General features: G+C 60.9%; 40 protein-coding genes and 1 pseudogene. 23 read left to right on the top strand and 18 right to left on the bottom strand.

Going from position 1 to position 44,783, the window contains the following annotated elements; genetic code table 11:
* The 9 genes from ATO6_RS23360 to ATO6_RS23320 all read right to left on the bottom strand — a co-directional run.
* Nucleotides 1–394: MBL fold metallo-hydrolase (locus ATO6_RS23360; RefSeq protein ID WP_141102066.1), on the bottom strand; the 394-nt coding region annotated here is incomplete at its 3' end.
* Between the two features lie 291 nt (nucleotides 395–685).
* Nucleotides 686–1,252 carry a biotin transporter BioY gene (locus ATO6_RS23355; protein WP_043753595.1) on the bottom strand — a complete coding sequence of 189 codons (567 nt, stop codon included), beginning with the start codon at nucleotides 1,250–1,252 and terminating at the stop codon, nucleotides 686–688.
* Between the two features lie 48 nt (nucleotides 1,253–1,300).
* A complete protein-coding gene (locus ATO6_RS23350) occupies nucleotides 1,301–2,467 on the bottom strand; it encodes an acyl-CoA dehydrogenase family protein (RefSeq protein ID WP_036540250.1) in 1,167 nt (388 codons plus the stop codon).
* A complete protein-coding gene (locus ATO6_RS23345) occupies nucleotides 2,464–4,467 on the bottom strand; it encodes a biotin carboxylase N-terminal domain-containing protein (RefSeq protein WP_229669248.1) in 2,004 nt (667 codons plus the stop codon). The genes ATO6_RS23350 and ATO6_RS23345 overlap by 4 nt, the downstream gene beginning before the upstream one ends.
* Nucleotides 4,464–5,258 (bottom strand): crotonase/enoyl-CoA hydratase family protein, encoded by a 795-nt coding sequence (locus tag ATO6_RS23340; RefSeq protein WP_028288551.1) that lies wholly within the window; start codon nucleotides 5,256–5,258, stop codon nucleotides 4,464–4,466. Before ATO6_RS23340 ends, ATO6_RS23345 begins: the two co-directional genes overlap by 4 nt.
* 9 nt (nucleotides 5,259–5,267) lie before the next feature.
* Nucleotides 5,268–6,866, bottom strand: a complete 1,599-nt coding sequence (locus ATO6_RS23335; RefSeq protein ID WP_028288552.1) for an acyl-CoA carboxylase subunit beta — start codon at nucleotides 6,864–6,866, stop codon at nucleotides 5,268–5,270.
* 4 nt (nucleotides 6,867–6,870) lie between these two features.
* Complete coding sequence (locus ATO6_RS23330; protein ID WP_028288553.1) at nucleotides 6,871–7,500, bottom strand: TetR/AcrR family transcriptional regulator; 630 nt, start codon at nucleotides 7,498–7,500, stop codon at nucleotides 6,871–6,873.
* Nucleotides 7,501–7,680: 180 nt separating this feature from the next.
* Entirely contained in the window at nucleotides 7,681–8,511 is an 831-nt protein-coding gene (locus ATO6_RS23325) for an SDR family NAD(P)-dependent oxidoreductase (protein WP_028288554.1), read from the bottom strand.
* A 24-nt stretch (nucleotides 8,512–8,535) separates the two neighbouring features.
* A complete protein-coding gene (locus tag ATO6_RS23320) occupies nucleotides 8,536–9,720 on the bottom strand; it encodes a lipid-transfer protein (protein WP_028288555.1) in 1,185 nt (394 codons plus the stop codon).
* Between the two features lie 253 nt (nucleotides 9,721–9,973).
* Between ATO6_RS23320 and ATO6_RS23315 the strand changes: the two genes are divergently transcribed.
* Complete coding sequence (locus ATO6_RS23315) at nucleotides 9,974–10,585, top strand: transferase hexapeptide repeat family protein (RefSeq protein ID WP_028288556.1); 612 nt, start codon at nucleotides 9,974–9,976, stop codon at nucleotides 10,583–10,585.
* A gap of 111 nt (nucleotides 10,586–10,696) precedes the next feature.
* On the opposite strand, the gene ATO6_RS23310 is transcribed toward ATO6_RS23315, so the two are convergent.
* From ATO6_RS23310 to ATO6_RS23290, 5 genes are read right to left on the bottom strand one after another with little or no spacing between them, the layout of a single operon-like run.
* Nucleotides 10,697–12,304 carry an acyl-CoA carboxylase subunit beta gene (locus ATO6_RS23310; protein ID WP_028288557.1) on the bottom strand — a complete coding sequence of 536 codons (1,608 nt, stop codon included), beginning with the start codon at nucleotides 12,302–12,304 and terminating at the stop codon, nucleotides 10,697–10,699.
* A 2-nt stretch (nucleotides 12,305–12,306) separates the two neighbouring features.
* Complete coding sequence (locus ATO6_RS23305) at nucleotides 12,307–12,822, bottom strand: acetyl-CoA carboxylase biotin carboxyl carrier protein subunit (protein ID WP_028288558.1); 516 nt, start codon at nucleotides 12,820–12,822, stop codon at nucleotides 12,307–12,309.
* Nucleotides 12,810–14,279: an acetyl/propionyl/methylcrotonyl-CoA carboxylase subunit alpha gene (locus tag ATO6_RS23300; protein ID WP_088626355.1), complete on the bottom strand. Its 1,470-nt coding sequence runs from the start codon at nucleotides 14,277–14,279 to the stop codon at nucleotides 12,810–12,812. Before ATO6_RS23300 ends, ATO6_RS23305 begins: the two co-directional genes overlap by 13 nt.
* A gap of 12 nt (nucleotides 14,280–14,291) precedes the next feature.
* Complete coding sequence (locus ATO6_RS23295; RefSeq protein WP_088626354.1) at nucleotides 14,292–16,091, bottom strand: acyclic terpene utilization AtuA family protein; 1,800 nt, start codon at nucleotides 16,089–16,091, stop codon at nucleotides 14,292–14,294.
* Nucleotides 16,092–16,112: 21 nt separating this feature from the next.
* The gene (locus tag ATO6_RS23290) at nucleotides 16,113–16,898 is read right to left on the bottom strand and encodes an enoyl-CoA hydratase-related protein (RefSeq protein WP_028288561.1); all 786 of its coding nucleotides are present in this window, start codon (nucleotides 16,896–16,898) and stop codon (nucleotides 16,113–16,115) included.
* Nucleotides 16,899–17,031: 133 nt separating this feature from the next.
* Here ATO6_RS23290 and ATO6_RS23285 point away from each other — a divergent pair, with 133 nt between their 5' ends.
* From ATO6_RS23285 to ATO6_RS23260, 6 genes are read left to right on the top strand one after another with little or no spacing between them, the layout of a single operon-like run.
* Nucleotides 17,032–18,246 (top strand): acyl-CoA dehydrogenase family protein, encoded by a 1,215-nt coding sequence (locus ATO6_RS23285; protein ID WP_051630981.1) that lies wholly within the window; start codon nucleotides 17,032–17,034, stop codon nucleotides 18,244–18,246.
* Between the two features lie 13 nt (nucleotides 18,247–18,259).
* Nucleotides 18,260–19,459: an acyl-CoA dehydrogenase family protein gene (locus ATO6_RS23280; protein ID WP_028288563.1), complete on the top strand. Its 1,200-nt coding sequence runs from the start codon at nucleotides 18,260–18,262 to the stop codon at nucleotides 19,457–19,459.
* Nucleotides 19,460–19,470: 11 nt separating this feature from the next.
* Entirely contained in the window at nucleotides 19,471–20,325 is an 855-nt protein-coding gene (locus tag ATO6_RS23275) for an SDR family NAD(P)-dependent oxidoreductase (RefSeq protein ID WP_088626353.1), read from the top strand.
* Complete coding sequence (locus ATO6_RS23270; protein WP_369597079.1) at nucleotides 20,309–21,121, top strand: enoyl-CoA hydratase-related protein; 813 nt, start codon at nucleotides 20,309–20,311, stop codon at nucleotides 21,119–21,121. The genes ATO6_RS23275 and ATO6_RS23270 overlap by 17 nt, the downstream gene beginning before the upstream one ends.
* A gap of 12 nt (nucleotides 21,122–21,133) precedes the next feature.
* Nucleotides 21,134–21,616, top strand: coding sequence for a PaaI family thioesterase (locus ATO6_RS23265; protein ID WP_027264417.1), 483 nt, complete (start codon nucleotides 21,134–21,136; stop codon nucleotides 21,614–21,616).
* The gene (locus ATO6_RS23260) at nucleotides 21,616–22,017 is read left to right on the top strand and encodes a PaaI family thioesterase (protein ID WP_028093915.1); all 402 of its coding nucleotides are present in this window, start codon (nucleotides 21,616–21,618) and stop codon (nucleotides 22,015–22,017) included. The genes ATO6_RS23265 and ATO6_RS23260 overlap by 1 nt, the downstream gene beginning before the upstream one ends.
* On the opposite strand, the gene ATO6_RS23255 is transcribed toward ATO6_RS23260, so the two are convergent.
* Nucleotides 21,999–23,321 carry a TetR/AcrR family transcriptional regulator gene (locus ATO6_RS23255; protein WP_254919256.1) on the bottom strand — a complete coding sequence of 441 codons (1,323 nt, stop codon included), beginning with the start codon at nucleotides 23,319–23,321 and terminating at the stop codon, nucleotides 21,999–22,001. The genes ATO6_RS23260 and ATO6_RS23255 overlap by 19 nt on opposite strands.
* A gap of 169 nt (nucleotides 23,322–23,490) precedes the next feature.
* Here ATO6_RS23255 and ATO6_RS23250 point away from each other — a divergent pair, with 169 nt between their 5' ends.
* The 6 genes and pseudogenes from ATO6_RS23250 to ATO6_RS23225 all read left to right on the top strand — a co-directional run bounded on the left by ATO6_RS23250 (nucleotide 23,491) and on the right by ATO6_RS23225 (nucleotide 29,147).
* Nucleotides 23,491–24,252, top strand: coding sequence for a glucose 1-dehydrogenase (locus tag ATO6_RS23250; protein ID WP_027264415.1), 762 nt, complete (start codon nucleotides 23,491–23,493; stop codon nucleotides 24,250–24,252).
* Nucleotides 24,253–24,365: 113 nt separating this feature from the next.
* Complete coding sequence (locus tag ATO6_RS23245) at nucleotides 24,366–26,303, top strand: AMP-binding protein (protein WP_028288566.1); 1,938 nt, start codon at nucleotides 24,366–24,368, stop codon at nucleotides 26,301–26,303.
* Entirely contained in the window at nucleotides 26,300–27,154 is an 855-nt protein-coding gene (locus ATO6_RS23240; protein ID WP_028288567.1) for an SDR family oxidoreductase, read from the top strand. Before ATO6_RS23245 ends, ATO6_RS23240 begins: the two co-directional genes overlap by 4 nt.
* Nucleotides 27,138–27,863: a helix-turn-helix domain-containing protein gene (locus ATO6_RS23235; protein ID WP_028288568.1), complete on the top strand. Its 726-nt coding sequence runs from the start codon at nucleotides 27,138–27,140 to the stop codon at nucleotides 27,861–27,863. Before ATO6_RS23240 ends, ATO6_RS23235 begins: the two co-directional genes overlap by 17 nt.
* Before the next feature lie 21 nt (nucleotides 27,864–27,884).
* The gene (locus tag ATO6_RS23230) at nucleotides 27,885–28,340 is read left to right on the top strand and encodes a PaaI family thioesterase (RefSeq protein ID WP_027264411.1); all 456 of its coding nucleotides are present in this window, start codon (nucleotides 27,885–27,887) and stop codon (nucleotides 28,338–28,340) included.
* A gap of 265 nt (nucleotides 28,341–28,605) precedes the next feature.
* Nucleotides 28,606–29,147: pseudogene (locus ATO6_RS23225) on the top strand (DNA-3-methyladenine glycosylase I).
* Nucleotides 29,148–29,234: 87 nt separating this feature from the next.
* On the opposite strand, the gene ATO6_RS23220 reads toward ATO6_RS23225, so the two are convergent.
* On the bottom strand, nucleotides 29,235–29,663 hold the full coding sequence (locus ATO6_RS23220) for a MarR family winged helix-turn-helix transcriptional regulator (protein WP_043753647.1): 429 nt from the start codon (nucleotides 29,661–29,663) through the stop codon (nucleotides 29,235–29,237).
* Nucleotides 29,664–29,761: 98 nt separating this feature from the next.
* Here ATO6_RS23220 and ATO6_RS23215 point away from each other — a divergent pair, with 98 nt between their 5' ends.
* A complete protein-coding gene (locus ATO6_RS23215; protein WP_028288569.1) occupies nucleotides 29,762–30,196 on the top strand; it encodes a DoxX family protein in 435 nt (144 codons plus the stop codon).
* Nucleotides 30,193–30,897 carry a glutathione S-transferase family protein gene (locus ATO6_RS23210; protein ID WP_028288570.1) on the top strand — a complete coding sequence of 235 codons (705 nt, stop codon included), beginning with the start codon at nucleotides 30,193–30,195 and terminating at the stop codon, nucleotides 30,895–30,897. The genes ATO6_RS23215 and ATO6_RS23210 overlap by 4 nt, the downstream gene beginning before the upstream one ends.
* A 461-nt stretch (nucleotides 30,898–31,358) precedes the next feature.
* Here ATO6_RS23210 and ATO6_RS23205 read toward each other — a convergent pair whose 3' ends face one another.
* Both ATO6_RS23205 and ATO6_RS23200 read right to left on the bottom strand, forming a co-directional pair.
* Entirely contained in the window at nucleotides 31,359–32,879 is a 1,521-nt protein-coding gene (locus tag ATO6_RS23205; protein ID WP_028288571.1) for a class I adenylate-forming enzyme family protein, read from the bottom strand.
* 26 nt (nucleotides 32,880–32,905) lie between these two features.
* Entirely contained in the window at nucleotides 32,906–34,906 is a 2,001-nt protein-coding gene (locus tag ATO6_RS23200) for an NADPH-dependent 2,4-dienoyl-CoA reductase (RefSeq protein ID WP_036540255.1), read from the bottom strand.
* Nucleotides 34,907–35,032: 126 nt separating this feature from the next.
* Here ATO6_RS23200 and ATO6_RS23195 point away from each other — a divergent pair, with 126 nt between their 5' ends.
* From ATO6_RS23195 to ATO6_RS23160, 8 genes are all read left to right on the top strand, one after another.
* The gene (locus tag ATO6_RS23195; RefSeq protein ID WP_028288573.1) at nucleotides 35,033–36,214 is read left to right on the top strand and encodes an acyl-CoA dehydrogenase family protein; all 1,182 of its coding nucleotides are present in this window, start codon (nucleotides 35,033–35,035) and stop codon (nucleotides 36,212–36,214) included.
* The gene (locus ATO6_RS23190) at nucleotides 36,211–36,990 is read left to right on the top strand and encodes an enoyl-CoA hydratase/isomerase family protein (RefSeq protein ID WP_028288574.1); all 780 of its coding nucleotides are present in this window, start codon (nucleotides 36,211–36,213) and stop codon (nucleotides 36,988–36,990) included. The genes ATO6_RS23195 and ATO6_RS23190 overlap by 4 nt, the downstream gene beginning before the upstream one ends.
* 9 nt (nucleotides 36,991–36,999) lie before the next feature.
* Nucleotides 37,000–38,160, top strand: coding sequence for an acyl-CoA dehydrogenase family protein (locus tag ATO6_RS23185; RefSeq protein ID WP_028288575.1), 1,161 nt, complete (start codon nucleotides 37,000–37,002; stop codon nucleotides 38,158–38,160).
* A 27-nt stretch (nucleotides 38,161–38,187) separates the two neighbouring features.
* Complete coding sequence (locus tag ATO6_RS23180; protein WP_028288576.1) at nucleotides 38,188–39,579, top strand: phenylacetate--CoA ligase family protein; 1,392 nt, start codon at nucleotides 38,188–38,190, stop codon at nucleotides 39,577–39,579.
* On the top strand, nucleotides 39,576–41,183 hold the full coding sequence (locus tag ATO6_RS23175) for an acyl-CoA carboxylase subunit beta (RefSeq protein ID WP_028288577.1): 1,608 nt from the start codon (nucleotides 39,576–39,578) through the stop codon (nucleotides 41,181–41,183). Before ATO6_RS23180 ends, ATO6_RS23175 begins: the two co-directional genes overlap by 4 nt.
* Before the next feature lie 10 nt (nucleotides 41,184–41,193).
* Complete coding sequence (locus tag ATO6_RS23170; protein WP_088626351.1) at nucleotides 41,194–43,200, top strand: biotin carboxylase N-terminal domain-containing protein; 2,007 nt, start codon at nucleotides 41,194–41,196, stop codon at nucleotides 43,198–43,200.
* 4 nt (nucleotides 43,201–43,204) lie between these two features.
* Complete coding sequence (locus tag ATO6_RS23165) at nucleotides 43,205–44,164, top strand: hydroxymethylglutaryl-CoA lyase (RefSeq protein WP_028288579.1); 960 nt, start codon at nucleotides 43,205–43,207, stop codon at nucleotides 44,162–44,164.
* 12 nt (nucleotides 44,165–44,176) lie between these two features.
* The coding region (locus ATO6_RS23160) for an SDR family NAD(P)-dependent oxidoreductase (protein WP_088626350.1) at nucleotides 44,177–44,783 on the top strand (607 nt) is incomplete at its 3' end.

Genomic DNA, 44,783 nt, shown 5'->3' with positions numbered 1-44,783 from the left:
TGACGATCGAACTGTTCCAACTCATAACGTGGTCGCCCGTGAAGAGCACTCCGTCAGGTCTCGCGAAACAAAGGTGGTCGCTCGCGTGACCAGGTGTGTGCAGGACGGTAAGACCGGCAATGACCTGTCCGTCCTCCAGAAACCGGTCAGGTCGAAATGCATCGTCAGGGAATGCCCGTGAGGCATAAACAGGTGCGTCTGTCCGTGCTCGCAGGGCTGGGACGACTCCAAAATGATCAGAATGGTGGTGTGTGAGCAGAATCCCAGATGGTTTGGCCCCCAAATTTTCGATGATTGCCCCGAAATGTGTACTGTCTTCTGCTGGGCCGGGGTCGATTATGAACCGACCATCAGGCGTATCAATGATGTAGCTATTTGTCCCGTGGTAGGTCATCTTTCCGGGATTGTTCGCGACGATCCTCAGAATTCCAGGGGCCAATTCGACTCCCTTCGCGCGGCAAGGCTCCGGCTCTGAGAAAAACATGCTGCTTCTTTTCATTGTGTGCGACCAGGTATTGATTGCGAACAATTTGGTTCGCACAGTTTTGCGCATTGCTCTCGCATGGCGCCGGAAACCTCAGGCTGGCGTCCGATGCCTGTCAAATCCGGCATCGGACTATTTCAACTTACATTGGACCAGGCCCGTATGAGACTGAAACAGTCTGATACAGTCTTGGGCTGGCAGTCACACAGCGCGGCGATTATGGTAAGCAGTATACAGAACTACAGCAATTGTCGCCTTCGTCAGATCCCCGAGAAGGAACGGGTAAAGACCGGCGTTCAGCAACTTTTCGCCATAGCCGACAAAGCCACCCAACCAGAGCAGCCCTGCGCAATACATGACTATCGAACCCAAAAAGACCGCGACAGATGCTCTGAACGCAGGCCGAAGTCCTTGCAGTGCTTGAACAATCCACCCGGCGGCGGCCGCCGCAAGTGCGAAGCCTACCAAGTATCCGCCTGTGGGACCCGCAATATACGCCGGTCCGGCCAGAGCCGGAGGCGTGCCTGCGAAGACCGGCAGGCCAAGCAGACCTTCAAAAAGGTATGTCACAACAACAAGACTACTGCGCACCGGCCCCAGGAAAAGGCCCAGACCCAAGACAACCAGGGTTTGTGTAGACATGGGAACCGGGTAGAACGGCACCACGATTTTGGCGGATAGTGTCAGAAGAATTGTGCCGACGAGAATTATCGAGATCTCTTGGGTAAGTTTTGCGAGTGTTTGGCTTTGAGTGGTTTCCAGATTCATCTTTTTCGTCCTTGTTTCTGTAGATTGTTAATTTTTTGGATAGTAAGCTCACATGCGCTTGGCGACTTCTTCCAACATGACTTCGCTCGCCCCGCCGCCGATGGCCTGCACACGGGCATCGCGTGACATGCGTTCCACCGGTGTTTCGCGCATATAACCCATACCGCCGTGAAACTGGACGCAGTCATAAAGCACGCTGTTCACCAGTTCGCCGCAATAGGCTTTGACCATCGAGACCTCTTTCACGCAGTCACCGCCCGCGGCATCCAGACCGGCGGCGTGATAGACCAGCTGACGTCCTGCCGCGATCCGCGTCTGACAGTCGGCCAGCCGTTGGCGCACGGCCTGCTTGTCCCACAGAACGCCGCCAAAGGCCCTGCGCTGCTTGACATAATCCACGGTCATGTCCAGCGCGGTTTGCGCTTCGGCACAGGCCATCGCACCCAGCACAATGCGTTCGTTCTGGAAGTTCTTCATTACCGAATAGAAACCGCGGTTGACCTCGCCCAAGACGTTTTCGGCCGGGATACGGACATCTTCGAAGATCAGTTCGGCAGTGTCCGAGCACAGCCAGCCGGTCTTGTTCAACGCCCGTCCGACCGAAAAGCCCGGCGTGCCTTTTTCGACCGCAAATATGGTGATCCCGCGCGACCCCTTGGCATCCGGATCGGTCTTGGCACCGACAAAGTAGAGATCGCCATGCACGCCGTTGGTGATGAACATCTTGGTGCCGTTCAGCACCCAATCCGACCCGTCCCGCACCGCGCGGGAGCGCATGCCCGCCACGTCCGAGCCCGCGCCCGGTTCGGTCACAGCAACGGCGGTGATCATTTCGCCCGAGACGATCGACGGCATCCAGCGCGCCTTCTGTTCGGGCGTGCCGGCGTTTTCCAGATGCGGCGAGGCCATGTCGGTGTGGACCAGAACCGTGGCCGAGAACCCGCCGAAAGTGGATCGCCCGACCTCTTCGGCCAAAACCACGCTGGACATCACGTCCAGCCCCGCGCCGCCATACTGTTCGTCATAGCGCATCCCCAGCACGCCGAGATCACCCATCCGGCGCAGCACGTCGCGGGGTACCTTGCCCTCCTCCTCCCAAGGCTCGGCCTTGGCGGTCACCTCGGCTTCAATGAACCGGCGCAACTGGTTGCGGATCATCTCGAGGTCTTCGTTGAACGGGCCGGTGACCTGAGTAATGCTGTCTTGTCTGGTCATGTGTTTTCCTCTGGATCGAGTTTGATAAGTGGGGCGTGCCCGGCGACCGTATCGCCGGGTGCACAATAGATTTCAGTCACCACGCCCGCGACCGGCGCGGGCAGGCTTTGCAACAGCTTCATGGCCTCAAGCACCACCAGCGTGTCTCCGGCTTTGACGCGGTCGCCGAGTGCGACGCGCACCTCGGCCACGGCGCCGGGCATGGGTGCGGACAACAGGTCAGCGACGCCAGACCCGCCGGTGGCACGTTGCAGATGCTGGTCTTCCAGCGTACGCAGGTCTGTCGCGGTCATTCCAGCAGGGGTTTGCAGGTGCACTCGCCAGTGACTCGGCGCGCGCACGACGTAAGCGATGCGCGAAAACGGAACCCCGTCGATGCGTCCGCTCAGACGGCATCCTGTTAAAGCGGCACTCTCGACCGTGATGGTCTGGCCGTCCGGTTGAATGGCAGTCAACCCCGACCCGGAGCCGTACATGCGGATCGGTTCGTCTTTGGTTGTGTCCCAATAGAAGGCCGCGCCGGACTGTCCCGCAGGGGCTGTGAGTCGCCATGACCCTAGGCTTTCCCAGGGCGACGCGCCCGCCGGCACGAGACGCAGATGCAGCGCCATCGCGGCAAAGGCCATGTCCCGGGGATCAGCGGACGATTCAGTCCAGCCGCCTGGAAACATCTCCGGCAGGTACGAGGTATGGTGACGGAACGCCGCAAAATCCGGGTGTGCCAGTAACGCGCGTTGATAGGCCAGGTTCAGGCCGACGCCGCCGACGGCAAAAGCATCGATCGCGGTGATCGCCCGGCGGATCGCCCCGGTCCGATCCGGCGCGTGGACGATCAGCTTCGCAATCATGGAATCGTAGTGGTGGCCGACGACCGAACCGCACTCTACCCCAGTGTCCAGCCGCACATCCGCAGGCGGCGCCCAAAGGGTGATCTCGCCCGTTTCGGGGTGAAAATTCTCGGCCGGGTTTTCGGCGGCGATGCGGATTTCAATGGCGTGCCCGTCAAACTGCACATCGCCTTGCGTCAGCGCCAGCGGCTCGCCCCGCGCGATGCGCAACTGCCATTCGACCAGATCGATGCCGGTGATCGCCTCGGTCACGGGGTGTTCCACCTGCAACCGGGTATTCATTTCCAGAAAGTAGTATTCACCGCGCCCGGGGTCATAGAGGTATTCCACCGTCCCGGCGGAGCGATAGCCGATCGCCTGCGCCAACCGCACCGCTGCCGCACGCATGCGGTCGCGCACAGCCTCGGGAAGATCGGCGGCGGGGGCTTCTTCGATCAGCTTTTGGTGGTTGCGTTGCAGTGAACAATCGCGGTCGCCCAGATGCAGCACGGTGCCGTGAGTGTCGCCCAGAACCTGCACTTCGACGTGGCGGGCACGGGGCGCATAGCGTTCGAGGAACACCGCCGGATCGCCGAAGGCGCTCTGCGCTTCGGCCCGGGCAGATGCAATCGCTTCGGGTGCGTCGCCCAGATCGGAGACAAGCCGCATCCCGCGTCCGCCGCCGCCGGCGCTGGCCTTGACCAGAAAGGGGGTGCCAAGCGCCTCGGCCTCTTGTAGCAGGCGCGCGTCGGACTGATCCTCGCCGCGATAGCCGGGCAGGACGGGCACGCCTGCGGCTTCGGCGGCAGCCTTGGCCTCGATCTTGGAGCCCATCCGCGCGATAGCGTCGGGTTCCGGCCCGATGAACACAAGGCCCGCCGCCTCGACCGCCGCCGCGAAACCGGCATTCTCAGACAGAAAACCATATCCCGGGTGCACCGCACCCGCGCCCGTCGCCCGCGCGGCCTCAAGGATGGCCTCGACGTTCAAATAACTGTCTGACGGGGCGGCCCCACCGATGCAGACGGCATGATCGGCCTCGGCCACGAAGGGCGCGTCGCGGTCCGCGTCCGAAAACACCGCTACGCTTTCCAGCCCCAGTTTGCGGCACCCGCGCTGGATGCGCCGGGCAATCTCGCCCCGGTTGGCGATCAGAACGCGGGTGAAGCTCATTTCACCCGCCATGACGGAACGCCCTTGTTGATGAAGCTGTTGATGCCTTCGATACCTTCCTCCGTCTCCCACGCATCGGCCAGCCGGTCGGCGGTGTAGATCATGTTGGTCTCCAGATCGTGGGACGCGACATAGGCGATCAGCGCCTTGGTATCGGCCACGGCACCCGGCGCGGCCTGAAGGTGATCATGCACCACCCGGTTCACCGTGGCGTCCAAGTCGCCCGGCGCGACAACCTCGGTCAACAGACCGATCCGCTCGGCGCGGGCCGTGTCGAACAACGCCCCCGACAGCATGGTTTCACGCGAATGCACCTTGCCGATGCGGGCCACCACATAAGGCGATATATTCGCGGGCAGAAGGCCCAGTTTGACCTCGGTCAGACCGAAGCGCGCGCCTTCGGCGCCGATGGTGTAGTCGCAGACGGAGATCATGCCGACACCGCCACCGTAGGCCGGGCCGTTGATCCGCCCGATCAAGGGCTTGGGCAGCGTGTCAAGGCGGCGCAACAGCCGCGCCAGCGTGGCGCTTTGTGCGACCCTTTCACTACGGGTTTTCTCGACATTAGAGGCGAACCAGTTGAAATCGCCGCCCGCGCAGAAGCTCTTGCCCGCGCCGGTCAGGACCACAATACGCACATCGTCATCTGCAGCCAGCTTTTCGGCGGCATCGTATAGCTCTGCGATCAATTCGCCATTCAGCGCATTGTGTTTGTCGGGGCGGTTGAGCGTCAGCGTGGCGACGCCACGCGCATCGGTTTCGATAAGGATCGTGTTGTAGGTATTGGTCAACTTGAAGCCTCACATTCTGAATACAGGCGTATGGCGACCGGCTTCGGGCACCGATGTCACGATGGCCAGACACAGGCCAAGGATATCGCGGGTTTGCGCGGGTTCGATCAGCCCGTCATCCCAAAGCCGCGAGGTGGCATAATAGGGATCGGACTGTTCACCGTACTGGGCCCGAACCTGCTCCTCGATTAGCTTCATGTCGGCCTCCATCTTGCCCGGGTCGCCCCCTTTCTGGCGGCGCAGTTCCAGCATCACATTTGTGGCGATGTCGGCAGACATGGTGGCCAGTTCCGCCGTGGGCCAGGCGAAGAGAAAATTCGGGGCGAAACCACGTCCGCACATGCCGTAGTTGCCTGCCCCGTATGAGCCGCCCAAGAGGACCGACAGGCGCGGCACCTTGGCAACCGACATGGCATAGACCAGCTTGGCGCTGTCTTTGGCAATGCCGCCGCGCTCGGCTTCGGTGCCGACCATGAAGCCCGAGATGTTGTGGAGGAACAAAAGCGGGATGTTGCGTTGATCGCACATCGACACGAATTGCGCGCCCTTGAGCGAACTGTCGGACACAAGCGCCCCATTATTTGCGAGAATGCCCACTCGATAGCCGTGAATCCGCGCGGTGCCGCAGACCAGCGTCTCACCCCATCCGGGCTTGAATTCGCGGAATTCGCCGGCGTCGATCATGCGCAGCAGAACCTCGCGCATGTCATAGGGCTGTTTGCGATCGGCGCTGATGACGCCAAGCAGTTCCTCTGGGTTGCGCGCCGGCGGCGCGCAGGTTGCATCGGGACCCATCGGGCGCGACAGGCCCAGTTCGGATACGATGTCGCGCATCAGAGCAAGCGCATGATACTCGTCCTCGGCCAGATGGTCAGACACACCGGAGAAGCGCGAATGCATCTCGGCCCCCCCCAATGTTTCTCCATCAACCTCTTCGTTGATCGCCACCTTGACGATCGAGGGGCCGCCCAGATGGATGCGTGCGTTGCCGCGTACCATGATGACTTCGTCCGACAGGGCCGGGATATAGGCCCCACCGGCCGTGCAGCCTCCAAAGACCGCCGAGATCTGCGGCAGGCCGCTCGCGGACATGTTGGTTTGACGATAAAAGGAATTGCCGAAATGGCGGGCATCGGGGAAAACCCGGTCCTGCTCTGGCAGATAGGCACCGCCGCAATCCACCAGATAGAGGCAGGGCAGCCGGTTCTCGGCTGCGATTTCCTGGGCGCGGATGTGTTTCTGCACGGTTTCGTGATAGAAAGACCCACCCTTCACTGTCGCATCGTTGGCGATCACAACGCAGGGCAGCCCGTGGACGATCCCGATACCGGTCACGATCCCCGCACCGGGCACCTCGCCCCCGTATTGACCGTAGGCGGCAAGCGACGACAGCTCAAGAAACGCAGTGCCCGGATCCACCAGCAGGTCGATCCGTTCGCGGACCAACAGCTTGCCGCGCTTGCGATGCCGCGCGACCATATCGGGGCGGCCGCCAGCCGTTGCTTCGGCGATCCGCGCACGCAGCGTTTCGACGCGCTCGCTTTGTGCGGCGTGGTTGCGGGTGTAGGTCTCTGATGCGGTCAGCACCGCTGTTTCAAGACGTGCCATGAAGTCAGGTATCCTGTCTTTGGAGTATCCCGTTGAGGAACACATCGGCATAGGTGCGTGACAACGCATCGGCGCTACCGCGGTCCGGGTCGAACCAATCGAGCGTGGCGTTCAATGTACCGATCAGCATCAGGCGCAGGCGACGGATATCGACGTCTTGCTTCAGCGTGCCATCTTTCTTAAGCTGGGACAGAAGACTGTCCCACTCTGCCTCATAGGCCCTGCGCGTGGGCAAGTTGGCATCCCGGACGGATTGCGGCACCTGCCCGAAAATACGCACATTCGCCGATGTATAATCGCTCACATCAATAAGCGCGCGCAGATGCGCCCGGATCGCGGCGCGCAGTACCGTTTCGCCGTCGGCATCGGCCCGCAGGTCGGTGACGGCGTCTCTCATGTTCTCGTGAACGACTCGAATCCCTGCATCAAGAACGGCCGCGACGATCTCGTCCTTGGAACCGAAATGATAATATATGCTACCCGCCTTGATCCCGGCGGCCTCGGCAATTTTTCGGAGCGAAACGGACCCGTAGCCTTGTTCGCGGAAAAGCCGCGCGGCAATGTCCAGCACCCCATCCCGTCCAACCGCGCTGCGCGATGTCTCGTTGACTTTGATTGCCGTGTTTTGTGCCATATACTTTCGTATCGCCCCAACACCTAACTAACGCCTGTTAGGGTAATAACGCAAATGAGTAAATCGTCGTGATCGTGCCAGACTAGAGTTTGCGGAAAATTCCGCATTGGCGACCGCCAAGAGGCCGCCCAGACATTAATGTGCTTGCCCGGACCCCGTCATCGGGTCCGGGCAAATGCCTTAGATCACGAAACCGCCACCGCAGATGACGTGCTGGCCTGAAATGAAGTTCGATTCGGGTGCACAGAACAGATAGACGGCACCGGCTGCCTCTTCCGGCGTGCCGACCCGGCCCAGCGGGATCATGCGCTCCATCTGGGTCAGAAGGTCGGGATTCACGCCGACCTTGATCTCTTTTTCCTCGACCTGGATCGTGCTGTCTCCGTCGGCGCTGCCCTCGGTCAGGCGGGTGCGGATCGGGCCGAAAGCCACGGCATTGACGTTGACCTTGTAGCGGCCCCATTCCTTGGCCATCGTCCGGGTGACACCCAGAATGCCGGCCTTGGCGGCGGAATAGTTGATCTGGCCAGCATTGCCGCCGGTCCCTGCGATGGACGAGATGTTGACCACCTTGCGGAACACTTCCTGTCCGGCAGCGGCCTCTTCCTTGGCCTTGGCGCTGATCACCGGCTGCGCGGCGCGCAGGATCTTGAAAGGTGCCGTCAGGTGAACGTCGATGATCGCCTGCCATTGTTCGTCGGTCATTTTCTGAACGACGCTGTCCCAAGTATAGCCCGCATTGTTCACGATGATGTCCAGCCCGCCAAAGCTGTCCATGCCGGTCTTGATGAACCGTTCGGCAAAACCGTCCTCGGTGACGCTGCCGGCACAGACCACGGCCTCGGCTCCCGTTGCGCGCACCGCCTCGGCGGTTTCATTGGCCGGATCCGCATCCAGATCGTTGATCACCAGCCGGGCCCCTTCCGAGGCCAGTTTGAGAGCGATTTCGTGGCCAATGCCCCGGCCCGAGCCCGAGACCAGCGCCACGCGCCCGTCGAGTTTTCCAGTCATATTGATTCCTCCCGAAAGGCGCTATCAGGCTTTTTCATAAAGCGTGGTGACGCAGGCCCCGCCGAGGCCCAGATTGTGCTGAAGCGCCAGACGTGCGCCATCAACCTGGCGCGCATCTGCCTGGCCGCGAAGCTGCTGAACGAGCTCGGTACATTGCGCTAGGCCGGTCGCCCCAAGCGGATGGCCTTTGGACAAAAGACCGCCCGACGGGTTGGTCACGTATTTTCCGCCGTAGGTGTTGTCGCCATCATCAACGAATTTCGCCGCTTCGCCGCGACCGCAAAGACCAAGCGCTTCATAGGTGATCAGCTCGTTGTGGGCGAAACAGTCGTGCAGTTCGACCACATCCACGTCCTCGGGCCCGATGCCCGCCGCCTCGTAGACCTGATCGGCGGCGCGCTTGGCCATCGAAAAGCCGACCACTTCGCGCATGTCATGGGCTTCGAAAGTTTCCGGGCCGTCCGTCGTCATGGCCTGCGCCGAGATCCGAACCGAACTGTCCAGTCCGTGCTTGTCGGCGAATTCCTTGGAACAAATGATCGCGGCGGCCGCGCCACAGGTTGGCGGACAGGCCATGAGCTTGGTCATGATGCCGGGCCAGACGACCTGGGCGGCCATGACGTCTTCCGCCGTCACCTCCTGCCGGAACAGGGCAACCGGATTCTTCGCAGCATGTCGGCTGGCCTTGGCGCGGATTTTTGCGAAGGTTTCCAGGGGGGTGCCGAACTCGTCCATATGCGCCTTGCCCGCACCGCCGAAGTACCGCAGCGCCAGCGGGATCTCGGCACTGCCAACCAGTTCGTCGGTTTCTCTGTCGAATGCCGCAAACGGGCTGACCCGGTCATGGAACATCGCACCGATTGCGCCGGGCTGCATCTGTTCGAACCCAAGTGCCAGAGCACATTCGACCGCGCCGCTTTCAACTGCCTGCCTGGCCAGGAACAGGGCGGACGATCCGGTCGAGCAGTTGTTGTTCACATTCAGAACCGGGATGCCTGTCATTCCGACATGGTACAGGGCGCGCTGACCGCAGGTGCTGTCGCCATAGACATAGCCAACATAGGCCTGTTGGACTTTATCATAGTCCAACCCCGCGTCTGCCAGAGCGGACCGGGTCGCAGCGGTCGCCATCACATCGTAGCTTTCGGATTTTCCCGGCTTCTGGAACGGGACCATCCCAACGCCTGCAACATAGGCTTTGTCTGTCATTTCTCTCTCTCCCAAATTCGGTCAGGCCACCCTAATCGGTCCGACAGCCTATTTTCTACCATTTGTTAGATTTTTAATCCTAACCTTGGGAAGTGTCAATATCGCCAAGCTGTGACGTAGAGAGCTTGCGCTATTTTCTAACTTGTGTTTGATTTCGGGCCACACGCCCTGATCGGCGACACAATTGAGGGATTCTGGTCCCGGCGCAACCGCCGACAAGCGTTTAGCACTCAGCTTACGAAAGGTGATCGGAATGGCGTATTGTTATGAATTCAGGGGGTTTATACCCGTTGTGCCCGAGGATACTTATGTCCACCCTCAGGCCGTTCTGATCGGGAATGTCATCCTGGGTCATGGGTGCTACATCGGCCCCGGGGCAAGCTTGCGGGGCGATTTCGGCAGGATCGTGATCGGGGATGGAGCCAATGTTCAGGACAATTGCATCATCCATTCCTTTCCCGGCCGCGACGCCGTGGTGGAAAGCGACGGCCACATCGGCCATGGCGCGATCCTGCACGGTTGCACGGTGGGCCGGAACGCTCTGGTCGGAATGAATTCCGTCATTATGGACGGTGTAGAGCTAGGGGCGGAATCGATTGTCGGCGCGCAGGCGTTTGTGCGTGGCGAAACCGTGATTCCGCCGCGTTCGATGGTGGTGGGATCGCCGGCAAAGGTGATCCGCGAGGTCAGCGAGAAAGAAATCGCGTGGAAAACGCGCGGCACCGGGGAATACCAGCAACTTGCGCGCGATTGTCTGGCCGGATTGACGCCGGTCGAGCCGCTGAAGGCGGTCGAGGCAGACCGGCCCGGCATGGCGGCCTCTGACGTCGTCTCCATTAAGGAGGCGCGGCGGACATCGTCCTGACCTGTCCGGGAACCGGACCGGTCAGGACTACTTCAGATTCCGAAAGCGCCAGATGCAAGCGCCTTGACGCGGAACGGCACCCCCCGACCCGGTGTGCCGTCCCTCAAGCCTTTACAGACGGAAGATCCCGTAGTGCGGATCGTCGATCGGTGCATTGAGCGAGGCAGAAATCGACATGCCAAGCGCGTTGCGTGTGTCCGCCGGGTCGAGGATGCCGTCGTCCCACAATTCCGAGGTCGAGGTATAAGCCTCGACATCGCGCTTGTATTTTTCCAGCACCGGTTCGCGGATCGCGGCGATTTCTTCTTCGGTCAGCTCTTTGCCTTCGCGCTCAAGCTGCCGAATCTTGACGTCCGCCATGGTATTTGCGGCCTGATCCGCCCCCATCACGCCGATCTCGGCCTGGGGCCACATGAACAGCGTGCGCGCGTCCCAGGCCCGTCCGCACATCCCGTAGTTGCCGGCCCCGTAAGACGCATTGGCGATCACTGTGAACTTCGGCACGACCGAGCCGCCCTGCGCCATCAGCATCTTGGCGCCATCCTTGGCGATGCCTCGTTCTTCGTATTCGCGGCCCACCATATAGCCGGTGATGTTCTGGAAAAAGACCAGAGGCGTGCGGTTCTGGTTGCACAACTGCATGAAATGCGCTGCCTTGAGCGAACTGTCGTTGAACAGCACCCCGTTGTTGGCAAGGATGCCGACCTTGTAACCCCAGATATGGGCAAAGCCGCACACCATCGTGGTGCCATAGTCCGGCTGGTATTCGTGAAAGCGTGAGCCGTCCACGATCCGGGCCAGAACCTCGCGCATGTCGAACTGGGTTTTCCGGTCTTTTGGAATGATCCCGTAGAGTTCTTTGGGGTCATAGTAAGGCTCTTCATAGGCCGCGGTTTCGATGATCGTTTTCGGCGTGCGCTTCCACTGGCCGACAATCTCGCGGGCCAGTGAAAAGGCGTGTTGTTCGGTCGCGGCGCGATAGTCGCCGGTGCCCGATACCGAGGTGTGCATGACCGCGCCGCCAAGCTCCTGAACACCGACCTCTTCGCCGGTAGCCGCCTTGACCAGCGGGGGACCGCCAAGGAAAATCGCCCCTGTGCCTTCGATGATGATGTTGTAGTCGCTCAGCGTCGGCACATAGGCGCCGCCAGCCGTGCAGTGACCGCCGACCACGGCAATCTGCGGGATATTGGCCTGGCTCAGCTTGACCTGGTTGCGGAACACCCGCCCGCCCAGATACCGGTCGGGAAACACCCCGTGCTGCAGCGGCAGGAAACCGCCCGCGCTGTCGCAGATATGGATGACCGGCAGACGGTTTTCCAGCGCGACATCCAGAAGACGCACGACCTTTTTGACCGTATGTGGATACCAAGCCCCGCCCTTGACGCTAGCGTCGTTGGCGTGGATGGCGACCTCGCGACCCTGCACAATACCGATGCCCGTCACCACAGCGGCGCCAGGCACGGTGCCATCGTATTCGCGACAGGCGGCAAGTGTGGAAAACTCCAAAAACGGAGTGCCGGGGTCCAGCAGCAGTTTCAACCGCTCGCGCACGCCCAGTTTGTTCTGGCGGGCAAGGCGGTCGATATCGCGTTGCGGGCGTTCGAAACGCGCCGCGTGCTGGCGGGCGTGGAATTCCTTCAGCCGTTCAGACATGGCGGCATAGTTTGCCTTGTAGTCGGCGGCATTGGTGTCGATCAGACTTTCAATCCTGCGCATTGTCACTCCTCCTCCGGGGCCAATTGGGCCAGGATGTCTTTCAGACCAAAACTGTCGCCTTCGGCGAATGGCATTTCGGCAACGACCCCGTCGCGCGGGGCCGTCAGTGTGGTTTCCAACTTCATGCTTTCGATCACCAGAAGCGGCTGGCCTTCTTCAACCGCATCGCCGGGTTTAACCGCAACCGACACCACGACACCCGGCATGGGCGCCACCAATCGGTCGTCGCTCGCGCCACCGTCGCTTCCGGCCAGGCGTTCGGCGGGATCAACCCGCCCGACTTCGTAGGTTCGCCCGTCCATGTGCACAAAAGTTGCTTCCGGCCCCACGGCCAGTCGCAATTCGCGCACAACACCCTTGGCCCTCAGCTTGTAACCGCCCGGCAGACCCGTCGGGTCCAATTGGCAGGCAACAGCGCCAGTGGGGGTATTGAGCACGAACCGGCTGCCATCATGACCCAGCCAGCAATCAGTCTCTTCTCCGTCCATCTGAAAAATCCGTTGCATCAGTTTCTCCACCCACCCATCTTGCGGTACATTTCCGGTATCTGCATTACGTCACTCACCAGGCGCTCGTCCGATAGGGCCGCCGCCGCCATCAGCAAGTCAGAGACATCTTCGCCCGGCGCGGTCAGCGTTTCGGATTGTTCAGCCAGGAAGCCAGTTGAAACGTCACCAGAGGCGAAATCCGGATGTGCAAGGATTGCATCCAGATAACCGGTGTTGGTCGTTACCCCGAGAATCACATAGCTTTGCACCGCGCTCCGGGCACGGGCGATGGCCTGCGCGCGATCCGGGCCATGCACGATCAGCTTGGACAACATCGGGTCGAAGTCGGTCGTTACCTTGCCGCCATCCAGAATGCCGCTGTCTACGCGGATCCCCTCGCCCTGGGGTTCGTCCAGCAGCAGGATATTGCCGATCGCGGGGCGAAAATCGGCGGTCGCATCCTCGGCACAGATGCGCAGTTCGATCGAGTGTCCGGTTTGGGGAATATCCGCCTGTACGGCGCTCAGCCCGTCGCCCGCCGCGACACGCAACTGCTCGGCAACCAGATCAAAGCCGGTTACCATCTCGGTCACCGGATGTTCGACCTGAAGGCGGGTGTTCATTTCCAGGAAATAAAAGGCCCCATCCTGTGCATAGATGAATTCGACAGTCCCTGCCCCGCGGTATTTGACGGCGCGGGCAATTCCGGCAGCGGTCTCGCAGATCTCATCCCGTTGCTCGGGGGTCAGCGCCGGTGACGGCGTTTCCTCGATAATCTTCTGGAACCGGCGCTGGATCGAACATTCACGTTCCCAGAAATGGACCACGTTGCCCTGTCCGTCGCCCATCACCTGCACCTCGATATGGCGCGGGCGTTCGATATAGCGTTCGACGAAAAGCCGCCCGTCGCCGAAATATCGTTCGCCTTCGCGGCGCGCGGTTTCGATTTCGGTCTCCAGCGTGCTGTCCTCGCGTACGACGCGCATGCCCTTGCCGCCACCGCCGGCCGAGGGCTTGATGAGCAGCGGATAGCCAACGGCGCGGGCGCGTTCGACAAAGCTCGCCGGATCATCATCCTCGATGGCCGAGGGGGCGACGGGAAACCCGCGTTCCTCGACGAAGGCGCGGGCGCGGACCTTGTCCCCCATCAGGTCGATGACCTCGGACGTCGGGCCGACAAAGGTCACTCCGGCTTTTTCCAGCGCCGCGACAAAACCGGCATTCTCTGACAGAAAGCCATAGCCGGGATGAACCGCGTCCGCGCCGATCCCTTTGGCGGCTTCGACGATCTGAGGAATATCGAGATAGGCGGCCACGGGCGTCGGGCCCTCGATCATCACGACCTCATCTGCGATCAGATGCGCTGGCCCCTCTTGCTCGGCGACATGACGCAACACGGCAGTCGCAAGCCCGCGGGCCTTAGCGGTGCGCAACACGCGCGCCGCGATCTCGCCCCGATTGGCGACCAGGAGTTTCGAAATGGTCATGGTGTCGTCCTCTTAGTTCCGGGCCGCGGCATTCAGTCCGTCACGTGCGGCCAGATCGGCTGGCACGGGAATTTCGATATCAAGCAGCATCTGCGCGAACCCTTTGCCCTGCGGGTCTATGCGGACCGAGGCGATGCCGCCACCGCCAAGCGATTCATGCAACAGGAAATTCAGCGAATGGCTTCCAGGCAAGTCGAACCGTTCTACCCTGCCGTCGCAGACATGGGAGAAATAGTCCTTCACCACCTCTTCACTGAGAGCCGAGCGGATATATGGCAGGTAGTCCGGTTTGCGCGCGAGGATGCCGATATTGGCGATGTCCCCCTTGTCGCCCGAGCGGCCCCAGACCAAATCGACGAGGCGGACCTCGACAACGTCCGGACCGGGCTCGCGGCTATCTGCGGGCGGTGCGGCAGGCGGATCAAGGTGGACTGGCGTAGTGGCCACGCTCACGGGCACATCCTTGCCGTCGACCTCGACCGCGACGGGGGTTTCGGCCTTGCTCTGAAGGAAGGAAAATAGACGGACCACCGGCTGCACCTTTGGCCGTCCGGCGAAGAACCCGGTCAGACCCTGCGCGGTCGAAATCGCCATCGGTGCGATTTCGCCGGCAAAGATGTTCAGCGCGGCGCGATCATCATGGACCGCGCCGATCTTGAGCACCACCTCGCGGGTCCGGGCGCGCGCATTTGCGCCATAGGCCGCCTCGGCCCCCAGCACCTCGACGCTGACCTGCCGGAAATCTCCCATGTTGCGGTCGCGGAAAATCCGGCGACAGCGGGTCAGGATCGCCTCGGCCACACGTTCGGCCTTGGCGGGTGCGTCAATCGCAGCCAGTGTCAGGGTAGAGACCGCGCGCCAGCCATCGGCATGGGTCGCCGACACCTTGTAGCTGTCGGTGCGCCCAAGCCCCCTGCCGCCCTTGACCAGCACCCGGTCGGGTCCGACCTGTTCCAGGGTGACCCCGGACCAGTCGCAGATCACGTCGGGCAACAGGTAGGCGCGCGGGTCCCCGATTTCATAGAGCATCTGCTCTCCGACTGACCCGGGCACGACCAGCCCGCCGGTGTCAGGCGTCTTGGTCATGATGAAACTGCCGTCTTCGGACACCTCGACGATGGGCATGCCCATATTGTCCCAACCCGGCACGTCCTGCCAGTCGGTGAAGTTGCCGCCGGTTCCCTGGGGGCCGCATTCGATCAGGTGGCCGGCCAGCGATCCCTGGCTGAGCTTGTCCCAGTCATCGTCGCCCCAGCCGTATTCATGCATCAGGGGACCAAGCGCGACCGCGCTGTCGGCGCAGCGTCCGGTGATCACGATGTCGGCCCCGGCATCCAGCGCGGCAGCGATGGGGCGGGCACCCAGATAGGCATTCATGCTCCAGATATCATCTGGAAATGCGACACCCGAGAACATTTCCGTCTGACCGTTTTTGCGAATTTCATCGGCCCTGGGCAACAGGTCATCGCCTAGCACGACTCCGATGGACAGATCGATCCCGGCCTGGGCGGCGGCTTTGGCAAGCGCATCGCTGCAGCCACGCGGGTTCACGCCCCCTGCATTGGCAACGACCTTGATCCCTTTTGCCTTGATATCCGGCAACCAGGGTGCCAGCGCCTTGACGAAGTCCGGCGCATAGCCCGACTCGGGCGCTTTTGCGCGGGCCCGCGCCATCAGCGACATTGTCACCTCTGCCAGATAGTCAAACACCAGATAGTCGATCTCGCCCTTTGAAACCAGTTGACCGATCGCTTCCGGCGTATCGCCCCAGAAGCCCGACGCGCATCCGATGCGCAGCTTTCGTTCCGACATATTCCTCTCCTCCTCGCTTGATCAGCGGCCCGTCCATTCAGGTTTGCGCTTCGCAATGAAGGCATCAAAGCCTTCGCGCGCGTCTTCGGTCTGCGCCACACGCGGTAAAAGTGTTTCTGCAAACCGCATTTGCTGCGGATAGGTCATATCCTCCATCGCGTGACAGGCGTATTTTCCCAGCCGGATCGCGCTCGGCGACTGCGCAGCAATCTGGGCAACCAGTTCTGCAACCTTGTCGTCCAACCCCGCGGCATCGGTCACATAGTTGACCAGATTGAACTGCAGGGCTTCCTCGGCCGTCAGAGGAACGCCGGTGATGAACATCTCCATCAGCCTCCGCCGGGGCAGCACGCGTATCATGGGTGGCACGATCGTCATGGGAAACAGACCCACCTTCACTTCCGGCGTTCCGATGCGGGCATGATCCGCCATCACAGCCAGATCGCAGGCACAGATGATGCCCGCTCCTGCCCCCATCGCGACGCCATTGATGCGCGCGATCGTTGGCTTTCGGCACGCCTGTATCGTCTCGAACAACCTTCCGGCAAAATGATCCGGGTCCGCCGGATCCTGAACAAACGGGCCGCCATCCGCCCCCGCCTTGATGTCGCCCCCGGCACAGAAGGCGCGCTCGCCCTCGCCGGTCAGAACGATCACGCGGCAGTCGCTGTCCCTCTCGGCAGCACATATGGCGGCCATGATCCCGTCTGCGACCTCACGGTTGAGGGCATTTCGATTGTCAGGACGTCGAATCGTGATACGCACTTCTTTGCCGAGTGCCTGCGATTGAACAACGCTCTCAGTCATTTCCGAAGCTCCCCCCTGCATTTAGGACACCGCGCTTTCTTACGTCAGGTCGTCAAAAGCTTGGCTTGATCTATTTTCTAACATGTGTTTGATTTTGGTCAACACGGCGGACGACATTTTTCGGGAGGATGATATGACCACTCAAAGTGAGGCCATCTCGGCTGATCTGGAAGCAATCAGGGCGAACTATTCTTTGACTGATGAGCAACGCCAGATCGTCGATCACGTGGATCGGGTGTCGCGCGACGTGCTACACCCGCTGCAAGCGCGTATGGATGACGAGGAATGGTGGCCCGATGATCTGTTCAAGCAGATGGGCGAGCTGGGCCTGCTGGGGATTACCGCACCCGAAGAGCTGGGCGGATCGGGACAGAACGAGTTCACCCAGGCGCTGGTGTCCGAGGTGATTTCGAAGTGGAATCCGGCTGTGGGCCTCTCACACGGGGCGCATGACAACCTGTGCCTGAATAACCTGCTGCGCAATGGATCCGAAGAGCATGTGAAGAAATACGTGCCGGGCCTTTGCTCGGGCGAGCTGGTTGGTGCTTTGGGCCTGACCGAACCGGGTGCGGGATCCGATGCGCTCGGATCCATGGCCACAACTGCCCGCCGCGACGGTGATGATTATGTCATCAACGGCTCGAAGATTTACATCACCAACGGCCCCATTGCCGATGTGATCCTGCTTTATGCCAAAACCGACAAGTCGAAGGGCGCCAAGGGCATTTCTGCTTTCATCATCGAGACGGACAATCCCGGTTTCAAGGTGGCGCAAAAGCTTGACAAGATGGGCTTTCGCGGCTCGCCAACCGGAGAACTGGTGTTTGAGGATTGCCGCGTACCCGCATCCGCCATGGTTGGACCGGAAAACACCGGCGTTTCGGTGGTAATGAGCGGGTTGGATCTGGAGCGTGCTATGGTTGCCTCAGTCTGCGTTGGCATGGCCGAACGCGCCCTGGAACTAGGGCTGGAATACGCCAAGATTCGCGAACAATTCGGCAAACCGATTTCAAGTTTCCAGATGATGCAGTCGAAACTGGCCGAGATCTACACCGAGGTCGAAACCGCGCGCGCATTCGGTTATCGGGCACTGGCCGCCTGTACGGGCCTACCAAAAGGGGCCGGGGGCCGTGGCGAAATCCACAAACTGACCGCGGCGGCCTGTCTTTACGCAGGCGAGGCATTCAACAAGGCGGTGACCGAAGCCTGCCATATTCATGGTGGCTCTGGCTACATGCAGGACACCGAGATCAACCGGCTGTTCCGCGCCAACAAATTGTTGGAGATCGGCGCGGGAACAAGCGAAGTCCGCAAGATCATCATTGCCGAAGAACTTTTGCGCGCCTGAGGGGGACGAGACCATGAACAAGCAACTGCGCAACGACACCGCTCTGCCAACACATTTCATGACGGACGAACAGCAGGCCCTGGCCGATCAGGCCGGCAAGTTCTTCATGTCCGAATTCCACCATCTGAATGCGGAAATGGACGATACAGATGACCTGCCGCCTTCGGTTTTCCCCAAGCTGGGCGAGATGGGATATCTCGGCCTGAACGTGCCGCCGGAATTTGGCGGCGCGGGGCTGGATTTTACTTCGGCCTGTATCATCACCGAGGAAATGTCGCGCGCCTCGGCGGCCATCGGACTGACCCATGTGGCCCATGACAATTTGTGCGTCAACAATATCTACCGCAACGCCAATGACGAATTGCGCCGCAAATACCTGCCGGGGCTTTGCAACGGCACGCTGATCGGCGCCCTGGGTCTGACCGAACCTGGCGCGGGATCCGATGCGCTTGGCTCGATGCGGACCACGGCCAAAAAGGATGGCGACGACTACATCCTGAACGGCGCCAAGATCTATATCACCAATGGGCCGATTGCCGATCTGGTGCTGGTCTATGCCAAAACATCGCCCGAAAAAGGGGCCAAGGGCATTTCCGCCTTTATCGTGGAAACCGACACGCCCGGTTTCAAGGTGGCGCAGAAGCTCAACAAGATGGGTTTCCGTGGCTCGCCCACCGGCGAACTGGTGTTCGAGGACTGCCGGGTGCCCGCAAAAAACATGGTCGGCAAACTTGATGGCGGCGTTGCCGTGACGATGTCCGGGCTTGATCTGGAACGGGCCATCGTCTGTTTCAACGCCTTGGGTATTGCTCAGCGGGCATTGGATATTTCCATCGACTACGCCAAGACACGCCAGCAATTCGGCAAACCGATCGCCAGTTTTCAGATGGTTCAGGCGATGCTGGCCGACATGTATACGCAGATCGAGGCCGCGCGCAGCCTGTCCTTGCGCACCGCAGCCATGTGTGAGGGCCTCGAAGAGGGCGCAGGCGGGCGCGGCGAAATCCACAAGCTCACCGCTGCGGCGATCTACAAGGCCGCTGAGGCGACATCCTTCGTGCTGGACAAAGCTGTCCAGATTCACGGCGGCTCAGGCTACATGCGTGATACCGAAGTGAACCGGCTGTACCGAACCGGTCGCGTGCTTGAGGTCGGCGCGGGCACCCAGGAGGTTCGCAAACTCATCATCTCCGGCGAATTGCTGAAGAACTAAGGGGGCGGAACATGAGCGAAGCGAAATCAAGGCGTTACGCGTCGGATCTCATGGCGGGCCAGGTTGCCCTGGTCACGGGGTCTGGATCTGGAATGGGCCGGGCGACGGCGATCGAAATGGCCTCTTGCGGGGCCAGGCTTGCGCTGTTCGCGCGCCGGGAAGAGCCGCTGGAGGAGACCGCCGAGATGATCCGGTCGGCGGGGGGCGAGGCCTTTGTCGTGCCCGGAGATACCCGCGACGAGGACAGTATCGAAACCGCGATGGGACGCATCAAGGACCACTACGGGCAGTTGGATGTCTTGGTGAACAATGCCGGCGGCCAGTATATCGCGGCCGCCCGCGATATCACCAACAAGGGCTTCGAAGCCGTGATCCGCAACAACCTGATAGGGTCTTGGCAAATGACACGCGCCGCTGCCGATCACTTCATGTACGACAATGGGGGATCGGTTGTGTTTGTCACCGCCATCTCGGCGCGCACCGCGCTTACCGGCTTTACACACACCGTCGCCGCCCGCGCCGGTGTGACGGGCATGATGAAAACGCTGGCCGCCGAATGGGGCGAATACGGCATCCGCCTGAACTGTGTCGCGCCCGGCACGATCAAGACCGATGCGCTTGGCCGCTATCCGATTCCGCCGGAACAGTGGAAAAAGCTGAACCGCTCAGTGCTAGACCGGATGGGGGCGGCCGAGGACATCGCTGGCACGATCATTTTCCTCGCTTCGAAACTTGGCGGTTTCATTACCGGCGAGGACATCTATGTAGACGGCGGTGAGACCTTGCATATGGGTCATGACGCGCGGGACATGATCAACCCCGCGATGTTCGAGAAACGCGAACGCGGAGATGGCAAGAATGAATAAACAGCCCGTCCTTCTGGAGATTTCCGACAGGATCGCCACGGTAACGCTGAACGACCCCGAGCGTCGCAATCCGGTTACCGGGAACGACATGATCGCTGCCCTTCTGGAGACCTTCGCCAAGGTGCAGGCCGATCCGCAGGTCAGCGTGATGATTCTGACCGGGGCCGACCCCGCCTTTTGTGCCGGCGGGGACATCAAGGAGATGAACGATCCCGACAGTGTGTTCCGCAAGGAGCCGCTGGCGGCGGCCCAGAGCTATGTTGATGGGGTGCAGCGGCTGCCGCTTGCGCTCTACAACATGGATATTCCGACCATCGCCGCAGTCAACGGCCCGGCGGTGGGCGCGGGGTGCGACCTGACCATGATGTGCGACATGCGCATCGCGTCGGAAAAAGCAAGGTTCGGCGAGGTGTTTCTGAATCTCGGAATCATTCCGGGCGATGCGGGCAGCTGGTTCCTGTTGCGTCGTCTGGGCCACCAGAAGGCCGCCGATCTGACCTTCTCAGGGCGCATGGTCGAGGCCAAGGAAGCGCTGGAGCTTGGTATGGTGCTTGAACTTGTGCCTCATGAAAAATTGATGGAACGGGCCCGCGAACGGGCCGCTGGCATCGCCGCGAAACCGCCGCGCGCGGTGCGGGTCGCCAAGCGTCTGATGCGCAATGCCGAACGGATGGACCTGCCGGATTTCCTGAATTCCGCGGCGGCCTATCAGGCGCTCATGCATCAGACCGAAGACCACCACGAGGCGGTTGCTGCGTTCGTCGAAAAACGAAAACCCAATTTCACGGGGCGTTAAAGGAAAGATCGCATGTCAGACATCACCCAAAAGAAGATGGAGCAAATCGCGCAGATGTGGAATGCGCGCGGCAAGGGTCTGATAACGCATATGGCGCTTGAGATCGAAGAGGTCTCGACCGAAGGTGTTCGGGTTCGGATGCCGTTCAATCCGGACTTTTGCGTCGATGCGGAACAATCGCTGCTCCACGGTGGTATCCTGACGGCACTTCTGGACAGTGTCTTTGGACTGGCGAACTTTGTTGCCATCGAAGGCGTCAGTACCATGGCCACTCTTGACCTCAGAGTTGATTACCTGCGCCCGGCCCGTTCGCGCGCGGATGTCATCGTTCAAGCGCATTGTTTTCGCAAGACCCGTCACATCGCCTTCAATTCCGGCAGCGTCTGGTTCGCGGGCCATGAGGATGCTGAAATAGCCAGGGGAACCGCCTCGTTTGCATTGACGCGCGGCGAAACCAGCCTGTTTGACGCAATGACAAAAGGAAAAACCTCGTGATGGACGTGCAAACTGTCAATGCCAATGTATCCCGGGTGCCGTTCTTCCGATTTCTCAACTTTGAGGTCAGAAGTCTAGACAGTCTCCATGCTGAGGCGGAAATGACCTTTGATGACCGCCATATCGGTAACCCGATCATGGAGTACTACCATGGCGGCATAATCGCGAGTTTTATGGAGGCCACTGCCGCCATCGCGGTACAGCCCGATTTCGCCGACGTTCCGGCCAAGCCGATCAACTTGACCGTCGATTACCTCAGACCCGGTGTGAAGGGACCGCTTTTTGCGCGCGCTAACGTCACGCGCAAAGGCAAGCGGATGGCAAGCGTCAGCGTGCTCAGCTGGCAGACGGATCGGGAAAAGGCGGTTGCCGAAGGGCTGTATCACTTCCTTTTGGTCTGACCGGGGCAACCGCTTTCAGGGTTACCTTGTCCTGTGGACGGGGCCGCTTCCCGGTTACAAATGCCTTCCAGTAACAGATTGATGAGCATGCTGGAGAATTCAGGCAGTGATAGATATCCTTCCACTCCTGCCTTGTTCGGGTCGAACCATTCCACCGTCCAGTTTAAGGCACCCAACATCACCTGGCGCAAGGGGACGATCTTGATATCCGACCGTATGGCACCGTCGTCCTGAGCTTCACGGAGTATCCAATCCCAGAGTTTTCCATACTCATGGCGAATACCCCTGTGCCTCTCCCTGAAATGATTGGGGAGCATTCCATAGCTTCTGATATTCGCCGAGGTGAATTCGCTTGCCTTGAAGAGGAAATCCAGGTGCGCCCAGATTGCAGTCGCTATCCTGGCGTGATGATCGTACGGGGCATCGAATTTCCGAACGGCGGCTTCGACACCTGCTAGCAAGTCCCTCAGTCCGGCGTTTAGAACTTCGTCAACGATCGCTTCCTTGGAGTTGAAATGGTAATAGACGCTTCCCGCTTTCATGTCCGCTTCTTCCGCGATCTTTCTCAGCGTGGTCGCCTTGTAGCCATTGTCCCTCAGAACGCGCGCTGCGGCCTTTAGAATTTCTGCACGGGTCTTAGCCGCCTTGCCGTCGGGATCCGGGGTTTTGGCGGGAGTGGCGGGGCACAGCTTCAAGCCTCCGGTACCCGCCTTGCGATGTGGACACATTCCGTCAAGTATCAGCTTACTCATTCGTTCCGCGAGGATGCGCACCGGATACTTGTCGACATCGTACCATTCTACGGTCCAGTTCATGGCACTTAGGATGAACTGGCGGATCACAGCAGTGGATATGTCGCTTCGAAGGTGGCCGGCGCGTTTGGCGTCATTCAGGAATTTGCCCCAGGCCCCTGCATATGATGCACGCAATTCGCGATGCGGGGCGCGTGTTTCGTCCGACAACATCGGATAGTTCCGAATATTGGCTGACGTGAAGTCGCTGTCGGTCAATAGGTAGGTAAGGTGTGTTTCAATCAGCAGTCTGAAAGTCTTGCGAAAATCCTCCGAACTTGTCGGTGCCGACCGAACGATTTCACTGACCGCCTGATATAGTTGACGGACGCCAAGATCGAGAACATCGCTCAGAATCTGGTCCTTGGATTGAAAATGATAATAAATGCTGCCGGCCTCAATGCCAGCTTCCTGCGCGATGTCGCGCATAGTCGTTGCGTGATAGCCTTCATACCGAAAAAGTCGCGCAGCCGCCGAAAGGATACCCTCACGTGTCCTCTCAGACTTGCTCAAGTCTTCGCTCAGTGTCCTGGGTGGGTCAGTCTTGTGTACCATTCCATTTCGATACTTGCGGGACACGAGACTGTCCATTGCATTAAATCTAACAAATGTTAGAATAACGCAAGGAACGTTCCGAATCAAGTTCTTTGCCAAGATGATAGCGGAAGAGGAGGACCTCCATATGCGAGGGTTGAGTGGAAAACGCGTGATCGTGACCGGCGGCGGCAGCGGCATCGGGCGCGCGGTGTGCGAACGGTTCGGCGAAGAAGGTGCCGAGATTGCGATCTTTGACATGAGCGAAGACGGGGCGAAGGAAACGGTTCGCCTGATCACCGAGGCCGGCGGCAAGGCGCAGGCCTTCAAGGTGGACATCACCGACCGTGCCCAGGTCGACAAGGCTGTAGCCGAGTTCGAGGCCGGGGGTCCGGTCGATGTGCTGGTGAACAATGCCGGCTGGGACGTGATCAAACCGTTCCTCGACACCGATCCCGACCTTTGGAAAAAGGTCATCGACATAAATCTTTACGGTCCGCTGAATATGCATCACGCGGTGCTTCCGGGCATGGTCAAGAACGGCGGCGGCCGTGTGGTCAACATCGCGTCCGACGCCGGACGCGTCGGATCATCCGGCGAAGCCGTGTATTCGGCCTGCAAGGGTGGCATCATCTCGTTCACCAAAACCGTAGCGCGCGAACTGGCGCGTAAAGGTATTCAATTGAATGCGGTCGCCCCCGGCCCGACCGATACGCCGCTGTTCGCTCAGGTTGCCGAGGGCGAGGCCGGTCAAAAGATCGCCGAAGGTCTCAAGCGGGCGATTCCGATGAAGCGTCTTGCGCAGCCGACGGATTACCCTGGCATCATCTGCTTCCTGTCGTCGGACGACGCAGGGTTCATTACCGGCCAGGTGATTTCGGTTTCGGGCGGCCTGTCCATGCACGGTTAAAACGCTGGCAGCAGCGCCGGACTCAAGGCGCTGCTGCCATACCGTGCCAAGAGTTACCTCCCCGACTGGCCGCGCCTTATGTGCGGCCCTTTTTCATTCTAGAAAGGTTGCGAATGTTTCAGCCAGGCTCTGACATCCAGCGGACAAGCACGCTGACCTCATTTCTGAAGGGCCGCGGCATTGACAGTTACGAGGAACTCGTCCGCCGTTCGAATGAAGACCCAGACTGGTTCTGGGGCCAGATCATTGACCATGCCGGGATACGGTTCGCGCGGCCCTACAGCCGGTTGCGAGATATCTCCGAAGGGCCCGAATCGATCCGGTGGGCCGTCGGGAGTACTTTGAATCTGACGGAAACCTGTCTTGACGCCCGAATTGCCGATGGCTTGGGCGACAAGGTCGCAATCGACTGGGTCGGCGAAGACGGAAGCCGCCGCCGCTGGACCTATTCCGACCTTACCGCCGAAGCCTCCCGCGTCGCCTCGGCCCTTGCCACGCGCGGTGTAAGGCCCGGTCAGGCGGTGGGCATCTATATGCCGATGATCCCCGAAATCGAGGCCGCGCTTCTGGGTATTGCCCGGCTGGGCGCGGTTGCGGTGCCGCTGTTTTCCGGTTTTGCGCCCCATGCCATCGTATCGCGCCTGAACGACGCGGATGCCGTGGCGGTGTTGACGGCGGATGCCACACCCCGGCGAGGCAAGCCGGTCTGGATGGAAGCGACCCTTGCCCAGGCTTTGACCGACGTACCATCGGTTCATACCGTGATCAGCCTGCGACGGTTCGGCGATGCGGTGGCCGATCCGGCCCGCGATCTGGACTGGACCGAAACAGTGGGCCGCGCCAGTCCGGAGTTTGCCGCCGTTCCCGTCAGTGCCGATGACACCTTTCTCATCGCCTACACATCGGGCACCACCGGGCGGCCCAAGGGTGTCGTGCATACCCATTTGGGCGTGCAGGCCAAGGCCACGGCCGATTTCCTGCTTTGCCTCGACATGAAACGGGATGACCGGCACCTCTGGATGACCGACATGGGGTGGGTCATGGGACCGCTCACCCTTTTATCGGTGCTCTTGTCCGGTTCGACTCTGGTGCTGGCCGAGGGCGCACCATCAATGCCCGGCGATCCCTTCAGGCTGCTGCGTCTTGCGTCCGAGATGGAGGTCACGCATCTCGGCGTGGCCCCGACCCTGGTACGGCAGTTCATGACGCAGGATACTGAATCTTTGTCGGGCTACGACTTGTCGTCCCTGCGCATCCTCGCCTCGACCGGCGAGCCCTGGACCGAGGATGCCTGGCTCTGGCAGCTCGATCATATCTGTCGCCGCCGCGCCGTGCCGCTGAACATCTCGGGCGGGACCGAGCTTTTTGGCGCGATCCTGACCTCGACCGTGCTGCACGAGCTCAAGCCCGGCGGATTTTCGGCCCAGGCCCTGGGTGTCGGGGCCAAGGTTCTGCGCCAGGACGGCAGCGAAGCCGCACCGGGCGAGGTCGGCGAACTGGTCGTGACCCAGCCGCCTCTGGGTCTGACCCCGGCCATCAGGGGGGACCGCGATCGCTACCTTGACACCTACTGGTCCACCTTCCCCGGCCTCTGGCGGCACGGCGACTGGGTGCGCTGCGATCCGGACGGGACATGGTATATCCTGGGCCGGTCGGACGACACGCTGAACATCGCCGGCAAACGCATCGGCCCGCCCGAGATCGAGGCGGCCCTGACCGAAACCGGAGAGGTGGTGGACACCGCGGCCATCGCGGCACCTGATGACATCAAGGGCGTGGCTGTCGTCTGCGTCTGCGTGGCGGCACCAAATGTGTCGCCGGACGCGGAGCTCGTGAACCGGCTCAAGGATCGTGTCGGGGAGATCGTCTCGAAACCCTTCCGCCCGCGCGAGATCCACTTTGTCGAAGCGCTGCCCAAGACCCGCAGCATGAAAACCATGCGCCGTGTCGTGCGCGCCGCCTTTCTCGGTGAAGATCCAGGCGATCTGTCGTCGATCAGCAACCCGGAAACCATTCAGCCCATCGCAGACCTGCAAAAGGAAAAGTCATGATCACTGTTTTCGGAGCCACGGGCACGACTGGTGCGCCCCTCGTCGACACGCTTCTGGCAAAAGGCGCGACCGTGCGCGCTGTCACCAGCGACCTCTCAAAGTTAGACGCGCTAAAGGCCAAAGGATGCGAGGCGGTCGTCGCGGATTTCACGGACCCTGCCGCGCTGGCGCGGGCCTGTGACGGGGCAGAAAAGATATACCTGGTCACGCCTGCCCATCTGAACATGCGCCAGTGGAAGGCGAACGTGATCGAGGCGGCCAAGGCCGCGGGCGTGCGCCATATCGTTGTGGCCACGGGGCTTGGCGCGTCGCCCAAGGCGGGGCTGACCTTTGGAAAGTGGCATTCCGAAACCCAGGAGCTGCTGAAGCAAAGCGGCCTTGACTGGACCTTTGTCCAGCCGACCTATTTCATGCAGAACCTGCTATGGCAGGCCGGTAACATTGCAAAGGACGCCGTGTACTATGACGATCTGGGCGGCCCCGTGGCCTGGATCGACGCCCGCGACATCGCGGATGTCGCCGCCGAGGCGCTGACCGCTCCGGGTTACGAAGGCAAGGCTCTTGGTCTGACCGGGCCCGAAGCTCTTACCGGAGAAGATATCGCCGCCCTCCTGTCCAGGGTGACCGGGCGCACTGTCACCTGCGCACCCCTGTCGGCCGAAAATGCCAAGGCGGGCATGGTGGCTGGCGGAATGCAGGACGAGGTCGCCAGAGCCATGGTCGAATTGGCTTCCATCGCGCCCAAGGGCTACCTTGCCGGCATCGAGACCACGGTCAGCGATGTGATGGGACGCCCGGCGCGCCGATTTGCCGATTTCGTCCCCGAGAACCGGGATGCTTTCGTCAAGTAACCTGATGGCGGCGCCGCTTTATCTCGAACTGGCGCCGCCTGAGGAAGCGGCCAAACAGATCGACCATTTGTTCGTGTTCCGCGATACCGGTGTGCTGAGCGGTGGTGGACGCGGGCGGTTCGCAACCGACCTCTTTACCCTTTCGGTAACGCGCGACGACAGCGGCGGCGGGCGCGTATCGCTGGCAGAACCGCGCCCCTATTTTTCGCCCCGCCCAAGGCCATTCCAGGGTGTCGTGGCCGGGCTGCGACTGTCGTCACGACCGCAGCGATTTCCCGACTCCAAAGGGCTGGACATGCTGGCCTCAGAACTGGCCCGGGTTCAGACCGGGGACGATGACCTGCCTGCGCTCATCGCGGTGCTTGACGGCCTTGCGAGAGACCTGCGCTTTGCCGCACCACCCGGAGCTTACAGCGACCGGACCAAACGTCGAAAGGTGCGGGCGGAAACCGGCGTGTCGCGGCGGCGGCTTGCGACCTTGCGACGCTTTCGCCGGGCTCTCGGGCAGCTTGCGTCAAAGACCCTGCCGCTGAGCGATCTGGCGCTGGACGCCGGATATTACGATCAATCTCACTTGTCCGCCGCTTGCCGGATCTTCGCCGGCAAACCGCCCGGCGCGTTGCGCGCTCTGTCTATTCCGCGTCGTTTTGACCTTTCGCTACAAGATACGCGCCTCAAAGACCGCCTAAGATTGGTCATTGACGAATGAAATCGAAGAGGAAGACCCGCCATGACACAATTCAAACCGAAAAACCCCGACTATGACGCACGCGTGCGCAACAGTTTCGATCGCCAGAAGGTGATGAACACGTTGGGGATCAGCATTGCCGAGTTGTTACCCGGCCGCATCGTTCTGGAAATGGCACATCAGGTTGCACTGACCCAGCAGCATGGGTTTTTGCATGCCGGAATCGTGTCGACAGCGCTGGACAGCGCCTGCGGATACGCGGCCTTTTCGCTGATGCCAGCGGACGCGGCAGTGTTGACGGCCGAATTCAAGATCAACCTACTCAACCCGGCGGACGGCGAACGGTTTCGCTTCGTCGCTGACGTGGTGAAACCAGGCAGGACGCTGACCATATGCGAGGCGCGTGCCTATGCCGTGAAGGGCCAGGATGAAAAGCTCGTCGCAACGATGACCGGAACGCTCATGGCGCTGATCGGGCGGGCGGGGGTCGCGGACTGAGCGCAACCCGGCCGCAGCACATCCGATCCGGGCGGCCGGGCCGATTATTCAGACAGCTGGATCAGCTGTTCCAGCGGCTCGCGACCTCGGCCAACCGTTTCCCGTAGGCGCGCGCGGTATCCAGGTCGCCGCCAGCAGGTTCAGACCTGTCAAGCGGGAATGTTAGCTTTTAGCAGTGCGGTCGCCGATTGTCCGTCGTCAGGGTTTTTCGGAGAGCTGAGACTGTATCGTAACGGAGGATCTGGTTCGGTTTCTGTTCAAGTTTATGCGGCAGCGGCCTGATGCTGCAACCGTAATTGGAACGGATGGACGCCCACGGTGCCGATGGGCTGCCGTCACGCCGGAGTTTCCAGTCAGGGCTGAGCTGGCGCACCATTCTGGCCAAGCGCGAGAACTTTCGTGCTGCCTTCGCCGGGTTCGACTTTCGGGGAGTTGCGAACTTTGACGACAACGACATTGAGCGCCTACTTGCCGATGAAGGAATTGTTCGCTATCGAGGCAAGATCGAAGCCGTGATCAACAACGCTCGCCGTACTTTCGAGGTCGTCCAAGAGGAAGGCTCCTTCGCCGCATTCATCTGGCTATATGAACCCTGCCAAGGACGACGCACTGCCACAAATGCGGTCCAAATCAACAGCGTCCGAGACCCTTTCCAAAGACCTACGAAAGCTTGGCTTCAAATTCGTGGGACCGACCACCGTATATGCATTCATGCCGGCCATGGGATGTATCAACGATCACGCAGAAGTCTGTTGGATGCGAAAGGACGTCGAAACAGCCCGAAATACCCTTCGCACACCGACATAGGCAACTGTCGGCCAATTAACGTGAAAAAATTCAAGGCCACTTAGCGTGGAAAGTCACAGACAGGTTTCGCGTCAGTCGACCGAGACTTCAGAGCCTTGAGAGTAGCGTGGCCAATTGAGCGGCGTCTTTGGGTTTCAGCTTTGCGCCGATCCTTTCCGACAGAACCCGTTCATAGATCGGCCACATCGCCCTCCTGACAGATTTACCCTTTTCAGAGATAGAAATGTTTTGACCTCGCCCATCTTCCGAGCAGTCCCGTCGGTCCACCAGCCCTGCTTTCACCATGCGGTCCAGCAACCGCGACGTACCGTATTGGGGTAACAATATCCGGTCTTTGAGTTCGAATGGACGGAGTCCGTCCGGGCCTGCCTTCTCGAGTTCGAGAAGCGCGTCATACCATGCAAGTGGCGGGTATCCTGCCGATTTCAGAGACGATTCGACAGCCTCAAGCAAAACGCGGCTTTTAGTCATGAGGGCTGTCCAGGCGGCCTCAGTAGCATGGTCAATCTCGTTCATATCCAGCACCTATCATGTGCATGCAAGTGCATCAACCTTGACGTCGCATGTAACGCGCTATATATAGATGCAAGTGCATCGACATATAGGATCATATCATGTCAAAATCGCACCTCACAGAATTTGGGATATTCCTGCTCCGTATAGCACTCGGTATCATGTTCCTGGCGCACAGCCTGTTTCTCAAGCTCTTCATTTTCACACTTCCCGGAACGGCGCAGTTCTTCATTTCGATCGGGCTGCCCGGCTGGTTTGCTTATATGGTCTTTGCAGTCGAGGCGATTGCCGGTGCCTTTTTGGTCCTCGGCATACAGGCGCGGTGGGTCGCGTCGGCGACCGTGCCCATCCTGGCCGGAGCGACCTGGGCTCACTCCGGAAACGGCTGGATGTTCGGATACGAGAACGGCGGGTGGGAATACCCGGCCTATCTGACGCTGCTTGCCATCGTGCAAGGGCTTCTGGGCGACGGCCGTTTCGCCCTCAGCCCTTCCTTCGCGCCCGGTAACGTGCAGATGGAGGGAGAGACAACATGAGCCTCCACCTCATTAGCCATGCGCTCTGCCCATATGTGCAGCGCGCGGCGATCTCGCTCACTGAGAAAGGTGTCACGTTCGAGAGAACTGACATCGATCTTTCGAACAAGCCCGACTGGTTTCTTGCCATATCTCCGCTGGGCAAGACGCCTGTCCTGGTTGTGGACGGGACGCCGATTTTCGAATCTGCGGTTATCCTCGAATATCTTGAGGATACACAACCCCACGCGCTTCATCCGCACGACGCTCTCGATCGCGCCCGCCACCGTGCCTGGATTGAATTTGGATCTGCTGTCTTGAACGACATTGCGGGGTTCTACTCGGCGCCGAACGAGAAAGCGTTGGAAGAAAAAGTGGCGGCGCTCCGCGCAAAGTTCCTTCGGCTGGACGCGGAGCTTGGGGAGGGACCATGGTTCGATGGCCACCGGTTCAGCCTCGTCGATATCGTATTCGGCCCGGTCTTCCGCTATTTCGACGTTTTTGACACCATCGGAGAGTTTGGCGTCTTCACAGGGCTTGCCCGTGTAAGGGCCTGGCGACATGAACTGGAGCGTCGGGTTTCTGTGAAGAATGCCGTCAGTGAAGATTACCCGACCCTTCTGCGTGACTTCATCAGACGGCGCAATTCTTACCTGTCCCAGATCATGCAGACAGGAGGGCCGAAGAAGACAGTTACACAGGTGCGATCGGCTGACCGCTGATCACTTGATATCGTTTTGTCGGGCCGCAGTACAGAACCGGACGTTTGAGGTCGCTTGGCGAATGTCCGCTTTGTCCCGCACATCGGATAGTCGCCGACTTTCCCTTGAAGGCCCGCAGCAGCCCCAACCGGCAATTGCCGGCAGTCCATGCCCGTCCGTGCGATGCGCAGGGTTACTGCTGCCCCCACAGCGAAACCGGGAACAAACCACCGATCGCATTGATGAATGGCTCAGGGATCTACGAATCCTCCTGAGCTCAAACACCCGGAAAACCCTAGCCGTGTAGTCCGACAGAGGGCTGCGCTTCAATCGCGGGTCAATCTATCCCAGATGGTGGATCACTTTCAGGGGGTTACTCCAAAGGGCGGGGATAAGAAACTCGTGGCAACGAGGATAAGAACGCTTTTATCGCTATTGGGGCGAACTGGCGTGGCTGGCTGACGATCGGGTCAGAGCGAAAATTAATCTGCGAGCCGGGCTTCGAGGATATGCCGCTGGATCTTGCCGCTGGTCGATCTGGGAAAATCCTCGAACGCGATGAAGCGAATTTCGCGTGGTCGCTTATAGCCAGCGAGGCTTTCGCGGCACAAGTTCAGCAGCGCCTCGGCATCCGGCCCGTCATCGTCACAGGCGACAAAGGCCACCGGGCTTTCCCCCCATTTCGCGTCGAAGGCCCTTACCACGGCGGCATCGATCACATCGGGATGAGAAAGAAGCACACGTTCGATTTCCGCCGGATAGACGTTTTCACCTCCGGTCTTGATCAGGTATTTCGCCCGATCCACAAAGTCGACGGTGCCGTCCGCATTGCGCCGGAACAGATCGCCCATGTGGAAAAAGCCGTTGCGAAAGTCACGGGCATTGGTGTCGTCGGCGTTCCAGTACCCGGAAAACAGCGTCGGACCCCGAAGCGCCATTTCGCCCGGCGTTCCATCGGGGACTTCGCGGTCGTCGGGATCGACCAGCCGCACCTCGCAAAAGGCGCTGATGCGCTTGGACAGCCGGTCCGGGGTCACACCCGGCGCGATCAGATCGGCGGTTCCCGGCGGCAGGCCGGTTTCGGTCGCCCCGAAGGAATTCAGATAGGGCGTGTCCAGAAGACCGGTCAGTTCCGCGATCTGATGCGGCGGCACCAGATCAGCCATTGCGCCGCAAACCTTGATCCCCTTCAGCGGCAAAGGGTTGGCGTGCCGTTCGTTAATAAAAGCCTCCAGTGCCCCGGGCATCATCACGAACCAGCCGATCCTGTGGCGTGACAGCGCCTCGTTGATGACGGCGGGCTGCAGCCCGTCCACCATCACCACGGTCCCACCCCGCAGGATCGTTGCCAGCGCATGATCGGTGGAGGCCATGTGGAACATCGGCGCCCAGGCGATGAACCCGTCGCCGGGATCCAGCGCCAGCTGGGCCGCAAAAACCATGGATCGGGCGATATGCGCGCGGTGGCTGATATGCGCCCCCTTGGGCAGGCCCGTGGTCCCCGAGGTATAGAGGATCGTCAGACCGGCCTCGGGGTCGTCAACCATGGTTCCGGTGCGCGGGTCCGGCTCGACCCCGGCAATGGCCGTTTCCAGGTCTGGCCCGACGGTTAGACAGGGTGTCGACGCGACGGCGCGGTAAGCTTCTGAAAGTTCCGGTTCGACAACCGCGAGAACCGGCTCGACCAGATCGATGCAGTGCCGCAGTTCATCGGGGGCAAGCCGCCAGTTCAGACAGGCGACGATCGCGCCGATTCCCGCTGCTGCAAGTTCGACCTCCAGATATTCTGAGCGGTTATGCGACAGGATCGCGATCCTGTCTCCGGGCGCCACGCCTCGTGCCAGAAAGACAGCCGCCAGACGATCGACCCGCTCCAGCAGTTCTGCATAGGTCAGTTTCCTGCTGCCGTCCTCGATGGCGAGGGCGCGGGCGCAGTCATGTGCGCGGGTTCGAAAGATCGAATACAGATCAGCGCGCCCCGCGCGGATGACGCCGGTCAGCATAGTTTCCCCCTTGCCCGAGCCTCGGTTCAGAGATCCTGCGCCAGGCGCACGCCCTCATCAATGGCGCGCAGCGCATCCAGTTCGGCGGCCTCCTTTGCCCCGCCGATCATCGTAACCAGGACGCCGCGCGCTACAACCTCTTTGGCCAGGGCCCGTTCCGGTTCCTGACCGGTGCACAGCACAATTGTATCGGCTGCGATGACCGTCGGGTTTCCGTCCGCGACGATGTGCAGCCCCGCATCGTCGATATGTTCATAGGTCACCCCGCCCATTGCCTCGACCCCATGTTTGCGCAGCGCGTTGCGCAGGATCCACCCTGTCGAAACACCAAGCCCCGCGCCCGGTTTAGCGGTCTTGCGCTGCAGCATGACGACCTTGCGGCGCGACGGCTTCGGTGCCAGAGGGTCGCCCGCCAGGGCACCCGAGGAGACAAATTCGGGGTCCACTCCCCAGGTTTCGCAAAAGACGTCGGAATTCGCGGTCTCGGCGGGTTTGGTCACTAGGAACTCGGCCACATCATGACCGATGCCCCCCGCCCCCATCACCACGACACGGTCGCCCGCCTCGCGGTCACCGGACAGAATTTCGGCGTAGGTCGCGACGCTGGGATGGTCGATACCCGGCAGGTCGGGAATGCGCGGCGTGACCCCGGTGGCGATGACCACATGGTCAAATCCCTCAAGATCGCTCGCCTCTGCCCGCTGTCCCAGACGCTGCGTGACCCCGTGTTTCTGCATCTGACCGGCATAATACCGCAGGGTTTCGTCGAATTCGTCCTTGCCTGGTGCGGCGCGGGCCAGATTCAGCTGACCGCCCAATTTGTCCTGCGCTTCGAACAGGGTGACATCGTGGCCCAGCCGTGCCGCCTCGGCGGCTGTGGCCATGCCCGCGGCACCACCGCCAACGACGGCCACTTTCTTTGGCGTGTCGGTTGGCGTATCCCGGAATTCCGTTTCACGCCCGGCCCTTGGATTGACCAGACATCCGACCGGCCGGTCCGAAAAAATGAAATCCAGGCAGGCCTGGTTGCAGGCAATGCAGGTGTTGATCTCGTCTGCGCGGCCCTCGCGCGTCTTTTTCACGAAATGCGGATCGGCCAGAAACGGGCGCGCCATCGAGATCATGTCCGCATCGCCAGAGGCAAGTATGTCTTCTGCAAGCTGGGGTGTGTTGATCCGGTTCGAGGCGACTACCGGGATCGACACCGCCGCTTTGACGTTGGCTGCCGCCTTGCGCCAGGCACCGCGCGGCACCGGGTAGGCGATCGTCGGCACGCGGGCCTCATGCCAGCCGATGCCGGTGTTCAGGATATCCGCACCCGCAGCCTCGATCTTGCGGGCCAGTGCGGCAATTTCATCGGCGGGCGCGCCGCCCTCGACCAGATCGGCCGCCGAAATCCGGTAGATGACCAGAAAGTCGGGGCCGCAACGTTCGCGCACCGCGCGCACGATATCGACCGGGAATCGGTGGCGGTTCGCGGCGCTGCCGCCCCAGTCGTCTTGGCGCTTGTTGGTGTGGGTGACGGTGAATTCGTTGATCAGGTATCCCTCGGACCCCATGATCTCGACGCCATCAAAGCCTGCGGCCAGCGCATTGGCGGCCGCCACGGCAAAATCCTCGATGGTACGGAGAATGTCGGCTTCGGTCATTTCACGCGGGATGAAACGGTTGATCGGGGCGCGGATCGGCGACGGGGCCACACACCCTTCGATCTTGGCATAGCGCCCGGCGTGGAGGAGTTGCGCGCAGATCAGGCTGCCTTCGGCCTGCACCGCCTCGCAGATCGGGCGCAGGTCAAGCGCTTCTTCCGGGTCATCGATTCTCGGACCTTCTGGATCGAATATGCCCTCGGCATTGGGCGAAAACCCGCCGGTGACCAGAATCGCCGCCTCCCCCCGCGCCCGCTCAGAGTAAAAAGCGACCTGTTTGGCTATGCCGTCAGGCTCGGTTTCCAACCGCGTGTGCATCGACCCCATGATGACACGATTTCGCAATGTATGCTGGCCTGCGCGGATGGGCGAGAGCATGGTTTCAAAGCTTCCATCTGGTCTATTTTTCACTTTGGTTCTCCTCCTCAAAACTGCACTTGATATACATTCTAACATTTGTTAGATTTTTGGAAAGAAGATTTTCGCTCACGAGGAGGAGCACCGATGCAATTCCAGCCTACAGACGATCAGAAGGCGTTTCGCGAGACCGCAAAGCGCTTCGCAACTGAAAGGCTTTCGCCCACATATCAAGAACGCGCCAGCGGCCATACATTCGACCGTGCGCTGATCAAGGAGATGGGCGCACTGGGGCTGATCGGGGCCGATCTGCCCGAGGAATTCGGGGGTCTCGGCGAAAGCTCTGTCACGTCAGGGCTGATCGTCGAAGAGATCGCCTATGCCGATTTCAACGCAAGTTACGTGCAGCTTCTGGGCTCTCTCATGGGCGGAATGGTTGCCAAACATGCCTCCAAGGACATCGCGTCGGAATGGGTGCCCAAGGTTGTTTCGGGTGATGCGGTCATTGGCCTGGGCCTGACAGAGCCGCGCGGCGGTTCGGATGCGGCGAACCTGATTCTGAGGGCCGAGAAATCCGGCAACGGCTGGCGGCTGAACGGTGAAAAGACATCCATGAGTTTTGCCAGTCAGGCGGATGCGGCGGTCGTCTTTGCCCGTACCGGCGATCCTGACGGCGGCTCACGCGGGGTCAGCGCCTTTTTCGTCGATCTGAACCAGGAAGGCATCAAGCGCACCCATTTTGACGACATCGGCACCAAGCCTGTCGGGCGCGGCTCGGTTTTCTTTGACGATGTTTTCGTGCCGGCTGAAAACATGATGGCGGAACAGGACCGTGCCTTTGGCACGATCATGGCGGGCTTCGACTATTCCCGCGCACTGATCGGGCTGGAGTGCCTGGGGGCCGCGCAAGCGTCGGTGGATGAAACCTGGGCCTACGTTCAGGAGCGCGAGGCATTCGGAGCCCCGATCGTGCAGTATCAGGGTGTCAGCTTTCCCTTGGCCGAGGCCGAGACCCAACTGACCATGATGCGCCAGCTTTGCTATTACACGCTGGACCTGCGCGACCGTGGCCTGCCCCACACCTCTCAGGCCGCCATGTGCAAATGGTACCTGCCCAAAACCGCCTGCGAGATCCTGCACCAGTGCCTGATCCTGCACGGACATTACGGCTACACCACCGACCTGCCCCACCACCAGCGCTACAACGATGTGCTCGGCTTGCAGATCGGTGACGGCACCGCGCAGATCCAGAAGCTGGTGATCGCCCGCGAGAAGGTCGGTCGCATGGCGCTGCAGTATGACAAGAAGGCGAAGGGAGCCTCGAAATGAGCGACCCCATCCTCGTCACTTCCGAGGGCAACACCGGCATCATCGAACTGGCCCGCCCCGAGAAATTCAATTGCCTGTCACTTGAGGTGCATGAGCGTATTTCTGTCGCGCGTGCGGAATTCGAGGCGAACCCCGCTATTCGGGCGATCCTCATCCGGGCGCAGGGCAAGCACTTTTGCACCGGTGCCGATCTGGTGGAAGTGAAAGGTAAATTGAACGATCCCGCCGCACTGGACCATTTCATCGCCTTTGGCATGAAAAACCTGCGTGCGCTCGAAACCTCCTCCCTCCCTGTCGTAGTCGCAGTGCAGGGGTTGTGTCTGGCCGGCGGGATCGAACTGATGCTGGCCTGCGACGTGTGCTTTGCGGCCGAAAGCGCCCAGTTTGGCGATCAGCATGCGCAATTCGGGCTGATTCCCGGTTGGGGTGGCTCGCAGCGGCTGACGCGGTTGATGGGGCAGCGCCGGGCGCTCGACCTGATGTTCTCGGCCCGCTGGCTCAAGTCGGACGAGGCCAAAGAGGCCGGCCTGGTCAACTACATCGTGCCGGATGCGGACCTGCACAAGATCTCGCTGGAATACTGCCAGAAGATCGCCACCCGCTCGCGTCCCGGCATCGCCGAGATGAAGCGGTTGGCGCGCGAAGGTGCGGACCTTGGTATCGACCAGCAGATGCGGCTTGAGCGCGATGCCGCGGTGCGTGCACTGCCCAGCGATGACGTGGCCGAGGGCCTCGACGCATTCGAGAACCGGCGCGCCCCCGAATTCAAGGCCTGAGGACGAAACATGGATTTCATTTTGAACGACGAACAACGCCAGATTTACGAGTATGGCGGCCAGCTGGCGCAGAAATACGACAATGCGTATTGGCTGGACCACGCGCGCAGGCATGAGTTCCCGCACGAGATGTTCAAGCAGATTGCCGATGACGGTTTCCTGGGCATCATGGTGCCCGAGGAATTCGGCGGCGCGGGCCTTGGTATGACTGAAATGGCCCTGTTCATGGAGGGCACCGCCAATCACGGCATTCCGCTTTTGATGATGGTGGTCGGGCCGACCATGTCGCTGGCCCATATCGCCAGCCACGGGAGCGAGTTCCACAAGAAAGAACTGCTGCCGGCCGCCTGCCGCGGTGATATCCAGTTCTGTTTCGCGATCACCGAACCGGGGGCCGGGTCGAACACGATGAAGGCCACTACGCTGGCCAAGCGTCGAGGCAACCGGTTCAGCCTGTCGGGCGAAAAGACCTTCATCACCGGGGCCGAAGTGGCCGACTACTGCCTCGTGGTGGCGCGGACCAAACCGCATACCGAGGTCAGCCGCAAGACCGACGGCTTTACCCTGTTCGCCGTGGATCTGAAGAAAAAAGGCGTCCACAAGCAGCGGGTGAAGATCTCGATCCCCCTGCCCGAGGAGCAGTGGACACTGTTCTTCGACGATGTGGATCTCGGCCCCGAGGATGTGGTCGGCGAGGTGGACGAAGGGTTCTCGATCCTGTTCGACAGCCTCAACCCCGAGCGTATTATCCTGGCCGCCTTGTGCTGCGGCATCGGCCGGTTCGCCCTGAACAAGGGCGTGGCCTATGCCTCCGAGCGCAATGTGTTCGGCCAACCCATCGGTGCGCACCAGGGCGTGCAGCATCCGATGGCCAAGGCGCATACGGCAGTCGAAATGGCCAGTCTGATGACCCGGCGCGCGGCATGGGAGTTCGACAACAAGCTGCCTGCCGGTGCGTCGTCGAACATGGCGAAATATGCCGCCGCCGAAGCCGGGATCGAAGCGGTCGACGCGGCGCTTCAGGCGCATGGTGGATCGGGCTTTACCGAAGATACGGGACTTTACGAAATGTACCCGCTGGTCCGCCTGCTGCGCACAGCGCCGGTGAACCGCGAACTGTGCCTGAGCTTTATCGGCGAAAAGGTCATGGGCCTGCCACGATCCTATTGATCGCCACGGCTAGGAACGGAGAACGACATGCAATTTGGAATGCGCTTCCGGCGGGAAGATGCCGCCGACAAGGTAAATGATCGCTTCTGGCACGCGATCGAGGGCACGCCGCTCGACGAGGTGCGCCGTATTCAGGAAGAGCGACTGCGCGATCAGATGGCCTATCTCAAGGCAAACTCGACTTTCTATCAGGAGAAGTTCGCGAAAGCCGGTGTGGAATTCGACGATATCCGCACCATCGAAGACCTGCAGAAACTGCCCTATACCTACAAGACCGAGATCCGCGAAAGCCTGGCCGCCGATCCGCCGTTCGGCAAACACCGCGCCGCGCCCATGTACGAGATCATCCAAATGCAGGCATCGTCGGGCACGACCGGCAGCCCCTCATATGTGGCCCTGACCGAATCCGACGCCGAAATGTGGCACGAGATGACGGCACGCTGTTTCTTTGCCAATGGCGTGCGGCCGGGCGACATGGTGCTGCACGCGTTTTCGCTCGCCAAGGGCTTTGTCGGCGGCATCCCCGTGATGCAGGGATTGCAGTACATGGGCACGATCGATGTCCCGGTGGGCGCCGATGGCGGTGCGGAACGGCTGCTGCGCGCCTGCGCCGACACCCGCACGCGTTGCGTGGTCGGCGCCCCGAACTTTGTGCTGCACCTGGCCGAAAAGGCTCCCGAGGTACTTGGCTGCAAGGCCAGCGAACTGGGTATCGAGCGCGTGATCGTCGGCGGCGAACCCGGCGGCGGCATTCCCGCAATTCGGGCAAAGATCGAAAAGGCCTGGGGTGCGAAATGCACCGAGATGCTGGGCGGCACCGATCTGGGCGTGACATACTGGGCCGAGTGCGACGCCCAGTCGGGTATGCACATGGTCAACATGGATTATGTCCTGACCGAGCTGCTCGACCCGGAGAGCGGCAGGATCATTCCCTGGAAAAAAGGCGCAGAAGGCGAGATGGTCTATACCGCGCTCGGCCGCCAGGCGAGCCCGCTCGTGCGGTTCCGGTCAGGCGATTATATCGAAGTGATCGATACCGAATGCTCCTGCGGCCGCACCGGACCGAAGATCCGCTGCACCGGCCGCACCGACGACATGCTGATCGTGCGCGGGGCCAATGTCTTCCCGTCGGCGATCAACAGCATCGTTACCGAAATGGTGCCGGACACCAACGGCGTCATGCGCATCGTGGCCGATTTCGAGGGCCATACCACGCAGGGCGCGCTGACGGTGATTGTCGAACGGGGCCCCGATCGCGATCCGGCCGATGACGTCACCCTCAAAAAGAAAATTGAGCAGCGGCTTCGCGACTCCTTGGTCTTCAAGGCCGACGTTCACCTGGTTGCGGCCGACACTTTCGAAAAACCTGGCGCCGCTAAGGTCGCCTTCGTTCTCAGGAAATATCCAGACCTGCCATGACTAGAATGAAATCCCTTCTCGACAGCGGGTCGGACGACTTCCGCGCCAACGACGTGTCTTACCGCGAAAAGGTCGATGAACTACATGCCCTCCGGCTCTTACAGCGCGTCGGCGGCCCCGAAATGGCGCGCAAACGTCATGTGGACAAAGGCAAAATCCTGCCGCGCGAACGGATCGAACGGCTGATCGACCCGGGCACACCATTTCTGGAACTCGGCGAGTTGGCCGGACTGAATATGCACAAGGGAGTTCCACCCGGCGCCGGCATCATTACCGGTATTGGCGTGATCGAAGGCCGTCAGTGCATGATCATCGCCAATGATGCCACCGTAAAGGGCGGCACCTATTTCGGGATCACCTGCCGCAAACACGTCCGGGCACAGAAAATTGCCTGGAAAAACCGCCTGCCCGTCATCACCCTCGTGGACTCCGGCGGTGCCTTCCTGCCCGACCAGGCCAACCTTTTCCCCGACGAAGGCCAGTTCGGCTCCATCTTTCACCAACAGATCGGCATGTCTGGCGATGGTGTGCCGCAAATCGCCGTGGTCATGGGGCCCTGCACCGCGGGTGGTGCCTATATCCCCGCGCTCTGTGACGAAGTGGTGATCGTGCGCGGTCAGGGCTTTATGTATCTGGGCGGACCGGAATTGACCTTTGCCGCAACCGGCGAAAAGGTCGAAGCCGAAGAACTGGGTGGCGGCAAGATGCATTCGTCCGTTTCCGGTGTGACCGACCATTTGGCCGAAGATGACGCCCACGCTCTGGCCATCACGCGCGAAATTGTCAGCCATCTTGGCGAAAAACCCCAACCCCGCAAGACGCCCGAAACGCCCCGTGCGCCCGCCTACCCGGTCGAAGAGATTTATGGGCTCATCAGCCGCGACCCCAAGGTGCCGACCGACAACCGCGAAATCGTGGCTCGGTTGGTCGATGAGAGCGATTTTCACGAATTCAAGCCGCTTTATGGCGACACGATCATGACCGGCTGGGGGCGCATCCACGGCCACGAGGTCGGGATCATCGCCAATACAGGCGTGCTTTTCGTCGAAGCCGCGCTGAAGGCGACGCATTTCATCAATCTCTGCGTCCAGCGTGATATTCCGCTGCTGTTCCTGGCCGATGTGAACGGCTTCATGGTGGGCCGCGAGGTCGAGCAGATGGGCATTGCCAAGGCTGGCGCCAAGATGATCACGGCCATGTCTTCGGCCCGGGTGCCGAAATTCACAATCATCACCGGTGGCTCTTACGGGGCCGGATACCTGGCGATGCTGGGCCGCCCGTTCCAGCCGGACGCAATGTTCGCCTGGCCGACGGGACGGTCGGCAATCATGGGGCCGGAACAGGCCGCCAGCGTGCTGGCTCAGGTCCGCGCGCAGATCAACGAACGCGAAGGCAAAAGCTGGACCCCCGAGGAGGAGGAAGCCTTCAAGGCACCGATCCGCAAGGAATACGAAGATTTTCAGGGAGCCTATAATTTTGCTTCCAACCTTTGGATCGACAGCGTGATCGAGCCCTGTGAGACCCGTGACGTCATGGCGCTGATGCTGGATGTGACATCGCGCAGACCCAAGGTCGATACCAACTTCGGCGTGTTCAGGATGTGAGGAGCGAACCGTGAAAATCAAAACGCTTCTGATCGCCAACCGCGGCGAAATTGCCTGCCGGATCGCGCGCACCGCGCGGGCCAGCGGTATCACCCCTGTCGGCGTGCATTCGCAGGCCGATGCCAATGCCCTGCATGTCCGCGAGATCGGCAAATCTGTCTGTATCGGTGCCGGGCCTGCATCCGAGAGCTATCTGAAAATCGACGCGGTGATTGCCGCTGCGCAATCAGTGGGCGCGGATGCGATCCATCCCGGTTATGGCTTTCTGGCCGAAAACCCGGATTTTGCTCGTTCGGTCGAAGCCGCCGGCATGATCTTCATGGGGCCGACGCCGGAAACGCTTGAACGTTTCGGCGACAAGGCCAGCGCCAAAGAGGCCGCCGTGGCGGCCAGCGTCCCGGTGATTTCGGGCGCCGAAGGTGCGCGGTCCGATCCCGAGCAGATTGCCGAGGAGGTGCGCCAAATGGGCCTGCCGGTGCTGCTCAAGGCGGTCGGCGGCGGTGGTGGGCGCGGACAACGGCTCGTCACTGACGAGACCACGCTGGTCGAGGACATCGAAGGCGCGCTGCGCGAAGCAAAATCCACCTTCGGCTCCGAAGGGCTGCTGTTGGAGCGTTTCCTGCCCGAGGCGCGCCATGTTGAAGTGCAGATCGCAGGTGACGGCAAGGGCCATGTGGTGCATCTGTTCGAACGCGATTGCACGCTTCAGCGCCGCCACCAGAAGGTCATCGAGGAAGCCCCGGCCTGGGGTCTGCCCCGAACGCTTCTGGACGACATCGCACGCGACGCGGTGCGCTTGGGCGAAACGCTGGACTATCGCGGGCTGGGCACGGTCGAATTTCTGGTCGCGGGTGGCGAGTATTTCTTCCTTGAGGTGAACCCGCGCATTCAGGTGGAACATCCCGTCACCGAAGCGATCACCGGGCTGGACCTTGTCGCGCTTCACCTGCGGATTGCCGAAGGCGCGGGCCTTGGACTGGTGCAGGACGATCTGACGATCAACGGCCACGCGGTCGAGGCGCGGCTTTACGCCGAAGATCCGGCGATGCAATTCGCCCCGTCGACGGGCACGCTCTCCACGCTCAGCCTGCCATCGGGCCTGCGCGTCGACAGCGGCGTCGAAGAAGGCGATGCCGTCACGCCCTACTACGACCCGATGATCGCCAAGCTGATCGTGCACGCGCCCGACCGGGAAACCGCATTGGCACGTCTGGCCACGGCGCTTGATCATGTCGCGGTCGAAGGTGTCGAGACCAATCGCGCCTTTCTAACGGCGCTGGCGCGAAACCATGAATTCGAACGGATGCAGGTGCATACCCGCTGGATCGACGGCAGGCTGGATGAGCTGACACAGGCACCCGGCCTGACCCGCCCAGATCTGTGGAAGGCGACCGCTGCCATTCTCTTCGTGACCCAGTCGCGCAGCGACACAGACGCCAATCCCTGGACCAACCGTGATGCCTTTACCGGCTGGCGGCTTGGACTGGGCGGCGATGCGATTGAAGCGGGGCAGCGCGTGACGCTTACCGATTCTGACGAGGTATCCGAAGAACTGCGCGTCAGTCCAGTCAAACCGGGTGCCAAGTACACCATCCATTCGGAGAAAGGCGAGGCGCTGATACTGTCGGCACGTGAACTGACCCCGGGCCGTTGGCGTGTCGGCGAAGGCGACACCGTCCATCTGATCGACGCGCGCCTGCACGCGGGCGTGATCGAACTGGATACGCCCGAAGGCCGCCTGGTCTTTCGGCCCGCCGCGCCCCTTGCCTTTGCCGGCGGCGATGCCGCGGCGGATCGCGCCGTGACCTCTCCGCTGACCGGCATGATTGTCGAAATCAAGGTCTCCGATGGTCAGAGCGTGGCCGAAGGCGACGTGGTCGCGGTCATGGAATCCATGAAACTCGAAATCTCGATCCGGGCGGCCGCGGCCGGGATCGCCAGCAATATATCCGTCTCGAATGGGGACATGGTCGATCGCGGCCAGGTCATCGCCGAGATCCTGCCATCCGAGGAGTGATGAAATGAGCGACTTTCCCAAATTCGTAGAATTTCGTGAAGAAGGCCCGCGTGAGGGTTTTCAGATCGAAAAGAAGATTTACCCGATCGAAGAGCGGATCGAACTGATCGACATGCTCAGCGAAACCGGCTTGAAACGCATTCAGGTCGGCAGCTTTGTCAGCCCGAAATACGTTCCTCAGATGGCGGACACCGGCGAGTTGTTCCAGCGTATCAAGCGCAAACCGGGCGTGAACTACACATCGCTGTGGCTGAACGACAAAGGGTTTCGCAAGGCCCTGACCGCGCATGAGGTCGATATCGACCCGCGTCTGCTGTTCTATCCTTCCGAAGCATTCGCCCAATCGAACAACAATTGTTCCTCGGCCGAGATGCGGGAAAAACAACGTGACTGGGTCCGTCTTTACAAGGAAGAGGGATATACCGTCGACGCGGCCTATGTGATGACCGCTTTCGGCTGCAACCTCGAGGGCCCCATCCCCCAAGAACGCATCTTGGACGATTTCCGCTTTATCCTTCAGCTATGCGAAGAAGAGAACATCCCCGTGCCGATCCTCGTGGTCGCCGACACCATGGGTTGGGGAAACCCCGAGGCGGTCAAACGGATGATCGGCGCCCTGCGCGAATTGGCGCCCGAGGCGCGCATCGGTATGCACATCCATGACACACGTGGGCTGGGGATCGCCAACGTTTATGCGGCCCTGTCGATGGGCGTGGACATGTTCGAAAGCTCCGTCGCCGGTCTTGGCGGCTGTCCTTTCGCGGGCCACGGCCACGCGCGCGCCGCAGGAAATGTCTGCACCGAGGATGCAGTGTTCCTGTGTCACGAGCTCGGCATCGAAACCGGCATTGATCTGGACAAGCTGATCGCAGCGGCGGTCAAAGCAGAAGAGATCATCGGTGTGCCGCTCATGGGCCGGGTCATGCACACCGGCGGGTTGGACAAATACCGCAAGTCACTCTGAGGGAGCAAGAAGATGACAAAAGCACTTGACGGAAAGGTCGTTCTGGTCACCGGGGCCGGCGGTGGGATCGGGCGTGATATCGCCTTGAGGGCAGCTACCGAAGGCGCCGCCGTGGTGGTCAATGATCTGGGCGCATCCGTGAAAGGCACCGCTCAGACAGAAACTGCGGCTCATAAAGTCGTCGAAGAGATCAGGGCCGCTGGGGGCGATGCCATTGCCGATGGCGGCTCTGTCACCGATCCCGATGCCGCGCGCGCGATGATCGAAGCCGGGGTCAAGGAATTCGGTCTCATCGACGCGGTGGTAAACAACGCCGGCATTCTGCGCGACGGTTACTTCCACAAGATGACCTATGAGGATTTCGACGCGGTGGTGAAGGTCCATCTTTATGGTGCCTTCAATACCAGCCGCGCGGCCGCCGACTATTTCCGCGAACAGGAAAGCGGCGCGCTCGTGCACATGACCTCGACCTCGGGGCTGATCGGCAATTTTGCCCAGGCGAACTACTCTGCCGCGAAGCTGGGCATCGCGGCCTTCTCAAAATCTGTTGCGCTTGATCTCAAGCGCTGGAACGTGCGGTCAAACTGCATCGCGCCCTTCGCCTGGAGCCGGATGATCT

This window comes from Oceanicola sp. 22II-s10i, assembly GCF_002210105.1.
In the GTDB taxonomy this organism is placed as follows: Bacteria; Pseudomonadota; Alphaproteobacteria; order Rhodobacterales; family Rhodobacteraceae; genus Pseudooceanicola.
This window is presented reverse-complemented; position numbering and strand designations above follow the sequence as displayed.

Bases quoted from the DNA above. Each gene is read 5' to 3' on its own strand.
- ATO6_RS23290 (WP_028288561.1), bottom strand. From the start codon at position 16,898: ATGACTGAGAGCGTTGTTCAATCGCAGGCACTCGGCAAAGAAGTGCGT.
- ATO6_RS23265 (WP_027264417.1), top strand. From the start codon at position 21,134: ATGTCAGACATCACCCAAAAGAAGATGGAGCAAATCGCGCAGATGTGG.
- ATO6_RS23300 (WP_088626355.1), bottom strand. From the start codon at position 14,279: ATGACCATTTCGAAACTCCTGGTCGCCAATCGGGGCGAGATCGCGGCG.
- ATO6_RS23220 (WP_043753647.1), bottom strand. From the start codon at position 29,663: ATGAACGAGATTGACCATGCTACTGAGGCCGCCTGGACAGCCCTCATG.
- ATO6_RS23175 (WP_028288577.1), top strand. From the start codon at position 39,576: ATGACTAGAATGAAATCCCTTCTCGACAGCGGGTCGGACGACTTCCGC.
- ATO6_RS23270 (WP_369597079.1), top strand. From the start codon at position 20,309: ATGGCAAGAATGAATAAACAGCCCGTCCTTCTGGAGATTTCCGACAGG.
- ATO6_RS23180 (WP_028288576.1), top strand. From the start codon at position 38,188: ATGCAATTTGGAATGCGCTTCCGGCGGGAAGATGCCGCCGACAAGGTA.
- ATO6_RS23330 (WP_028288553.1), bottom strand. From the start codon at position 7,500: ATGGCACAAAACACGGCAATCAAAGTCAACGAGACATCGCGCAGCGCG.
- ATO6_RS23200 (WP_036540255.1), bottom strand. From the start codon at position 34,906: ATGCTCTCGCCCATCCGCGCAGGCCAGCATACATTGCGAAATCGTGTC.
- ATO6_RS23235 (WP_028288568.1), top strand. From the start codon at position 27,138: ATGCTTTCGTCAAGTAACCTGATGGCGGCGCCGCTTTATCTCGAACTG.
- ATO6_RS23185 (WP_028288575.1), top strand. From the start codon at position 37,000: ATGGATTTCATTTTGAACGACGAACAACGCCAGATTTACGAGTATGGC.
- ATO6_RS23165 (WP_028288579.1), top strand. From the start codon at position 43,205: ATGAGCGACTTTCCCAAATTCGTAGAATTTCGTGAAGAAGGCCCGCGT.
- ATO6_RS23345 (WP_229669248.1), bottom strand. From the start codon at position 4,467: ATGAGCTTCACCCGCGTTCTGATCGCCAACCGGGGCGAGATTGCCCGG.
- ATO6_RS23325 (WP_028288554.1), bottom strand. From the start codon at position 8,511: ATGACTGGAAAACTCGACGGGCGCGTGGCGCTGGTCTCGGGCTCGGGC.
- ATO6_RS23190 (WP_028288574.1), top strand. From the start codon at position 36,211: ATGAGCGACCCCATCCTCGTCACTTCCGAGGGCAACACCGGCATCATC.
- ATO6_RS23285 (WP_051630981.1), top strand. From the start codon at position 17,032: ATGACCACTCAAAGTGAGGCCATCTCGGCTGATCTGGAAGCAATCAGG.
- ATO6_RS23350 (WP_036540250.1), bottom strand. From the start codon at position 2,467: ATGACCAGACAAGACAGCATTACTCAGGTCACCGGCCCGTTCAACGAA.
- ATO6_RS23355 (WP_043753595.1), bottom strand. From the start codon at position 1,252: ATGAATCTGGAAACCACTCAAAGCCAAACACTCGCAAAACTTACCCAA.
- ATO6_RS23335 (WP_028288552.1), bottom strand. From the start codon at position 6,866: ATGGCACGTCTTGAAACAGCGGTGCTGACCGCATCAGAGACCTACACC.
- ATO6_RS23245 (WP_028288566.1), top strand. From the start codon at position 24,366: ATGTTTCAGCCAGGCTCTGACATCCAGCGGACAAGCACGCTGACCTCA.
- ATO6_RS23240 (WP_028288567.1), top strand. From the start codon at position 26,300: ATGATCACTGTTTTCGGAGCCACGGGCACGACTGGTGCGCCCCTCGTC.
- ATO6_RS23260 (WP_028093915.1), top strand. From the start codon at position 21,616: ATGGACGTGCAAACTGTCAATGCCAATGTATCCCGGGTGCCGTTCTTC.
- ATO6_RS23210 (WP_028288570.1), top strand. From the start codon at position 30,193: ATGAGCCTCCACCTCATTAGCCATGCGCTCTGCCCATATGTGCAGCGC.
- ATO6_RS23315 (WP_028288556.1), top strand. From the start codon at position 9,974: ATGGCGTATTGTTATGAATTCAGGGGGTTTATACCCGTTGTGCCCGAG.
- ATO6_RS23280 (WP_028288563.1), top strand. From the start codon at position 18,260: ATGAACAAGCAACTGCGCAACGACACCGCTCTGCCAACACATTTCATG.
- ATO6_RS23320 (WP_028288555.1), bottom strand. From the start codon at position 9,720: ATGACAGACAAAGCCTATGTTGCAGGCGTTGGGATGGTCCCGTTCCAG.
- ATO6_RS23310 (WP_028288557.1), bottom strand. From the start codon at position 12,304: ATGCGCAGGATTGAAAGTCTGATCGACACCAATGCCGCCGACTACAAG.
- ATO6_RS23250 (WP_027264415.1), top strand. From the start codon at position 23,491: ATGCGAGGGTTGAGTGGAAAACGCGTGATCGTGACCGGCGGCGGCAGC.
- ATO6_RS23230 (WP_027264411.1), top strand. From the start codon at position 27,885: ATGACACAATTCAAACCGAAAAACCCCGACTATGACGCACGCGTGCGC.
- ATO6_RS23295 (WP_088626354.1), bottom strand. From the start codon at position 16,091: ATGTCGGAACGAAAGCTGCGCATCGGATGCGCGTCGGGCTTCTGGGGC.
- ATO6_RS23275 (WP_088626353.1), top strand. From the start codon at position 19,471: ATGAGCGAAGCGAAATCAAGGCGTTACGCGTCGGATCTCATGGCGGGC.
- ATO6_RS23205 (WP_028288571.1), bottom strand. From the start codon at position 32,879: ATGCTGACCGGCGTCATCCGCGCGGGGCGCGCTGATCTGTATTCGATC.
- ATO6_RS23215 (WP_028288569.1), top strand. From the start codon at position 29,762: ATGTCAAAATCGCACCTCACAGAATTTGGGATATTCCTGCTCCGTATA.
- ATO6_RS23195 (WP_028288573.1), top strand. From the start codon at position 35,033: ATGCAATTCCAGCCTACAGACGATCAGAAGGCGTTTCGCGAGACCGCA.